Source organism: Rhodococcus wratislaviensis, assembly GCF_041228765.1.
Lineage (GTDB): Bacteria > Actinomycetota > Actinomycetes > Mycobacteriales > Mycobacteriaceae > Rhodococcus_F > Rhodococcus_F wratislaviensis.
In genome coordinates this window covers 3,415,001-3,472,671 of the sequence record NZ_CP150488.1, presented here as the reverse complement: position 1 = coordinate 3,472,671, position 57,671 = coordinate 3,415,001, and the positions used below count along the sequence as shown (strand labels likewise).

Here is a 57,671-nt window from a genome sequence, read left to right as displayed (position 1 = left end):
GCCTCGTTGGGGTCGTTGGCCGCGGTGGACGTGTCGTGCTTGGAGATCACCGAGATGTCGTCGGCACTGACACCGAGCTTGCCGAGGGACTGGGCGAGCTGCGAATCCGCTCCCCCACGACCCGCGCCGAGCGCACCGATTCCGGGAGCCGGGATCGACGTGTGGACACCGTCCGCGAACGAGCCGGCGTAGGCGACCACACCGAGGACGGGCAGGCCCATCTCGAGTGCCAGGTCACCGCGGGCCAGCAGGATCGTGCCACCACCCTGCGACTCGACGAACCCGCCGCGACGACGGTCGTTGGCCCGGGAGAATCGACGGTCGTCGATGCCCTTGGCCCGCATGTCGTCGGTCTTGGCCGTGGCGGACATGTCACCGAATCCGATGATGCCCTCCGCGCTGAGGTCGTCGAACCCGCCGGCGACCACGAGCTGGGCCTTGCCGAGCTTGATCTTGTCGACGCCCTCCTCGACGGACACCGCGGCCGTGGCGCACGCCGCAACCGGGTGGACCATGGCGCCGTAACCGCCGACGTAGGACTGGACCACGTGCGCCGCAATCACATTCGGCAGGGCTTCCTGCAGGATGTCGTTCGGCCGGTTCTCGCCGAGCAGCGTGTCGATGTACAGCGACCTCATGGAGGTCATGCCGCCCATGCCGGTGCCCTGGGTGTTGGCGACCAGCGAGGGGTGCACCCACCGCAGCAGTTCGCTGGGCGTGAACCCACCGGTGAGGAACGCGTCCACCGTGGCGACGATGTTCCACAGGCCCACGCGGTCGACGGAATCGGCCATGTCGGCGGGGATGCCCCACTTGGTGACGTCGAATCCGGTCGGGATCTGACCACCCACGCTGCGCGTGAGCTTCATCTTGCGGGGGACGCGGATCTCGGTGCCCGCACGGCGGGTGACCTGCCAGTCACCGCTGTCCGGAACCGGGCTCGCGACCGTGTTCTCCGGGTCGGCCTCGACGAAGGCCAGTGCCTCCGCCTCGGTGCTGACGACGAAGCTCAGGTCCTTGTCGAGGAAGACCGACGTGAGCAGCGGTGCGGTGTTCTCGACCATGGAGCCGTCGTCCGCGTAGCGGCGGATGCCGCAGCGCTCGACCACCGTGTCGTGGTACTTGTCCGCGATCTCGGCCTCCGGAACCAGTTCCCCGGTCTCGGCGTCGTACCAGCCTGCGGACGGCGTGGTCTCCCACACGACGAGTCCAGTGTTCCAGGCGAGTTCGAGAACGCCTGCCGCCGAAAGCTCTTCGTCGACCTCCATCTCGAAGCGGGTACGCGAGGAACCGAACGGTCCGAGCTCACCGGCACCGACGATGACGACGAGGTCCTCCGGAGCCGCTGTGACGCCGGACCAGGCCGGTGCCACCGATGCGGAGACCCGCGGCGGGGCGGGCAGAGCCGCGATGGTGTCGAGCTCGTCGACCTCTTCGGCCTCGGCCGCAGCGGTCGCGGCTTCCTGAGCCTGCTTCGCAAGAGCGGGCAGGTCCAGGTTCGCCTGGGCGAGCCCACCGGTCAGATCGGCAGCGAGCGGCTCGGTGGAGGCGAGGCGACGTGCCTCGGGCTCGCACCACTGCAGCAGCTCGGTGGCCATTTCCTGGGTGGACCAGGTACGGACTCCGGCGCCTTCGACAGCCTCGACCAGCGGGTCGTTGCCGCCCATGAGGCCGGTTCCGCGGACCCAGCCGATGAGAGCGTGCACCAGGGTGACGCGCTCGGCCCAGTTGCGCTCGGCCTTCCAGCGGCCGACCACCGCGTCGAGCGCGGCCTTGGCCTCGCCGTACGCACCGTCGCCACCGAACAGGCCACGGTTCGGGGAACCGGGCAGGACCACGTGCAGGTGGGTGTCGACGTCACGGTCGTAACCGATCTTCGACAGTCCGCCGATCAGGCGCTCCACCGACCACAGGAGAACGCGCATCTCCATTTCGGCGCGGGCGCCGGCGTCGGCGAGGTCGCCTGCCACGCGGGGCGCGGCGAACGGGAACAGCAGCGTCGGGGTGACCGCTTCCTTGACGAGCTTCTTCGATCCACCGGCCGTCTCGTACTGGGCCTCACCGATCCACTCGATGAGCGAGTCGATGTCCGTGTAGGACGCCATGTTCGCGGGGACCACCCACAGGGCGGCACCGGCGCGAGCATTGCGGCGGTAGAGGTCGCGGTAGAAGCCGAGACGCTTGTCGTCGAGACGCGAGGTGGTCACGAAGACCGTCGCGCCGCCGGCGAGGAGCTTGCCTGCGACCGAAGCCGCGATGGAGCCCTTGCTGGCACCGGTGACGACGGCGACCTGGTCTGCCCATTCCGGGGTCTCGTCGGTGACGACGACTGCCGCCTCCGCGATACGCCCGTACTTCTCGGCCAGAGCCGTGCGTCCCTCGTCGGTTGCGCGGGCCTGCCACCATGCGGCCTGCGCCGCAACGGACTTGCCTGCACCGGCGAAGCCTTCGATCTCGAGAGACTCCACGCCTGCCGCGTCGATCCACAGACGAGCCAGATCCTCACGTGCACTGGCCCAGCGGTCGTCGAGCAGCACCGCCCGCTTGGCGTCGAACGCGGGAGCGACCAGTCGCGGCCAGTCGGAACCGAGTTCCGCCGACACGAGGTCGACGAGTTCGGTGTCGGTCGGCTGCGCTGCCGTCGCCGTGTCACCTGCGAAGCCGAGCTGCTCGAGCACGAGGCGGGCGGCCGAGGCCAGCACGCCGTCGCGGCCCGTGATGTGCTCGGTGAACTCGCCCAGCGCCGCGGCGTCGACGGTGCCACCGGCTCCGCCACCCGAGGACGGGAGGGAGACGCTGATCCCGCGGCGCGAGGCCACTGCGGCCACTGCGCTGTCGATGACGGCGTCCACTGCGGCGCCGTCGGCGAGACCGCCGCCGGCCAGGCCGCCGAGGTCACCGCCACGAATGCTGGAACCGTCGCGGGTTCCGAGCGCCACCTCGGCGGTGACGTGGTACGCCCAGCCGTCGCCGAGTTCCCAGACCTTCTTCACGCGGTCCGCGATGGCCGCCGGACGACGACCCGAGGGGCCGAAGACCTTGCGGAGGTGATCGTTGATCGAGTCGGACAGCACCGGGCCGAACGGCTTGTACGTGCGGGCCAGGGAGTCGACCGTGCCGGCGAGCGAGCCCATGTCGGCGTCGGCGGCACCGTCGATCGCGCCGAGCGAGAGCTCGGAGCCGAGGTCGACGAGCAGCTGGTTACGCCGCGAGGACACGCCGTCACACAGCGCCTCGATCGTGTCGACGGGGCCGACCTGATCGGGACGGAGCTTGGTCCACAGGCTGATCAGGACCTTGGTGGCGTCGGCGGCCTTGAACGCGATGTCGTCGGGACGCGGTCCACCGGACGGTGCGGCTGCCGGGGCCGGGGCCGCGGCGGGTGCGGCCGATGCGGCGGGCGCCTCGGCTGCGGGTGCTGCGGGCTCGTCGTCCTCGACCGGCGCCGGATCGACGTCGGTGGAGTACACGATGGACGCTTCACGCTCGATGTTGAGGACCTCGACCGGGTAGCCGAAGCGGCCCGGCAGCTTCAGGGTCTGCGACGCGAGGTTCGCGACGGTCGGGACGGAGCCCAGACCGATCTCCACGAACCGCTCGACACCCAGTCCACCTTCGGACTCGTCGGCGAACAGCAGATCCTGCGTCTCGATCCAGCGCACCGGGCTGGCGAACTGCCAGGCCAGGAGCTCGGTGAGGACCACGCGGGTGAGCTCGACCGGCTTCTTCGCCCAGGAGTCGAAGTCCTTCAGCACCTTGTCGAGGGGCTTCGACGGGACCAGGTCGGCGATCTCCTGCACGAACTCCTTCTTCAGGGAGAACGGCTTGGGAACCAGGTTCGGGATGTACCGCCCGATCAGGATGGCCGGGTCGATGTCCTTGGGGAGCAGTTCCTCGAGACGGCCGCGGAAGTCGTCGACACCGCCACGCAGCACCGTGGAGTGGAACGGAACGTCGATGCCCGGAACCATGATGTAGGCGCGCTTGCCACCGAAAGCCTCACGGCGGATGTCGATTTCGACCTCCAGCGCGTTGAGTCCGGCGACCGTACCGGCGATGGCGTACTGCGAGCCACGCAGGTTCAGGTTCACGATCTGCAGGAACTCACCGGTCGCCTCGGCGACACCGGCGACGAAGGCCTCGACGTCGTCGTCGGCCAGACCGATCTGCGACGGGCGGATGGCAGCCATCCGGTAGTCGGAACGGCCGGCCTCGTCGCGGGGAACGAGTGCGTGCATCGCGGAACCACGCTGGAAGACCACCTCGAGAACAGCTTCGAGAGGCAGCACACCGGCGACGGCGGCGAGAGCGTTGTACTCACCGACCGAGTGGCCTGCGAGCAGGGCACCCTCGACGAAGGCACCGGATTCGCGGAGCTCGGCGACCTGAGCCACACCGAGCGTCGCCATCGCGACCTGGGTGAACTGGGTCAGGTGCAGGACACCGTCCGGGTGCTTGTGCTCGACACCACGGGCCTTGACAACCGTCGGGTTGTCGCGGACCACGGCGAGGATCGAGAAGCCGAGGGCCTTGCGGGTGTGCTTGTCGGCGCGATCCCAGATCTCACGGGCGGCCTTCGAGCGGGCGCGGGCGTCGAGGCCCATGCCGGGACGCTGGATGCCCTGTCCGGGGAACGCGTAGACGGTCTTCGGGGCGGCGGTGCGACCCGTTGCGACCATCACCAGTTCACCGTCGATGCGGCAACCGACCTCGACGATCTCGGCGCCACGGTCCACCGCGATGCGGTCGACGCGGACGTCGATCTCGGCGCCCGGGCGAACCATGCCCAGGAAGCGTGCGGTCCAGGCGGTGAGACGACGCGGCGGCGTCTTGGTCTCGGCCGGATCCACGGCGGTGACGACCTGCTGGGCGGCGGCGGAGAGCCACATGCCGTGCACGATCGGGCTGCCGAGGCCGGCGAGCAGTGCCGCGTTGTCGGAGGTGTGGATCGGGTTGTGGTCGCCCGACACCTGGGCGAAGGAGCCCATGTTGCGGGGAGCGACGATCGTGGTGTCGCGGCGACGACGACGCGGGGTGTCGACGGCCTCGTCACTCAGCGAGCCACCGGCGCGGGCCGGGTCGGACAGTTCGCCCTTGCCGGTGCGGCCGCGGATCGCGAAGCGCTCCGACAGGGTGACGACGGCAGGCGCGTCCAGGCCCTCGCCGAGCATGGCGCCGACCTCGACCTTGACCTCGACGACGCGGCCCAGGTCGGTGTCGAGAACCGAGGCGACCTCGGCCTTGACGACGAGAATGCTGGTCTCCGACGGCAGTTCGCCGACGAAATCGACGCTGTGGTCCAGGTGGACCAGGTCGAGCATGCCCTCGATGACGGAGAGCGAGTCTTCGGTCTTGGCACTACCGAGCACGGCGAACACGGCCGGCCAGCAAGCGCCGACGACCACGTCCGGGACGGCCTTGCCGCTGACGCTCAGCGTCGTGGGCAGACCCGAGCCGGTGACACCGGCGTGGTCGGCGACCAGGTCGGGCGTCCAGGCGAGGTTGAGGCGTGCGACACCATTCTTGACGGCGGGCAGTTCCTGACCGGCCGCGACCGCGAGGAGTGCGGTCATCGACTTCTCGGCGTCGGCCTCGGTGACCACCGGAGCTCCACCGTCCGCGACGGACGCGGGAACGGTGATGGTGATCTGGACGGACTTGGCTGCCACCAGCGGGACGGTGAGGAGCACCTGCTGGTCGTCGATGACGGACAGCTCGGCACCGGTGGTCTCGTGCACCGCGAGGGTGTCGGACTCGATCGACCACTTGTCGAGGTCACCGAGCCGGCGAACCGGGTTCAGGGTCAGACGCGAGGCCCACTGGATGTCGGGAGCCGACAGGACGGTGTCGAGGAGGCCGCGGGCGATGTCCGCGTGACGGCGTGCGGGCAGCGACAGCGGCGCGACACCGGCGGTGACCAGCTCGTCGTACGTGGCCTTCTCGAAGCGGTCCAGCAGCTCACCGACAGGCTCGTCGACGCGCGTGATGCCGGCGACGGCGACGGTGCCGGGGATGACGCAGACCTGGTCGGCCGTGTAGCGAGGATCGTGTGCCTGCCACAGCGAGTCGGAACGCCACCAGCGGCGGACGTCACCGTCGACGACGGGCACGAAGTTGACCGGCTTGCCGGGGGTCTTGCACAGCGAGACGAAGAACGAGACGTCCGCGGGGTGCAGAACCGTGGTGGCGTAGTCGGGGTACTGCGCCTGCAAGGCGCAGACGGCCGCCTCGGGACGCTCGAGAATCGCGTCGTCGGCGAACAGGGTGGGGATGGGGCCACGGTCGACCGGGTGCAGACGCGACTCGGTGCGCTGCAGCATCTCACCGAAGCGCGCACGCCAGGTGATGTCGAGCCACGGGCTCGCGGTGGCCTCGGTGATGGCGTCCTGGAGGTCGGTGCCGCAGTCGAATGCCTTCGCCGCGTCGATGCCGACGGCCAGCTCGAGGTAGCGGCGCAGCCACTGCTCGTACGTCATGGTCGCGACGTCGCCGAAGTACGGCTTCGCCGTGATGTTCAGAGCCTCGATGATCTCGTCGCGACGCTCGGCGACGGCGTCGGCGTCACCGGCGACCTCGTCGAGCAGACGGCCCGTGCGGGACGCGGCGTTGTCGATCTCGTGGATGTCGGCGCCGAGCTGGCTACGACCGGAGGCCATGCCGCCCTCGGCGGTGCCTGCTCCGACCCAGTCCGGAGTACCGGGGGTGTCGACGAGGAGCTGCTTCACCTCGGCGGAGGTGGTCGCCTCGAGGGTGGCCATGGCGGCGGTGCCGACCAGGATGCCGTCCAGCGGCATGGCCGGGAAGCCGTGTGCCACGGACCAGCGGCCGGTCAGGTAGTCGGCAGCCTGCTCGGGCGTGCCGATGCCGCCGCCGACGCACAGGACCAGGTTCGGCCGGGTACGCAGCTCGGCGTAGGTATCGAGGAGCAGGTCGTCCAGGTCTTCCCACGAGTGGTGACCACCGGCGCGGCCGCCCTCGATGTGGGCGATGACGGGGAACGAGGGAACCTCGTTGGCGATGCGGATGACCGAACGGATCTGCGCGACCGTGCCCGGCTTGAACGCGACGTAGCTGAAGCCGGCATCGGTGAGGTCGCCGATGATCGAGACGGCGTCCTCGAGCTCGGGGATACCGGCGGTGACGACGACACCGTCGAACGGGGCACCCGCGGCGCGGGCCTTCGGCACGAGGCGCTTGCCACCGACGTGGAGCTTCCACAGGTAGGGGTCGAGGAACATCGAGTTGAACTGCACGGCGCGGCCCGGCTCGAGCAGCCCGGTGAGCTTCTCGACGTTGTCGGCGAAGATCTGCTCGGTGACCTGGCCACCGCCGGCGAGCTCGGCCCAGTGGCCTGCGTTGGCTGCTGCGGCGACGATCTTCGGGTCGACCGTGGTCGGGGTCATGCCGGCGAGCAGGATCGGCGAACGACCGGTCAGCTTCGTGAATGCGGTCTCGACGCCGATGCGGCCGCCCGGCAGCGACACCGGCTTCGGGAGGAACTCGGTCCACGCGGCGGGAACCTCGGGGGTTGCGCCCGGGGTGAGCAGGTTGCGGTGACCGCCACGGGTCGCGGCGGCGACGATGCCGACGCCCTGGCCGCGGACACTGGCCGACGTCATGCGGGTAAGGAGGTCACCGGGTCCGAGGTCGAGGATCCACGCGGCACCGGCTTCGAGGGTGCTGTCGACGGCGGCGACCCAGTCGACGGGATCGACGAGGCAGGCGCTCGTGAGAGCGCGGGCCTTCTCTTCGTCGAGACCGCAGCGCACGGCCCACTGGCCGACGATGTCGATCGTTTCCGCGAGTGCGGGGTGGTGGAAGCCGATCTCGACCGCGAGGGGCTCGAAGACGGGCGCGAAGATGGAGCCGCCACGCTTCTTGGCGTCGCGCTCACGGGCCTCGTCGGCCTCGATCTGCTCGCACCGCTGCTGGACGCGTGCCAGCTGGGCGGGCGGGCCGGACAGCACGACGCGGCGACGGGCGTTACGGATGCCGAGGACGGCAGCGCGCTCGGGCTCGAGGCCCTCCGCGAGCTCCTCGACGATCTGACGGAGTCGTTCCGGGTCGACGTTGGAGACAGCCAGCATCGGGGTGGAGTCGGCGGCGGCGATCACTCCGCGACGACGGCCGACGAGGCCGGCAGCCGCACCGATGAGCTGAGCGAGGGCGAGGAGTTCGCCGTCCTTCTGACCCGAGGTGGCAACGGCCTCCGCGGCGAGGAGTCCCTGGGAGTGGCCGATCACCGACACGGGAGCCGTAACCGCGGGATCGAGGCCCTGAGCTGCCAGCGCACGCAGCGCTGCGATCTGAGTGAGGAAGACGCCGGGGAGAGACACCGCCGCCGAGGTGAGCGCTGCCGCGGAGGGACCGGCCGCCTGGGCGCCGTCCTCTTCGTCGGCGAGTTCCTGCTCGAGGATCCAGGCGATGGGGTCGAATCCGACCGGGCGCACGACGAGGAGTTCCTGTGCCACGGGGGCCAGGTAGTCGGCCGCGTCGTTGACGATCGTGGTGAGTGCCGGCTCGAGTCCGTTGTCGCGGCTCAGTTCCTCCAGCGAGCTCAGCCAGGGCGCGCCCTGACCACCGAAGGCGAGCGCGTACGGCTCACCTCCGAGCAGACGATCCACCAGGGTGCCCTTGCTCGACGACCGAGTGTCGTCCCGGTCTACGCCGATGCGCCGCGAACCCTTCGAGTTTTTTCCGTTTCCTGCGGGTGTCGTGTCGTCAATCGTCACGCGTATGTCCTCTCCTGGTCCCCTCTGGGGGGAGGTGGGGATAGTGTCTGCCGCCCTCGGCATCGTGTGCCAGCTGTATCGGCTCTGATCAGCTCTTCCGGGCTGCTCAAGGTTGACACAGAATCATGAGGATTTCCTCACGTTCACGAGCCGCCGGGGTGTCACAGCCGTGCATCGGAGAAATATCGCGTGATGTCCCTCACAGATCTCCCGCGAAGTAACCGGTGAGTAGATCGCGTCCGTGCTGGACGAGGGCGGTGCGAGGACGTCCAAGAACCTGAGGAAAGCCTCATATTAATCGTTATCAATCTGTTACCACCTTGACGAAGTCCCAGGTTCATGCAGGTCTACGCCCCCGAATCCGGGTCCGCGACCAGCGAAAGCGAACCTGTCGGACCCTCGCACTAATGTTCGAGTCCAGGAACAGCCGACAGCCATTCTCCGGGGGGAAGAAATGAGCACAGCCCACGTCCGCGCCCTACTCGATCACGTCGCCACCGAACTGCCACGAGAGTCGTGGCCGCACTGGACGGAGGGCTGGCCGCACGAGATCGAAGCCGGTCTGCTCGATGCCGCGTTCTCCGCCCGCGCCACGTACGGCACGCCCACCACGGGGGTCCGCGCCGTCATCACCCGCTGGCGCGATCACCGGGCCGCACCCCTCGACGACCTCACAGCGCTCGCCGCGCACGCCGACGAACCCGAAGACCTCCTGGCCGTCCTGAACAACCGGCAGCGAGTACCGGGGAACTACACCACCAAGGCCGAGGCCGTCGCCTCGGCAGCACGCTCGCTCACCGAACTGGGCTGCACCACCTCGGCGGATCTCCGCGACGACGAAGCCCAGCGGAACGCCCTCGTCGCAGTGCCCGGGTTCGGTGGCGCCACCTGGGAGTGCTTCACCATGCAGCTCGGAGTCCGCACCGCTGGATCTCACCAACTGGTGTGCGATTTCCTCGGCGAGGCACTCGATCTCGAAACACCCCCGTCGGCAGCGGAGGCCGAAGACCTCCTCGCCGCAGCAGCAGCGCGGCTCGGGATCACGCCTGCGACCTTCACCCACGCCGTCTGGCGGTACCAGCGCGCGCAGCGGCGGGTGGCGGGTGCGAGATGAAGTACGGGCGAGAGGTGCTCGAGCGGGCGGTCGCAGAATCGACGAGCGTGGCGCGCGTCATCCGCTATCTCGGCCTACGGCCTTCCGGCGGAATGCAAGCTCACCCGAGTCGTCGGATCACGAAGTTCGGGATCGATCCGACCCCTTAACGGAGCGCACACACCAAGGGCAAGCCTGCCCGCAATCGCATGTCGTGGGAGGAGATTCTCGTGAAATTCTCTGCGGCCTCGGTGACGACTGGTGCGGACTCCCACTGATCCTGGATGTCGACCACATACGGGGAGAACCATCGGACTCCCGCTTGCAGGAAGTTCGATTCCTGTGCCCCAACTGCCACAGCCAGACTCCATCGTGGGCCGGGCGAAAGAGCCTCGACCGGGGCCGGCGATCCGATTGACATGTGCTGCGGGGGGGTGCCTTGTTCATGGCGTAGTCTGTGCTTCGCGCGCGAGTGGCGTAATTAGGCAGCCGCGTCAGGTTTAGGTCCTGGTGTCCGAAAGGACGTGGGGGTTCGAGTCCCCCCTCGCGCACTTCTCGGGTTCTTTGCCGATTTTTCGGCGACCCTGTTTCGCTTGGATCGACGGCTCGTCGGGCGCCTGCGGCGGCTGTGACGGCCGCCATAGGCGCAACCTCTCCTAGCAGCGCATTCAGCGATTCAGGTACCGTCGTTACGTGTCCGGTAACCGTAAGCAACGCCGCCCCGCGCTGATCCTGTTGGTGGTCGTCGGGGCCGTCGGGTGCCTCGCACTCGGCTGGTGGCAGTGGACACGTTTCGAAGCGGTGGGCGGGACCGGCCAGAACCTCGGATACGCGTTCCAGTGGCCGCTGTTCGCGGCGTTCCTCGTCTACGCCTATCGGCGATTCGTTCAACTCGAGGACGCCGAACCGGCTGACACCACCGACGTCCCGGATGCTCCCACCGAACTGCGGGAGATCCCGGCCGACGTCTTGCCCCCTCGCCCCTCGGTGGCCGAGGACGACGATCCGGACGACCTCGAGAGCCGGCAGATTTCGCAGTACAACCAGTACCTCGCCGAGCTGTCCGCTCGCGAGACCGATAGGAGCACCACGTGAGCACGGGCCAAGACGAAACGACTGCCGGTTCGGTCGCAGACACCGCGAAGCAGAAGAAGATCGCCCCCGCGCTCCTGCGCTACCGCGTCCTCGCCTACGCCACCGGCGTGTGGCTGCTGGTCCTCACCGCAGAGATGGTGGCCAAGTACATCTTCAAGGTCGACAACCTGCCCAGCTGGATCGCCGTGGTCCACGGCTGGGTGTACTTCGTCTACCTACTGGTGACGCTCGACCTGGCGGTCAAGGTGCGCTGGCCCGCCGGCCGGACGGTCGGAACGCTCCTCGCGGGCACCATTCCGTTCCTGTCGTTCTACGTGGAGCACCAGCGGACCAAGCAGGTCCGCCGCGACTTCGGTCTCTGACCGACGGTCGGCTCCTTCACATGATGACCGGCTGCCCGGTGATCATCGCGATCACGTAGGTCAGCCAGCCCAGCGGTGTCTGCGGCACCATCATCGGCGACATGCGCACCTCCTCCCGTGAAGCGTAGCGAGGATCAGCGCCCGGTGAGCGCCGCCAGGGCGGGGACGAGCTGAACGAGTGCCCGCCCCCGGTGCGAGGACGCGTCCTTCTCCTCGGGTGACAGCTGGGCGGCCGATCGGGTGTCTCCGTCGGGCACGAAGACCGGGTCGTACCCGAATCCGCCGTCACCGACCGGCTCGCGGGCGATGCTCCCCCGCCATTCGCCACGGACCACCGATTCTTCGCCGCCGGGCACCACGAGCGCGCACGCCGAGACGAACGCCGCTCCCCGGCGATCGGCGGGCACGTCGCCGAGCTGTGCCAGGACCAGGGCGGTGTTCGCGGGATCGTTTCCGTGCGTGCCCGACCACCGTGCGGACAGGATTCCGGGCATGCCGTTCAGCGCATCCACCTCGATTCCGGAATCGTCTGCGACACAGGGCAATCCGGTTGCGGCGGCGCCGTCGCGCGCTTTCGCCAGGGCGTTCTCCTCGAACGTCGCACCCGTTTCGGGGGCCTCGGGGTATTCGGGTACGGCATCGAGCCCGACCAGTTCGATCCCGTCGACACCGGCCGCCTCGAGCACCCGATGCAGTTCCCGAAGTTTCTTCGCGTTGCGGCTGGCCACCAGCACCCGTGTGGTTTCCGGCAAGATCTAGCCCCCGAACTTCTTCTTCGACGTCTCCGGGACCTTCGGCTCCGGAAGCGCCCCGGGGTAGGGCAGTTCGAGTGCGGACTTCTGGATCTCGAACAGCTGCTCGCACCCTGCGAGTGCGGAATCCAGCAGTTTGTCGAGTGTGCTCCGCGGGAACGTCGCGCCTTCGCCGGTGCCCTGGATCTCGACGAGGGTGCCGGTGTCGGTGGCCACCACGTTCATGTCGACCTCGGCGCGCGAGTCCTCCTCGTACGGCAGGTCGAGACGTACACGGCCGTCGACGACGCCCACACTCACCGCGGCGATGCCGCAGGAGATCGGCTGGGGGTCGGCGAGACGGCCGGCGGCGCGGAGATAGGTCACCGCGTCGACGAGGGCCACGTAGGCGCCGGTGATGGCGGCGGTGCGGGTTCCGCCGTCGGCCTGCAGCACGTCGCAGTCGAGGGCGATGGTGTTCTCACCGATGGCGGCGAGGTCGATGCAGGCGCGGAGGGAGCGCCCGACCAGCCGGCTGATCTCCTGGGTCCGCCCACCGACCTTGCCCTTGACGGACTCTCGTCCGCTGCGGGTGTGGGTGGCGGCGGGCAGCATGGCGTACTCGGCCGTCAGCCAGCCGAGTCCCGAGCCCTGACGCCAGCGGGGAACACCGTCCTCGACACTGGCCGTGCACATCACCCGGGTGTTTCCGAATTCCACCAGCACCGATCCCGCGGGATGAGTGGTGAAGCCCCGGGTGATCTTGACCTCGCGGAGTTCGTCGTCCGCCCTACCGTCTTCTCGTGTGGTCACGGCAGAGAGCCTAGTCGCCCTCGTGTGGGGCGCGGGCACACGGCTTCAGACGGTGTAGACGCCGCCCGCGGACACTGCGTGCACGGGGCCGGAGAATTCGGCCTTGGCCTCGGCGATGACGTCTTCGCGGGACGTCCACGGCGGTATGTGGGTGAGCAGCAGTTCGGCGACACCGGCGCGGTGTGCCACCTGACCGGCCTCGGTGCCCGAGAGGTGGATCCCTTCCGGCCGATCCGGGCTGTGCGTCCACGACGCCTCGGCGAGCAGTACGTCGGCCCCGCGGGCGAGGTCGATCACTTCTTCGCACATGCCGGTGTCGCCGGTGTAGACGAGGGTGCGCCCGGCGCCGTTGGTCACGCGGAACCCATACGCCTCGGGCGGGTGGTTGACCCGGCGCGCGGTGATGGTGAGGTCGCCGAACGTGACCGGTTCACCGTCGGTCCAGTGGTGCAGGTCGATCGTGTCGGAGATGTCGTCGATGTCGCCGCCGCACTCCGCGGACGCGACGCCGATCCGGCGGGCGGTGTCGGACGGGCCGTAGACGAGTGCGCGACCCTTCGGCGGGTGCGGATGGTAGCGACGCCAGACGAGCAGCCCGGGGAGGTCGAGGCAGTGGTCCGCGTGCAGGTGACTGAGGAGGACGGATACCTCGCCGGGATCGGCGAACCGCTGAAGCGCACCGAGCACACCGGGTCCGAAGTCGAGCACCAGCGGCGGTGTGTCCGGCGCGGTCAACAGATAACCCGATGCAGGTGAGTCTGGTCCGGAGACGCTCCCTGAACACCCCAGGACGGTAATGCGCATACCCGCCATGCTGCCACGACGACCCGTTTCGGAAAAAGCTTCCGACGGAATTGGCGAGTCGACCTCACAACCGATGGGGAACTGTGACCTGACCATGCCGATCTACCGTGAATCCGCCCCCGCTACCGTTCCCATGCCTCTTCGAGGACCTGGACCTGTGGGTCGTAGGTGCCGGTCGAGAGGTACTTCCATCCGGCGTCGGCGACCACGAACGCGATGTCGGCCCGCTGCCCCGTCTCGACGGCGGACCGCGCCACATCGAGTGCAGCATGGAGATTGGCGCCGGTGGAGGTGCCGGCGAAGATTCCCTCGACGTCGATCAGCTCGCGGGTGCGCTCGATCGCCTCGGCGTGACGTACCCGGAATCGCCGGGTGAGTACCGATTCGTCGTACAGCTCGGGCACGAATCCCTCGTCGATGTTGCGGAGGCCGCACACCATTTCCCCGAAGCGTGGTTCCGCGGCCACGATCTCGACGCCGTCGACGTGCTCGCGGAGAAACCGGCCCGTACCCATCAGTGTCCCGGTGGTGCCGAGCCCCGCTACGAAGTGGGTGATCTCGGGAAGATCCCGCAGGATTTCCGGCCCTGTGGTCTCGTAGTGCGCCATCGCGTTGGCCGGGTTGCCGTACTGGTAGAGCAGTACCCAGTCCGGATTCTCGTCCGACAGCCGCATCGCGACGGCGACTGCCTCGTTGGAACCACCCGCGGCCGGAGAGTCGATGATCCGAGCGCCGAACATCGTCAGCAGCTGGCGGCGCTCCATCGACGTGTTCTCGGGCATCACGCAGATCAGCTGGTAGCCCTTGAGTTTGGCGGCCATCGCAAGAGAGATACCGGTGTTGCCACTGGTCGATTCGAGAATCGTCGCCCCTGGAGTGAGACGGCCGTCCCGTTCGGCTTGCTCGATCATTCGTAGCGCCGGGCGATCCTTGATCGAACCGGTGGGATTGTGATCCTCGAGTTTGGCCCACAACCGCACCGGGCTGCTGCCGTTCCAGCGTGGCGACAGCCGGGGCAGGCCGACCAGAGGTGTGTTCCCGAGAGTGTCGATGTACGAATCGAACCTTGCCACGGCAGCGATCAGCCTTCCGTGACTACACAGTGAACGGACGGACACTCGCCGTCGACGTCGGGGGTCGAAACTGTGACAGCCATGATCAACTCCTGAGGGTGCGGTGGGGTGCGGCGACGGAGATCCGCCGCTGGGGACGCCCGGACGTCGGCGACACGGTGTGTGCGCGAACCCGCGAGTTCGAACCACCTCCACCGGCCCTCCGTGACGACACTGTCGACAGCTCTGAACTACGCAGTTCCTGGGTGCCCGGATCTCGCGAGGAGCCTACCAGCAGGCCGCACGCTCAGCGGTCGGATGCGGCGTACACGCCGGGTGAACGCACACTCGCCGCGCGGGGGCCGCTCACCCGAACGACTGCGGTCCCAGCGCTTTCTGTGCCCGCTGTTTCCTGGCGTCCACGGAGAGCACCCAGGCCGCGAGGACACCGCCGACGGCGCCGAACAGATGCCCCTGCCAGGACACACCGGGTGCGCTCGGTAGCACACCCCACAGCAGACTGCCGTAGACGACGAACACCACCACACCGACGAGGACCTGACCGAGGCTGCGGGCGAAGATTCCGCGGACCAGCAGGTAGGCGAGCCAACCGAAGATCAGGACGGAGGCGCCGATGTGGTTGGAATAGGAGCCACCGGTCAACCAGGTGCCCAGACCTCCGACCACCCAGACGATCCCGGTGGCGGCGAGGCCGCGGGCGATGCCCGACAGCAGCACGAGGAACCCGAGGATCAGCAGTGGGACGGTGTTCGCGACGAGGTGTGCCCAGTCGTCGTGCAGGACCGGGGCGAACAGAATCCCCCACAACCCGTCGATCGAGCGCGGTTCGACGCCATTCTGTTCGAGTCGCTCGTCGGACAGCACGTCGACGATCTCGATGACGTACAGCAGCATCGTGAAGGTGCCGACGAGGATCGCGGACTGCAGCCACAACGGCCTCGACTTCGACGAGGGGGTCGGCGATGCGCCACCCCTCGGCACCGGCGAGTCGAATCGCGAGGAATCGAACGACGAAGTCATGATCCACACACCCCTGTCGTCATGCCCACAACTGCCCTTCCAGTGCTTCTTCTGCTTCCTCGACCGTACCGCCGTATGCGCCGGTCGACAGATATTTCCATCCGCCGTCCGCGACGATGAACGCGATGTTCGCCGCGCGTTCGGCCTTGACGGCCTTGCGCGCGACCCCCAGCGCGGCGTGGAGGATCGCGCCGGTGGAGATGCCCGCGAAGATGCCCTCGTTGTCGATCAGTTGCCGGGTGCGGCGGACGGCGTCGGCGGGGCCGACGGAGAACCGCGAGGTGAGGACGGATTCGTCGTACAACTCGGGAACGAAGCCCTCGTCGATGTTGCGGAGGCCGTACACGAGTTCCCCGTAGCGGGGCTCGGCCGCCACGATCTCGATGCCGTCGACGTGTTCGCGCAGGTAGCGTCCCACCCCCATCAGGGTTCCGGTGGTGCCGAGACCCGCGACGAAGTGGGTGATCTCGGGAAGGTCGCGCAGGATCTCGGGGCCCGTGGTCTCGTAGTGGGCCAGCGCATTCGCGGGATTGCCGTACTGGTACAACATCACCCACTCGGGGTGCTCCGCGGACAGCTCCTTCGCTACGGCCACAGCCTGATTCGAGCCACCGCGTGCGGGTGAGTCGATGATCTGCGCACCGAACATCGTCAGCAGTTGCCTGCGTTCCACCGACGTGTTCTCGGGCATCACGCAGATCAGGTGGTAGCCCTTGAGTTTCGCGGCCATCGCAAGCGAGATTCCGGTGTTCCCGCTGGTCGGTTCGAGGATCGTCGCCCCAGGTGTCAGGGTGCCGTCGTTCTCGGCCTGCTCGATCATGCGGAGGGCGGGCCGATCCTTCACCGAACCGGTGGGGTTGCGGTCTTCGAGCTTCGCCCACAGGCGGACCGGCGTAGCGCCGGTCCAACTCGGCGACAGGCGGGGCAGCCCGACGAGGGGTGTGTCGCCGAGGGTGTCGATCAGCGAATCGAACCGCGCCACGACCGCGATCAGCCTCCGGCGACGGCGGGCAGGATCGTCACGGAGTCCCCGTCGGCCACCTCGGTGTCGAGTCCGCCCGAGAATCGGACGTCCTCGTCGTTGACGTAGACGTTGACGAAGCGGTGCAGACGGCCGTCGTTGATCAGGCGGTCCTTGATGCCGCCGTAGTTGCCGTCGAGGTCGTCGATGACGGCGGAAAGTGTGGGACCTGTTGCCTCCACCCGCTTTTCACCGCCGGTGTGGGTACGCAGGATGGTCGGGATCGAAACTGTGACAGCCATGCTCGGCTCCTCGGGATGTGGGTGTCTTACCTGCCGTGGGCCCGTCGCGAGGGACGGCGCCGTCACTTGTCGGGGACGTCTGCAATGGAGGTGTGGGCGAACTTGTAGCTCTGGACCACGTCGACGGGTTCCTCGGTGACGACACCGTCGACGATGCGGTAGCTGCGCAGTTCGTGGGCGTCGGGGTCGCGGGTGGAGATCAGTACGTAGTGGGCGTCCGGTTCGGACGCGAAGGAGATGTCGGTCCGGCTGGGGTACGCCTCGGTGGCGGTGTGCGAGTGGTAGATCACGACGGGCACCTCGTCGGCGTCGTCCATCGCCCGCCACACCGTCAATTGCTCACCCGAGTCGAATCGGTAGAACGTCGGCGAACGCTCGGCGTTGATCATCGGAATGTGCCGTTCGGGGCGGTCGGAGCCGTCCGGCCCGGCGATGACCCCGCACGCCTCGTCCGGGTGGTCGGCGCGCGCGTGCGCCACCATCGCCTCGACGAAGTCCGATCGAATCACCAGCACGTCATCCACCTCCGTGAGCGCCATCCTAGGTGCGCACCGGCGAGTCGGCCACCGACCGGCCGGTACCTCAGGAACGCAGTGCAGAGGGGAACAGTTCGCGGTAGGTGGGAATTCCCGCGACGGGGGTGGCGCTGAGGACGGCGTCGACGATGGCCTTCTCCACCACCTCGGCGGCCGCGGTGCAGACGGCGTCGACGACGGGCAGATCGGGCGGGAACGCGTCGGGCACTCCCGCCGGGTGGTGAACCGGGTGGATACCGGTGGAGAGAGCGAAGATCGTGTCGCCGTCGAGCGGCGAATGCGCCGGCCGGATCGCGCGGGCGAGCCCGTCGTGGCCGGCCACGGCGACGCGGCGTAACGCCGCCTTCCCCAGGACGGCATCGGTCGCGACGACCCCGATGGTCGTGTTGAGGACGGTGCTCTTGGCGATCAGGTCGCGCGCCGCCGACACCTCGGCGGCAACCGGGGGTCTGAGTCCGAACGCGGCTGCGCCCACGGTGGCGACACCCCAGGGCAGTCCGGTCGCCGGGTCGAACACTGTTCCGACGGGATTGGCCACCATCAGGGCGGACACCGTGATGCCCTTCGCCGGACCGTCCGTGACGACGACACTCGCCGTTCCGACACCGCCTTTGAGCGCGCCTGCACGCGCCCCGACCCCGGCGCCCACCGAACCGGAGAGCACGGTGTGCGATGCAGAATCTGCTGCCCGGTAACCGAATTCGGCGGTGGGACGCGTTCGCCAGTCGCCGACCGGCAGATCGAAGATCACGGCGGCGGGGACGATGGGAACCACCTGATCGGGCTCCCCCATGGCGATTCCGTGACCGTGCTCCTCGAGCCATCGCATGACGCCGTCGGCGGCGGCGAGTCCGTAGGCGCTGCCGCCGGTCAGGACGATCGCGTGAACCTTCCGGACGCTGTGACTGGGGTCGAGGAGGTCGGTCTCCCGGGTGCCCGGTCCCCCGCCCCGGACGTCGACCGCACCGGTCGCGCCGTGTGGCGCGAGGACCACCGTGCATCCGGTGGCGGCACCACTTCCGAGCGTGGCGTCCGCGTCGAGTTCGTGGTGGTGCCCGACGCTCAGGCCCACCACATCGACGAGCGAATCGGTGCGGCCCGGCGTCGTGGTCGTCACGGCGCGAGTGCCTGAACGAGCGAGTCCTGCATCCAGGTCAGCCAGTGGTAGATGTCGAGGTGCGGTGCGCGCGGATCGGCGGGATCGAGTTCGTCGGGCGTGTCGGCGTCGATGCCCAGGTTGGTGCCCAGCGCCAGCCGGACGTCGTTGAGAGCGCTGAGCCAGGCGTCGGCCTGCTCCGGCGTGAGCAGCACCTTGCCGCCGTTCTCGGGCACCGTGTGGAGAATGACCGAGCCCGCCGCCAGTTTGGCGTCGATGATCTCCGGTTCGTGGAGTCCACGCAGCGCACCGTTGATGTCGGCCTTCGATTCGGCGCGGATCTCGTCGTCGTCCGGGGCGTCCATGTCGGGACGGTGGAAGTCGGGCAGCAACCGCGCGAGGACCTCCTCGTCGGGTGCCGCCGTGTTGCCCGTCCGCATGCCGGTGAGCGCCGCGAGTTCGTCCTCCGGGGCGGACGCGGCCCGCTCCTCGAGGAGGCCGAGGACGGAGGCGACCAGCGATCGCAGCACCGTGGCCTCGTGCGCGTCCATCTCCGAACGCAGCTTCACACCGCCGAGCGAGTTCTTCCTGCTCCACATCCGCACGTCGTGTACCGAGTTCCTTACTGTCCGAACGGAAAGTTAGCTGCCGTCGCGCTGCATCGTGGCCCACAGGCCCGCCGCGTGCAGCTTGCGTACATCGTTTTCGACCTTGTCCCGGGAGCCGCTCGACACCACGGCCTTCCCCTCGGAATGGACCTGCATCATCAATTCCGTGGCCTTGGCTTTGCTGTACCCGAAGAGCTTCTGGAAAATGTAGGTGACGTAGTGCATCAAATTCACCGGATCGTCCCACACGACGGTGACCCAGGGACGATCATTGGCTTCATCGATCTCGACGACCTCCGACTCTGCAGGAGTGACCTGCGGCGATGCCGGCATGGCATCCACGAATGGAGCTGTCGTCGAGCAATGAGCCATGACACCAGGGTACGACGCTCCTCCACTGGGCGACACCGCGGCTTACAGTGGCCGGGTGTCCAGAGACAGCACCGCCTTGTTCACCGACCAGTACGAGTTGACGATGCTGTCGGCGGCCCTCGCCGACGGTTCCGCCCACCGGCGCTGCAGTTTCGAGGTGTTCGCCCGCCGGCTTCCCGACGGCCGCCGGTACGGAGTCGTCGGTGGCACCGCCCGACTCGTTTCCGCGCTGTCGAACTTCCGCTTCGGTGAGCCGGAACTCGAGATCGTGTCCCGCTTCCTCGACGAGGCGACCGTCGCATGGCTGCGTGACTACCGCTTCAGCGGGGACATCGACGGCTACCGCGAAGGCGACTTCTACTTTCCCGGCTCCCCGATCCTCTCCGTCCGTGGAACGTTCGCCGAATGTGTCCTGCTCGAGACGCTGAGTCTGTCGGTTCTCAACCACGACAGCGCGATCGCGTCCGCCGCCGCACGCATGGTCAGCGCCGCCGACGGACGCCCCATGATCGAGATGGGGTCGCGGCGCACCCACGAAGAATCCGCGGTGGCGGCGTCCCGCGCCGCCTACCTGGCGGGTTTCACGGCCACGTCGAATCTGGAGGCGGTCCGCAGGCACGGAGTGCCCGGCGCGGGTACCAGCGCGCACGCGTTCACCCTGTTGCACACCACCCCGGACGGGCCGGACGAGGCAGCGGCGTTCCGCGCGCAGGTCGCGGCGCTCGGAGTCGGAACCACACTCCTCGTCGACACCTACGACATCACCGAGGGTGTCAAGACTGCCGTCGAGGTCGCGGGACCCGAACTCGGGGGCGTCCGGATCGACTCCGGTGATCTGGGTGTCCTGGCCCGGCAGGTCCGCAGGCAACTCGACGACCTGGGTGCGACCGGGACGAAGATCGTCGTCTCCGGCGACCTCGACGAATACGCGATCGCCGCGTTGCGGGCCGAGCCCGTCGACGTCTACGGCGTCGGCACGTCCGTCGTCGTCGGCTCCGGTGCGCCGACCGCCGGAATGGTCTACAAACTCGTCGAGGTGGACGGCATCCCGGTCGAGAAGAGGAGCAATAACAAGGCGTCTCGGGGCGGCACCAAGCGGGCGTTGCGATTCGCCCGTGACACCGGAACCCTGGTGGAGGAAGTCGTGTACTCGGCGCACTCGGATGCACCCGGCTCGGCGGGCCTCGAGGCGCGGGAACTGCTGGTCCCGCTGGTGCGGGGCGGTGAGACCGTCTGCGACACGACTACCCTGGAGGACAGCAGATCCCTCCTGGCGGCGGGCCTCGTCAGCCTTCCGTGGGAGGGCTTGAAGCTCTCCCACGGCGAGCCCGCGATCCCCGTGCGCTTCGCCGAACCCGAATCCCGGAGGGCACCATGACCGACATCTCTGACACCAACCTCCGGCGGGCGCTGCTCGTGGTCGACGTCCAGAACGACTTCTGCGAGGGCGGCTCCCTCGCCGTCGAGGGCGGTTCCGCGGTCGCGGCCGCGATCAGCCGCTTCCTGGCCGCAACCGAGTACGACGCCATCGCCGCCACGATCGACCACCACATCGACCCGGGCCACCATTTCTCCGAGGAACCGGATTACGTCGACACGTGGCCGGTGCACTGCAAATCGGGAACGTCCGGCGCGGACTTCCACCCCGATCTCGACCTGAGCTGCATCGAATCGGTGTTCTCCAAGGGCGAGTTCTCGGCGGCCTACTCCGGCTTCGAGGGCAGGAACTCCGACGGCCAGAGCCTGGAGAAATGGCTGCGTGCGGCCGGAGTCACCGAGGTCGACGTCGTGGGGATCGCCACCGATCACTGCGTGGTCGCGACGGCACTCGACGCCGTGGCCGCCGGGTTCCCGACGCGCGTCCACCTCCCCCTCACCGCCGGCGTCGCCCCCGCGACCGTCGAGGCCGCGATCATCGCGATGCGGGCCGCCGGTGTGCGCCTCGTGGGCCGCGCCGCGGACACCCCCTCGGACCGCGTGACGATTTCTGACGTAGGTCCCGAGTAACCTGCTCGGGTGCCTGAAAACCTCCCCAACGTCCCCGAGCTGTTGCGCACGGCGGTGCGGTCGCTGGGCGGTGCCGAGCGATCCAACCAGCTGACCATGGCTTCCGCCGTCGCGCATTCGATCGACACCGGGGAGCATCTGGCTGTCCAGGCGGGGACGGGCACCGGCAAGTCCCTCGCCTATCTGGTGCCGAGCGTCCGGCACGCGGTGCAGAGCGGGAAGACGGTCATCGTCTCGACGGCCACCATCGCACTGCAGCGTCAGCTGATCGACCGCGACATGCCGCGGCTCGCGGACGCACTCGAGGGTTCGCTCGGCCGTCGACCGCACTTCGCGATCCTCAAGGGCCGCAACAACTATCTGTGCATGAACAAGATCCACACCGGGTCCGCCGAAGAGCCTCCCACGGACGAGCTGTTCGATCCGTTCGCGGTGTCGCGGCTCGGACGGGAGGTCCAGCGCCTCACCGAGTGGTCCTCGGACACCGAGACCGGTGACCGCGACGACCTGGCCCCCGGAGTCAGCGACAAGGCGTGGCGCCAGGTCAGCGTCACCGCCCGCGAATGTCTCGGCAAGTCCCGGTGCCCGGTCGGCGAGGACTGCTTCGCGGAGCGCGCCCGCGCGGAAGCCTCGCAGGTCGACGTGGTCGTCACCAATCACGCCCTGCTCGCCATCGACGCCATCACCGGAATCGCGATCCTCCCCGAACACGACGTCGTGGTCATCGACGAGGCGCACGAACTGGTCGACCGAGTGACGAACGTCGCCACCGCGGAGCTGGCGGCGTCGACGATCAGTGCCGCGGCGCGGCGCTGCGCGAAGCTCGTCGAGGAGCAGGACGCGGACCGTCTCGAGGCCGCGGGCGAGGGCTGGGCCGCCCTGCTCGAGGAGTTGCGGCCGGAACGGTGGGAGGCGTTGCCGCCCGGCGCGGCCCCCGCACTCGCCGCGGTCCGCGACGCCGCGTGGTCGCTGCGCACGGCCATCGGCCCGTCCCGTCCCGGTATGGCGTTGAGCGACCCGGAGGCCGCCGCGGCGCGCAACACCGCACTCGCTTCGGTCGAGGAGGTTCACGACAGCGCCGTCCGCGTTCTCAGTGCCTTCGACGAGCCGGATCCGGCCAAGCGTCACGACGTGGTGTGGCTGGCCGCCGACGACAACCGCGGGTCGATCCGGCGGGTGGTGCGGATGGCGCCGCTGTCGGTCGGCGGGCTGCTGCGGTCCCGGTTGTTCGCCGAATCGACGGTGGTCCTGACATCCGCCACGCTGACCGTGGGCGGGTCGTTCGACGGACTGGCCGTCAACTGGGGACTTCCCGCCGAATCGTCCGTCGTGATCGATCCGGCGATGGCCACCGGCTCCGAGGCGCCGTCCGATTCGGGCACGCTCAAATGGAACGCCCTCGACGTCGGGTCCCCGTTCGACCACGCCCGCGCCGGCATCATCTACATCGCGAAGCAACTCCCGCCGCCGGGGCGGGACGGCCTCTCCCCCACGTATCTCGACGAGATCGCCGAACTCGTCGAGGCGGCGGGCGGGCGCACGCTGGGATTGTTCTCGTCGATGCGGGCCGCCAAGGCCGCGTCCGAGGCGATGCGCGACCGGCTCGACACCCCGATCCTGTGTCAGGGCGACGACTCGACGGGCGCCCTCGTCCGGGCGTTCGCCGGCGACGAGCCGACGTCACTGTTCGGCACGCTGTCGCTGTGGCAGGGTGTCGACGTGCCGGGCCCGTCACTGAGCCTCGTGATCCTCGATCGCATCCCCTTCCCCCGCCCCGACGATCCGTTGCTGGTCGCCCGGCAGAAGGCCGTCGAGTCGCGCGGGGGAAACGGGTTCCTTTCCGTCGCAGCCAATCACGCGGCGCTGCTGCTCGCCCAGGGTGTGGGGCGTCTGCTGCGCAGCGTCGACGACAAGGGTGTGGTGGCCGTCCTCGATCCACGGCTCGCCACCGCCCGCTACGCCGGGTATCTGCGAGCCTCGCTGCCTCCGTTCTGGGAGACGTCCGATCCGGAAGTCGTGCGTAAGGCGCTGGGGCGGATCCGCGATTCGCGTCCCTGAACCGCTGTCGCGCACTGAGTCGGACAGCGGATCGGTGCGCACCTATGCTCGACCGATGGACCTTGCGATCTCAGTCCGCGGACTCACCAAGAAGTTCGGCGAAGTCCTCGCCCTCGACGGCCTCGATCTGGAGGTGAAGTCGGGTGAGGTGCACGGATTCCTCGGACCCAACGGCTCGGGCAAGTCCACGACCATCCGGGTGCTGCTCGGTCTCCTACGCGCCGACGGCGGTTCGGCGTCCGTTCTCGGTTCCGATCCGTGGCATGATTCCGTACCCTTGCATCGGCGACTCGCCTACGTCCCGGGGGATGTGAACCTGTGGCCGAATCTGTCCGGTGGCGAGGCGATCGACCTTCTCGGGCGGCTGCGCGGCGGACTCGATCCGGTCCGCCGGGCGTCGCTGATCGAGCGGTTCGAACTCGACCCCACCCGCAAGGGCCGCACGTATTCGAAAGGCAACCGGCAGAAGGTCGCTCTCGTGGCTGCGCTCGCCGCCGACACCGAACTCCTCATCCTCGACGAGCCGACGTCGGGCCTGGACCCGTTGATGGAGGCGGTGTTTCAGGACTGCATCACCGAGTTCGCCCGCGGCGGGCGCACAGTGCTGTTGTCCAGCCACATCCTCGCCGAGGTCGACGCGCTATGCCATGCCGTCACCATCATTCGCGCGGGCAAGACCGTGCAGGCGGGAACGCTGTCCGAACTGCGCCATTTCACCCGCACCACGGTGACGGCGACCACCCGGATCAAGCCCACCCCCATCGCGAATGTCCCCGGCGTGCACAACCTGCAGAAGGGTGAGGACGCGAACACGGTGACGTTCGACGTCGATTCCGATCAGATCGACCCGGTCATGACCACGCTGACGGGGCTGGGCATCGTCTCGATCACCGCCAACCCTCCGACGCTCGAAGACCTGTTCCTCCGCGAGTACCGCGACGAGGTCGAGGCGCTCGGGATCGGACGGCCGCAGTGAGTCGGCTGAGTGGAACGGGTGTGCTCACCGAACTGGCGGTGCGCACCGACCGGGTCCGGATTCCGGTGTGGACGGTCGCGGTGGCGGGCCTCACCGTCCTGATCGCGTCGAGTTACTCCACCATCTACCCGACCGCCGAATCCCGGCAGGCCCGTGCCGAACTCATCTCGTCCCCGGCCGCCACCGCACTCGCCGGACCGGGGTACGGCCTGGACGACTACACGCTCGGTGCGATGGTGGCCAACGAGATCGCCGGCATGACGATGGTGGCCGTGGCGATCATGTCGGTGCTCCTGGTGACGCGGCATCTGCGGGCCGAGGAGGAGTCCGGACGCACGGAACTGGTACGCGCCGGTGTCGTCGGCCGGTATGCGGGAATCACGGCAGGGTTGCTCTCGGCGGCGCTCGCCAATGTCTTCGTCGCTCTTCTGCTCGTCATCGGGCTGCTCGGGGTGGGCCTGCCTCCGGCGGGTTCGCTGAACATGTCCGCGGGTGTGCTGGTGGTGGGCCTCGTGTTCACCTCGCTGTCGGCGCTGGCCTCCCAGTTCACCGAACACGCCCGCACTGCGAGCGGTGTCGGGATCTCCGCGATCATCATTGCGTATCTGCTGCGTGCGGTGGGCGACGTGCAACAGGGACACAGCGGGAGCCTGCTGACGTGGGTGTCGCCGATCGGCTGGTCGCAGGCCACCCGCGCCTACGTCGACGAACGCTGGTGGCCGTTGCTGATCGGCATCGTCGCAGCGGCGCTGACCGTCGCGTGCGCGTATGCCGCCATCGGTCGCCGGGACGTCGGGGCGGGGCTGCTTCCGCCGCGGGCCGGGCGCGCCGAGGCGTCGCCCCGCCTGACCGGTGTCACCGCGCTGGCGGCGCGTCAGCAGCGCGGCCAGATCCTCGCCTGGGGTGTCGGTGTGTTCGCGCTGTCGCTGCCCATCGGTTCACTCGGCAGGCAGATCAGCGATTTCATCGACCAGGATCCCGATCTCGCACAGCTGCTGCCGGGTGGCGCCGCGGCGGCGGCCGACGGTGCCTTCGCCCTGTATCTGGTGTTCCTGGTGGTGATGGCGGCGATGTACGCCGTCGGTGCCGTCATATCCATCCGCTCCGAGGAATCGTCCGGTCGCGCCGAGGAGGCATTGGCCACCCCCGTGTCGCGGGCGTCGTGGCTCGGCGGCCAGCTGGCCGTGATCGCGGGTGCGGCCGTCGCGATCGCGGTGGCGGCGGGGGTCGGCATGGGGATCACCGCGGCGTTCACGCTGTCCGATGCGGGCGCGCTCGGCCGGTTGATCGGCGCAGCCCTGAACACCGTGCCGGCGGTGCTCGTGCTCGTCGGTTCCTGCGCGGCCGTCTACGGACTCATCCCCCGCGCGCTGCCGGCGTTGTGGGCCTTCCTGGGCTATGTTCTGGTCGCCGGAATGTTCGGGGAAGTCCTCCCGGACTGGTTCGGGGTGTTCTCCCCCTTCCACTACACGCCGACCCTGCCTGCCGAGAGTTTCTCGGCCACTCCCCTCGTGGTCCTGCTGCTTCTCGCGGCGGCCCTGTTCCTCGCCGCCGTCACCGGATTCCAACGCCGGGACGTCGGCCGGTGACGGCTCGGTAGCGCCGGTCAGGGGTTCGGCACCGTCACCAGACCCAGCTCCGACGGGTCGACGAGCAGTCTGTGGTGCGGCAGGACCCGCACCGTGTATCCGACCGACCCGGACAGCGGCAGGGCCAGGTCGGCGACGAACAGTTCCCCCGACCCGTCCGAGGCGGAGTGGGTCATCGGGACCGTCACGATGTCGGTGAGCTCCTCGTCCGGTCCGGCCTTCCCGATCACCGCCTGCACGGTGACGTCCGAGACGGCCAGTTCGCCGAGACGGATGCGGGCACGGAGCACCAGATTGGCCCCGATCTCAGGGGTGTCGGGCAGCCCGGCGCCGTCGACCTGCAGGACCGTCACCGACGGCCAGGCGGCCTCGACGCGGCGACGGTACGCGGCGAGTTCACGGGCGCCGGCGAAGTTCTCTTCAGCCACCGTCCGGGCCGATTCGGCGGCGGGCGCGTAGTACTGGACGGCGTAGTCGCGCACCATTCGCGACGCGAGCACCTTGGGTCCGAGGTTTTGCAGCGTGTGACGGACCATCTCCACCCAGCGCACCGGCAGGCCGTCCGCGCGGTCGTAGAACCTCGGCAGGACGGCGCGCTCGAGCAGTTCGTACAGTGCGCTGGCCTCGAGATCGTCACGCCGCGTCTCGTCGAGAACGCCGTCCGCGGTCGGGATGGCCCAGCCGTTCTCGCCGTCGAACATCTCGTCCCACCAGCCGTCACGGATCGACAGGTTCAGTCCGCCGTTGAGGGCGGACTTCATGCCCGACGTGCCACACGCCTCGAGCGGGCGCAGCGGATTGTTGAGCCACACATCGCAACCCCAGTAGAGGTACCGCGCCATCGACATGTCGTAGTCGGGGAGGAAGGTGATGCGGTGACGGACGTCGGCGGCGTCGGCGAAACGCACGACCTGCTGGATGAGGGCCTTCCCGCCGTCGTCCGCGGGGTGGCTCTTCCCGGCCACCACCAGCTGCACGGGGCGCTTCTCGTCGAGGAGCAGGGCCCGGAGCCGCTCGGGGTCGCGCAGCATGAGCGTCAATCGCTTGTAGGTGGGCACCCGCCGGGCGAAGCCGACGGTGAGCACGTTCGGGTCGAACACCTCGTCCGTCCAGCCGAGTTCGGCGGACGTGGCACCGCGTTCGATCCAGGATGCGCGTACCCGGCGGCGCACTTCCTCGACCAGTTTCCCGCGCAGCGTGTTGCGGGTGGACCACAGCTCCTCGGCGGACAGGTCCTGCAGCCGCTCCCAGCCGCGAGCCTCCTCCACCAGTTCGGGGCCCAGGATGCGGGTGGCGAGATCGATCCATTCCGGTGCGGCCCAGGTGGGCGCGTGGACACCGTTGGTCACCGAGCCGATCGGCACCTCCTCGGCGTCGAATCCCTGCCACAGCGGCTGGAACATCTCGCGGCTGACGATGCCGTGCAGCTTGGACACACCGTTAGCCCGTTGCCCGAGCCGCAGGCCCATGTGGGCCATGTTGAACACCGACGGATCCGGTTCGCGGCCGAGGCCGAGGATCCGGTCGATCGTCAGCCCCGGCAGCAGCGAGGATTCGTTCGCACCGTTGTCGCCGCCGAAGTAGTGCCGCACGAGGTCGGCCGGGAACCTGTCGATTCCCGCGGGAACCGGGGTGTGGGTCGTGAAGACCGTGCCTGCCCGGACCGTGGCCAGCGCCTCGTCGAAGTCGAGTCCGCCGGTGGTGACCAGTTCACGGATCCGCTCGATGCCGAGGAAACCCGCATGTCCCTCGTTCATGTGGAAGACGGCGGGGTCGGGCAGACCGTAGGCGTGGGTGTAGGCGCGCACGGCACGGACACCGCCGATACCGGCGAGGATCTCCTGTTTGATGCGGTGATCCTGGTCGCCGCCGTACAGACGGTCGGTGACGCCTCGCATCTCGGCGTCGTTCTCCGCGATGTCGGAGTCGAGCAGCAGCAGCGGGACCCGTCCCACTTGGGCGATCCACACGCGGGCGCGCAGAACCCGGCCACCGGGGATGGCGACGTGGACGAGGACGGGCGCCCCATCGGACGACTGCGGCCCGGACTCGGTGAGCAGCCGCAGCGGCAGGCCCTGCGGGTCGTGCGGCGGGTAGTGCTCGGCCTGCCAGCCGTCCGCGGTCAGCGACTGCCGGAAGTAACCCGAGCGGTACAACAGGCCGACACCGATCAGCGGCAGGCCCAGATCGGACGCCGCCTTCAGGTGGTCGCCCGCGAGAATTCCGAGCCCGCCGGAGTAGTTGGGCAGCACCTCGCTGACCCCGAACTCCATTGAGAAATACGCGATCCCACCGTCCAGCGACACACCCTTGGCCTGCTGGTTCTGATACCAGCGGGGCCGGGACAGGTAGTCGTCGAGGTCGGCGGCGGCGGCGTCGAGCCGGGCCAGGAACGCGACGTCCTCGGCCAGTTCGTCCAGGCGCGCCGGATCGACCTCACCGAGCATCCGGACCGGGTCGAACTGCACCTGCCGCCACAGCTCCGCGTCCAGCAATCCGAACAGTTCCTGCGTGGCCGGATGCCACGACCAGCGAAGATTGGTGGACAGCGGACCGAGGGCAGCGAGCCGCTCCGGAAGGTGGGCTCGGACAGTGAACCGACGCAAGGCTTTCACCTCGCGAACGATAACGCACTACGGGCGTCGTTGCGCCGTGTCGGGGCGGGTCGACGTCAGATCTGCAATACGGACAGGAACCGGTCGACTCCATTACGGTTGAACGGGCGGCCCAGCCCACGAGCCGCCGGCAACTTCCGGCTATGGAACGGAGCCCAGCGTGACAGGTCGACTCGGTATCGACGACGTGGAACCGAACATCGGGTGCGGTCGGTATCCCGCCAAGGCCGTTGTGGGTGAGGTGTTTCCCGTCCGGGCAACCGTGTGGCGTGAAGGTCACGACGCCGTGGCCGCCACGCTCGCGGTGCGGGGACCGCGCAGTGCCGCGTCGGGCGGCTCCGCGACCTTCCGCATTCCGATGACCGGCGGTCCGGTGCCCGACACCGTCGACGGTTCCTTCACCCCGACCGGCGAGGGCGTCTGGACGTTCCGGATCGAGGCCTGGAGTGATCCGGTCACGACGTGGAAGCACGCGGTCGAGGCCAAGCTGGCGGTGGGACAGGGGCCGGCCGAACTGGCCAACGACCTCGAGATCGGTGCGCGGTTGTTCGAGCGTGCCGCGAAGGGCGTCCCCCGCGCGGACCGCTCGCGGCTCGCCGGGGTCGCGGCGTCGCTGCGTTCCGACCGTCACCTCTCCGAACGCGTGGCCCCGGCGTTCGGGTCGGACGTCACCGAACTGCTGCGCGCACATCCGCTGCGCGATCTCGTCACGAAGAGCGAACCGCACACCGTGCTCGTCGATCGCACGCGTGCCCTGTTCGGGTCGTGGTACGAGTTCTTCCCGCGATCCACCGGCGGCTGGGACGAGGACGGCAAGCCGCGGCACGGCACGTTCGCCACGTCGGTGGCCGCGCTTCCCCGCATTGCGTCGATGGGATTCGACGTGGTGTACCTGCCGCCCATCCACCCGGTCGGCAAGATCAACCGGAAGGGCCCCAACAACACGCTGACACCGGGCCCCGACGACGTCGGTTCGCCGTGGGCCATCGGCTCGGACGAGGGCGGCCACGACGCGATTCATCCCGAGCTCGGGACGATGCGCGATTTCAAGGCGTTCATCGCTGCCGCCCGGAAGCTGCACATGGAGGTGGCGATCGACCTGGCCCTGCAGGCCGCACCGGACCATCCGTGGGCGAAGAAACACCCCGAATGGTTCACCGTGCTCCCCGACGGCACCATCGCCTACGCCGAGAATCCGCCGAAGAAGTACCAGGACATCTACCCGGTCAACTTCGACGACGACCGCGACGGCATCTACGCGGAGGTCCTGCGGGTCGTCCGGCACTGGGTTGCGGCGGGCGTCAAGATCTTCCGGGTCGACAACCCGCATACCAAGCCGCCGGACTTCTGGGAGTGGCTGATCGCCGAGGTCAAGAAGTCGGATCCGGACGTCCTGTTCCTGTCCGAGGCGTTCACCCGTCCCGCGCGGCTGTACGGTCTCGCCCGCCGCGGTTTCACCCAGTCCTACACGTATTTCACGTGGCGGACGGCCAAGTGGGAGCTGACGGAGTTCGGCAAGGAGATCGCCGCCAAGGCCGACGAGGCACGCCCCAACCTCTTCGTCAACACCCCGGACATCCTGCACGAGAGCCTGCAGACCGGTGGCCCGGGAATGTTCGCCCTGCGCGCCGCGCTGGCGGCGACCCTGTCGCCCACCTGGGGTGTGTACTCGGGATACGAACTGTACGAACATGTTCCGGTGCGACCGGGAAGTGAGGAGTACCTCGACTCGGAGAAGTATCAGTTGCGGCCCCGCGATTTCGAGGGTGCCGCCGCGCGCGGCGAGTCCCTCGAACCGTGGATCACCGCGCTCAACCGGATCCGCAGGCTGCATCCGGCCCTGCAGCAGTTGCGCAACATCCATTTCCACCACGCCGACAACGACGCCCTGATCGCCTACTCCAAGTTCGACGCCACCACCGGGGATGCCGTGCTGACGGTGATCAACCTCAACCCGTACGGCGCCGAGCAGGGCAACGTGTGGCTGGACATGCCGGCGCTGGGCCGCGACTGGCACGACCACCTGACCGTGCTCGACGAGGTCACCGGGGAGCAGTATCACTGGGGGCAGACCAACTTCGTGCGCCTGGAGCCCTGGCGCGCGGTGGCCCATATCCTGGCATTACCGTCGATTCCCTATCCGGCCAGAACGAAACTGGCCTACCGCGGAGGTACATAGTGACCGTCGAACCGCCTGTCGCCATCGCACCGGACGCCGCCGACCTCGACCTTCTGTCAAGGGGCGAGCACCACAACCCGCACTCGATCCTGGGCGCGCATCCGCACCCCGACGGCACGGTGATCCGCGCACTGCGCCCCCACGCCGAGGCCGTCGACGCCGTCATCGGCGGGACGAGCTTCTCTCTGGAACACCTGGCGCACGGTGTGTGGGGTGCACTCGTCCCGTACCGGGATCTGATGGACTACCGGCTGTCGACGACGTGGCCGGGTGGTCACAACGACGTCTCCGCCGACGGGTACCGGTTCCTGCCCACGCTCGGGGAACTCGACCTGCACCTGTTCGGTGAGGGCAGGCACGAGCGGCTGTGGGAGATCCTCGGCGCGCACCGCCGCCGCTACGACACTCCCGACGGCACCGTCACGGGCACCTCGTTCGCCGTGTGGGCTCCCAATGCCCGCGGGGTGAGTGTGATCGGCGATTTCGACGGGTGGGGTGGGCGGCACTACCCGATGAGGGTGCTCGGGTCCACCGGGGTGTGGGAGTTGTTCATTCCCGGCATCGAGGTCGGCGACCTGTACAAGTTCCGGGTCCACGGACCCGACGGCAGTGTGCGCGACAAGGCCGATCCCATGGCGTTCGCGACCGAGGTCCCGCCCGCCACGGCGTCCCGGGTGTCGGTGAGCACGTACGAATGGAACGACGCCGAATGGCTGGCGCAGCGCGCGGCCACCGAGCCGGCGCAGTCCCCGATGAGCGTGTACGAGGTTCATCTCGGTTCGTGGCGGCCCGGGCTGAACTACCGCGAGATGGCCGAACAACTCGCTGCCCACGTCACCGAGACGGGATTCACGCACGTCGAACTGTTGCCGGTCGCCGAGCACCCGTTCGGCGGTTCGTGGGGATACCAGGTCACGTCGTACTACGCACCCACGTCACGGTTCGGCTCCCCCGACGACTTCCGGTGGTTCGTCGACCACCTGCACGCCGCCGGCATCGGGGTCATCGTCGACTGGGTTCCCGCCCACTTCCCGAAGGACGAGTGGGCGCTGGCACGTTTCGACGGCACACCACTCTACGAGCACAGCGATCCCCAGCGCGGCGAGCAGCTCGACTGGGGAACGTATGTGTTCGATTTCGGGCGGCGCGAGGTGCGCAACTTCCTCGTCGCGAACGCGCTGTACTGGCTCGACGAGTTCCACGTGGACGGTCTGCGCGTCGACGCGGTGGCATCGATGCTGTACCTCGACTATTCGCGGCCGGAGGGCGGTTGGACGCCGAACATCCACGGCGGCAGGGAGAACCTCGAGGCCGTCGCCTTCCTGCAGGAGACCAACGCCACGGTCCACAAGCAGCACCGCGGGGTCGTCACCATCGCCGAGGAGTCGACGGCGTGGCCGGGTGTCACCCGTGCGACCAACGTCGGCGGTCTCGGTTTCAACATGAAATGGAACATGGGGTGGATGCACGACACCCTCGGTTTCATGGCACACGATCCTGTCCACCGCAGCTATCACCATCACGAGATCACGTTCTCCCTGATGTACGCGTGGAGCGAGAACTATCTGCTGCCCATCAGCCACGACGAGGTGGTGCACGGCAAGGGCACACTGTGGACGCGGATGCCCGGCGACGACTACGCGAAGGCCGCCGGTGTACGCGCGCTGCTGGCGTACATGTGGTCGCATCCCGGCAAGCAACTGCTGTTCATGGGTCAGGAATTCGGGCAGACCGGGGAGTGGTCCGAGGAGCGCGGACTCGACTGGTACCAGCTCGACGACCCGTACACCGGCGGCTTCCACCGCGGCCTGCTCCGGCTCGTCCACGACCTCAACGCCACGTACCGCGAGCGCCCGGCGCTGTGGACTCTCGACACCTCACCGGGCGGCTTCTCCTGGATCGACGCCAACGACACCGCGAACAACGTCCTGAGCTTCCTGCGCTACGGCACCGACGGGTCGATCCTGGCCTGCCTGTTCAATTTCTCGGGTTCCCCGCATGCGAATTATCGTGTGGGCTTGCCAGAACGGGGCGAATGGCGTGAAATTCTCAACACCGACGCCGAGGTCTACGCGGGATCGGGTTGGGGAAATCTCGGTGCGGTGACGGCAACGTCGCAGCCGTGGCACGGCCGTCCCGCCTCCGCGGAGGTGGCACTGCCCGCGAACGGCGCGATCTGGATGAGTCTGGAGCGTTGATGAAGGCACGGCCTTGCTGACCCGGCGTCGGCAGTGGGCTGCGAGCATGGGCGTTCTGGCCGTGACTGCGGTCGTCCTGTCCGGGTGTACGCGGTCGGTGGACGGCGAGGCCGCGTCCATCTACGACGATCCGTTCAAGGTGGCGGGTCTGGATGCCACGTCGGGTCCGAGCGGTGCCCGCAAGGGCGTGCCCGACGCCGACCTCCCCGTCACCGGCAGCGACGGCGGTGACATCGACACGATGGCCGCCAACGCGGTGAGCGACATCGAGGACTACTGGCGCACCGAGTTCCCGGCGCTGTTCCAGCGCAACTTCGAGCCGGTCGAGGAACTGATCTCCTGGGATCCGCGCGAGTCCGACGGCCCGCGCTTCTGCGGCGACAGCACCGAGGAACTCCTCAACGCCGGCTACTGCAGCACCGACCACACGATCGGCTGGGACCGGGCGCTGCTGCTGCCCGAGGTCGTGGAGAAGTTCGGTGTCGTCGCCGCCGTCTTCGTGCTGGCACACGAGTACGGGCACGCCGTCCAGACGAAGGCGGGTATCGCCGACGAGAACGTGGGCGGCGGCATCGTGCGGGAACAGCAGGCCGACTGCTTCGCGGGGGCGTTCATGCGGTACATCGCGGAAGACAAGGCGACCCACTTCACGCTGAACACGTCGGACGGGCTGAACAAGGTACTCGCGTCCGCGGTGGCCATCGGTGACACCGACCCGAACGATCCCGACAACGTGCACGGCTCGGCGTTCGAACGCGTCACCGCCACCCAGATCGGATTCACGGACGGTCCGGCATCGTGCACGCGCATCGACGAGAAGGAGATCGACTCACGTCGCGCGGATCTGCCTCAGCGGTTCGCCGACGAGACCGACGACGGCGAACTCCCCGTCACCGAGGAGTCCCTCGAGGCGTTCTTCACGTCCTTCCAGCAGATCTTCGATCTCCGCGATCCCCCCACGCTGCAACTCGACGGCGCCGACCTCGACTGCGCGGACGCCGATGCGACCGAACCGGTGTCCTACTGCCCGGCCACCAACACGATCGGGGTCAGTGTCGATGCCCTCGCCGAACGCGGCACACCGGGACGCCAGGGTAGGCGCGAACTCTTCCAGACCAAGCTCACCGGCGACTACAACGCGTACGTCCTGCTCGCCTCGCGGTACACCCTGGCGTTGCAGCGGGACCGGGGCAACGATCTGCACTCACCCCAGACCGCGCTGCGAGCCGCCTGCCTTTCGGGTGTCATCACCAGCGCGTTGAGCCCGGACAGTCCCGCCACCCTGGAGGCGGGCAGCGTGTGGCTGTCGCCCGGCGACCTCGACGAGGCCGTCTCGGGGCTGCTCACCGACGGACTCGCCGCGAGTGACGTCAACGGGGAGACCGTGCCGAGCGGATTCTCCCGGGTGGACGCGTTCCGCACCGGAGTGCTCGGCGGCGAGCAGGCCTGCGAGGGCCGGTACCGCTGACCGTCCCCCCGCGTGACGCCACCCGGCCGCCGTCTCAGATCTCCCGGTAGCCGAGCGCCGCGGAGATCCGCCCGGCGGCCCGGCACACGACCGGCACGAGGCCGCGCATCCGCTCGTCGGGCATGTACGGGCTCGTGGCCGACACGCTGATCGCACCGACGATCGCGCACGACGCGTCCCGCACCGGCGCCGCCACGCAGCGGATTCCGGGTTCGTTGTCCTCGAGGTCCATCGCCGCGCCCCTCCGCGCGTAGTCCTCCATGCGCGCGCGGAAGTCCGCCAAGCCGCGGGGGCTCGGTGGCCGCGCTCCCTGCGCGGCATCGCTCTCGTACAGCGCATCCCAGCGGTCGGCCGAGTCCAGCAGCAGCGCCTTTCCGACACCGGCGCGGGTCAGCGGCATGCGGTGACCGATGCGGGAGCGCATCTCGGCGCCCCGCGACCCCGGCAGTTTGTCGAGATACAGCACCGAGCCGCCGTCCTCGACCGCCAGGTGCACGGTGTCGTGGACGTGCGCCGACAATTCCTCGAGGATCGGGCGCGCGACGACGGGCAGCGGGTTGCCGTGCAGCGCCTTGAAACCCAGTTCGATCAACGTCGGCCCGAGTGTGTAGCCACGGCTTCCGCTCCGGAGATAGCCCTCGTGGACCAGCAACTGCACGAGCCGGTGCGCTGTGCTGCGCCCCAGCCCGGTGCTCTCGACGACCGCGCGGAGATCCTGGGCCCCGTCGGAGACGGCGCGGACGACTGCCAGCCCCCGGGCGAGTGTTTGCGTGCCGGGTGGAATGTCGTACGTCGGATTCGCCACACCCCACTGTCCCACATATAGGGACCGTATTCGTCATTATGGGATTCGCGTCCGATAGTGGTTCGCGTGATCCAGAACACCCCCGCTCCCCCGACACCGCGCCTGATCGCCCTCGACTGGGGCACGTCGTCGCAGCGTGCCTGGCTCCTCGGCGACGGCGGCCGCATTCTGGACGTGCGCCGGCCGGACTTCGGATTGCTCGGCACCGCCGGCGACGACCCCGCATCACGCACCCGTGCCTACGAGGCCGCGTTCGACGAGGCCTGTGGCGACTGGATCGCGGCCGCCCCCGATCTCCCGGCGATCGCCTGCGGCATGGTCGGCAGCGCCCAGGGTTGGCGTGAAGCCGGCTACCTGACCACCCCGACCGATCTCGCGATCGACGCGGACGACCTGACGACGGTCAACCACCCCCGCGGAGTACTGCACCTCGTACCCGGCCTGCGCGTCGCCCCCGCGGCCGACGGCACAGTGGCCGGCGATGTCATGCGGGGCGAGGAGACGCAGATCATCGGGGCTCTGGGCCTGCTCCCGCCGGCCGACCGACCGCTCACGATCGTGCTCCCCGGAACACACAGCAAGTGGGCACGAGTCGAGAACCGCAAGATCGTCTCGTTCGCCACATCGATGTCGGGCGAGTTGTACGGGCTGGTGATCCAGCACGGCATCCTCGGCCGCACCGCGACCACCGCCGTGCGCGACGACGCCGCGTTCGAGCGGGGCCTCACCACCGGAACGTCGACACCGTCACGTGGATTGCCCGCGGAGCTGTTCGGAGCGCGAGCGCTCGTGCTCGACGGACTCCTCGATCCGGCGTCGCTTCCCGACTACGTCTCCGGCGTGATCATCGCCGACGAGATCCGGCATCTCGTGCCCCACTACACCGCCGAAAGCCGAATCCTGTTGTGCGGAAACGCCGACCTCTGCCGGCGCTACGCAGCCGCACTGCGCGTCCACGGCATCGTCTCCGACATCGTCGCCGAGGAGGCCGCAGCACACGGTTTGTGGCGTGTGGCGACCGATGCGGGGCTGCTCGGCCCGGCGCAGTTCACCGATCTCGAGAAGGAGTCTTCATGAGCACCACAGCCACCGCCACCACGACCGGATTGATCGCCATTCTGCGCGGCATCACCCCGGACGAGATCGTCGCCGTCGGTTCGGCCCTCGTCGACGCCGGGTTCACGGCGATCGAGGTTCCACTGAACTCGCCGCGACCCTTCGACTCGATCGAGCGGTTGGCGGCGGCCGTCGGCGACGTCTGCGTCGTCGGGGCCGGAACCGTCCTCAGCGTCGCCGACGTGATCCGATCCGAAGCAGCCGGCTCCCGGATCATCGTCTCCCCCAACACCGACGTCGAGGTCATCGAGGCCGCCGTCGCCCGCAACCTGCACCCTTACCCGGGAGCGGCTACTCCGACCGAGGCATTTCACGCCGTCGGTGCGGGAGCGCGCAGCATCAAACTGTTTCCCTCCGACTCCGTCGGAACAGCCGGGATGCAGGCCTGGCGGGCCGTCCTGCCGACGGAGGTCGAATTGCTCCCAGTCGGCGGAGTCGACCGCACCAACCTCGCCGAGTGGGCCGCCGCGGGCGCGGGCGGCGCGGGACTCGGCACCTGCCTGTACCGGCCCGGGGACGCCGCCGACACCGTCCGCGACCGCGCACTCACCCTGATGGACATCTGGTCCGCCGACGCCGCCTGAACCGACACCTACGACCACCGGGCCACCACCACATCCCCGCACAGGAGGACTCCATGAAGATCACGTCACTCACCACGTACGCCGTTCCCCCCAGGTGGCTGTTCCTGCGGATCGAGACGGACGACGGCGTGGTCGGCTGGGGCGAACCGGTGCTCGAAGGCCGGGCCGCGTCCGTCGCCGCCGCTGTGGAGGAACTGTCCGACTACCTGATCGGCCAGGATCCGACGCAGATCGAAGACCTGTGGACGGTCATGTACCGCTCGGGTTTCTACCGCGGCGGCGGCATCCACATGAGTGCACTGGCCGGCATCGACCAGGCCCTGTGGGACATCAAGGGCAAGGCCCTCGGCGTGCCTGCGTACGAGCTTCTCGGCGGCCGCGTCCGGGACCGGATCAAGGTCAATTCCTGGATCGGCGGCGACCGACCCTCGGACACCGCGAAGGCGGCGCGTGAAGTGGTCGACCGGGGGTTCACCGCCGTGAAGATGAACGGCACGGAGGAACTGCAGTACCTGGACTCCTGGGACAAGGTGGACCAGTGCCTCGCGAATGTCGCCGCGGTGCGGGACGCGGTGGGCCCGAACATCGGTATCGGCGTCGATTTCCACGGCCGGGTGCACAAGCCGATGGCCAAGGTGCTGCTGAAGGAACTCGAACCGTTCCGGCTGATGTTCGTGGAGGAACCGGTCCTGTCCGAGCACGTCGACGGTTTCGTCGACGTGCTGCGACAGTCGCCGATCCCGATCGCGCTGGGTGAGAGATTGTTCTCCCGTTGGGATTTCAAAACCGTCCTCGCGTCCGGGGCGGTGGACATCATCCAGCCCGATCCGTCGCACTGCGGCGGCATCACCGAGGCCCGGAAGATCGCGCACATGGCCGAGGCGTACGACGTGGCACTCGCTCTGCACTGCCCCCTCGGACCGATCGCCCTGGCCACGTGCCTGCAGATCGACGCGGGCTGTTACAACGCGACGATCCAGGAACAGAGCCTCGGCATCCACTACAACACGTCGAACGATCTCCTCGACTATCTCGTCGACCCGTCCGTGTTCACCTATGCGGACGGCCAGGTCCGGATCCCCACCGGTCCAGGACTGGGCATCGAGGTGAACGAGGAGTACGTCATCGAGCGGGCCGCCGAAGGACATCGCTGGCGAAACCCGGTCTGGCGCCACAGCGACGGATCCTTTGCGGAGTGGTGAGGGCAATGGTGCAGACCCAGAAGATCGGCAAGTCCACTTCGGGCGCGGCGCAGGCGTCGAAGGCGCGCGTTCTCATCGCGGTGATGCTGTTCGTGACCGTCGTCATCAACTACATGGACCGGGCAAACCTGTCGATCGCGATGCCCGCGATCGCGGACGAAATGGATCTCTCCAAGGCGCAGCAGGGACTTCTGCTGTCGGCGTTCGGCTGGACGTATGCGGCGCTGCAGATTCCCGGTGGTTGGCTGGTCGACCGGATTCCCCCGAGACTGCTCTACCCCGCGTGCCTCATCCTGTGGTCGGTCGCGACCGCGTTCATGGGAGTCATCGGCGGCTTCGTGGCGCTCATCGCGTTGCGCCTGCTGGTCGGCGTGTTCGAGGCGCCCGCGTATCCGATCAACAACCGGGTCGCGACGGCCTGGTACCCCGAGCGTGAACGTGCGACGGTGATCGGCTTCTACACGTCCGGACAGTTCATCGGACTTGCCCTGCTCACGCCCTTCCTGTCCTGGCTGCAGTCGGTGCTGTCCTGGCACTGGGTCTTCATCGTGACCGGAACGATCGGAGCGATCTGGGGTGCCGTGTGGTACGCGTTCTACCGGGAGCCACGCGACTCGCGAGCGAACGACGCCGAGATCGACCTGATCCGCGACGGCGGCGGACTCGTCGACCTCGTGGACGAGCAGCAACCCGAACGTCCCGCCGTGACCCGGAACGATGTCGCCACCGTCCTCGGTCGGCGCAAGCTGTGGGGAATCTACCTGGGGCAGTTCTGCCTCACGTCGACGCTGTGGTTCTTCCTCACCTGGTTCCCCACGTACCTCGTCGAGTACCGGGACATGGATTACATCAAATCCGGATTTCTCGCCTCGCTGCCGTTCGTCGCGGCACTCGTCGGCGTGCTGTTCTCCGGGGTGTTCTCCGATTTCCTGCTGCGCAAGGGAGTGTCTCTCGGAGTCGCCCGCAAGGGTCCGATCATCGTGGGCCTGTTGCTGACCGTCGCGATGATCGGCGCCAACTTCACCGACTCGACCGCGATGGTGATCGTGTTCCTGTCCATCGCGTTCTTCGGCAACGGACTCGCGTCGATCACGTGGTCGCTGGTGTCGGCACTCGCACCGGAACGCCTGCTGGGGCTCACCGGTGGCATGTTCAACTTCATCGGCAACCTGTCGTCGATCGCGACACCCATCGTGATCGGGTTGCTCGTCACCGACGACAGCTTCGCGCCGGGATTCGTCTACATGACCGTGGTGACCGCGGTCGGGATCGCGTCCTACGTCCTCCTGGTCGGACGGGTGGAGCGCGTTCGGAGCTGACCGCCGGCGAGCGGGGTGACCGGGGTGAGTGCCGACAGCACTCACCCCGGTTCCTCGTCAGTACAGTGCGGCGGCGAGTTTCCGGCGCGCGGTCATGACAACCGGCTCGGCCGGGTCGAACAGTTCGAACAGTTCGAGCAGACGAGTCCGTACCCGCGTCTTGTCGTCGCCGGCGCTGCGGGCGACGACACCGATGAGACGGGCGAACGCCGCGTCGGGGGCCTGGGAGTAGAGCTCGACGTCCGCGGCCTGCAGCTGGGCGTCGATGTCGTTCGGGGCGGCGTCCGCCGCGGCGACGGCACCGGGATCGACGGACTGCACGCGGGCGAGGAAACGCACCTGACGGATCGCGCCCTGCGCCTCGGCGTTGGCCGGTTCCTCGTCGAGGATCTTCTGGAACTCGGCTTCGGCTGCCGACAGGTCGCCTTCGTCGAGCGCCGCCTCGGCCGCGACGAAGCGCGGGTCCTCCGGCTCGGGCTCGTCCTCGGCGCCGTCGCCGGCCGGCGGTCCGGACAGCTTTCCGGCGGTTGCCTGCTGGACGGCGGCGAGCCATTGACGCAGTTGCGGTTCGGGCTGTGCGCCCTGGAAGTCGGCGAGCGGCTGTCCGCCGGCGATGGCGACCACGGTCGGAACGGATTGGACGCCGAAGGCCTGCGCGATGCGCGGGTTGGCGTCGACGTCGACCTTGGCGAGCACCCAGGTGCCGCCGGCCTCGTGTGCCAGCTTCTCGAGCAGGGGTGAGAGTTGTTTGCACGGCTCGCACCAGGTGGCCCACAGGTCGACGACGACCGGGACCTGCTGGGACCGGACGAGTACCTCGGCCTCGAACGTCGCCTCGGTGACGTCGATGACGGGTGTGAGTCCGGTGCCGCCGGGGGCGGCCGGAGCGGCGGCACCGTCCCCGGAGGGTGTGGGTGCCTGCGGGGGCGGAGCGGCCGCACGCTCCTTGAGGGCGGAGAGATCGACTGCTCCGCTCATGGCTGCGGCCACTGCTGAGGAACGCGCTGACAGACGAGAACCTGGTCGAGTCACGTCCACCAGTTTGTCACGATTTGAGCGCGCACCGGAATGCGGGCCGTGCCTACCGCCGAGTGGATCAGACGAGCGACGGTTCGCTCTTCACGGCGCTCGACCGGGACAGCTCGGCCATCCGGCCGGCGCGGGCGGCCCAGACCTCGAACACGACGGTGCCGAACGGCGGGACGCTGGCGACGAGCGCCCAGAAGGTGGTCACCAGATTCCAGCTCAGCTTGCGGGCGGTCCACAGCGAGATGAGCAGGTACAGGACGAAGACGCCGCCGTGGATGGGCCCGAAGATCTTCACGCCGATCTCGTTGCCGTCGGCGGGCAGGTACTTGAAGGCCATGCCGATGAGGAGGCCGAGCCAGGTGAATGCCTCCAGAATTGCGACAAATCGGAAGCGCTTGGCCGTGGTGCTGAGATCGAAGACGTTCGCCATGCCGACCATTGTGCCCGACCATCTACGACAGCCCGTAGTGGTGTGAGATACACCACCACGGACTGTCGTCGTCTCAGGCCTTGGGTACGCGCACGATCAGGGCGTCGCCCTGACCGCCACCACCGCACAGTGCCGCAGCGCCCACACCCCCACCACGACGACGCAACTCCAGCGCCAGATGCAACGCGATCCGCGCGCCGGACATCCCCAGCGGATGCCCCATCGCGATCGCCCCGCCGTTGACGTTCACGATCTCGGGATCCAGCCCCAGCTCCCGCGTCGACGCGATCCCCACCGCCGCGAACGCCTCGTTGATCTCCACCAGATCCAGATCCTTCGGCTCGATTCCTTCCTTCGCGCACGCCTCCGCGATGGCCCGCGCCGGCTGCGACTGCAACGTCGAATCCGGACCCGCCACGACCCCGTGCGCGCCGATCTCCGCAATCCACGACAACCCGAGTTCCTGCGCCTTCGCCTTGCTCATCACCACGACAGCGGCCGCACCGTCGGAGATCTGCGACGCCGACCCGGCCGTCACCGTGCCGTCCTTGCTGAACGCCGGCCGCAGCCTGGCCAGGGATTCCACCGTCGTATCGCCGCGCACGCCCTCGTCGGAGCCGACCAGCACGGGATCACCCTTGCGCTGCGGCACCGGCACCGACACCACCTCGTCGTCGAACACCCCGTCCTTCCAGGCCCGCGCCGCCTTCTGATGCGACGCCGCCGCGAACGTGTCCTGCTCCTCGCGGCTGATCCGCTGCCCGTCCTCCGCGTTCTTCGCCTCGGTCAGACTCCCCATCGCCTGATCGGTGAAGATGTCGTACAACCCGTCGAAGGCCATGTGGTCGCGCATCGTGACGTCGCCGTACTTGAAACCCTCCCGCGACTTCTCCAGCAGGTGCGGGGCGCGCGACATCGACTCCTGACCGCCTGCCACCACCACCTCGAACTCGCCGGCCCGGATCAGCTGATCCGCCAGCGCGATCGCGTCGATCCCGGACAGACACACCTTGTTGATGGTCAACGCCGGCACATCCATCCCGATCCCAGCAGCCACCGCGGCCTGCCGCGCCGGGATCTGACCTGCGCCCGCCGTGAGCACCTGACCCATGATCACGTACTCGACCTGCTCGGGAGCGACGCCCGCCTTCTCCAACGCACCCCGGATCGCCACCCCACCCAGATCCGAACCCGACACATCCTTCAACGAACCCAGCAACCGACCCATCGGGGTCCGGGCTCCGGCGACGATCACAGAACTGGTCACGATTTCCTCCGCGTGAGACGAGTAGACAGGTGCGGGGCGACGGAAGTCACATCCCGACGAGAACTACCGAAACGGTAGCGCTAACGTCGGGACCATGACACAGTCCTCCCCCACCCAGACCACGTCACCGCTGTCCTCGGACCTGGTGACCGCCATCGACCACGTCGGCATCGCCGTTCCCGACCTCGACGCCGCCATCGCGTGGTACTCCGAACACCTCGGCATGGTGTCGACGCACGAAGAGGTGAACGAGGAGCAGGGCGTGCGCGAAGCGATGCTGAGCGTCGTCGGCTCCCCCGAGGGCAGCACCGCGCTGCAGCTTCTCGCACCGTTGAACGAGAACTCGACCATCGCCAAGTTCATCGATCGCAGCGGTCCCGGCCTCCAGCAGCTCGCGTACCGCGTCACGGACATCGACGCCATCTCCGCCCAGTTGCGCGAGCGCGGCGTGCGGCTGCTGTACGACGCACCCCGCCGCGGAACCGCCGACTCGCGCATCAACTTCGTTCACCCGAAGGATGCAGGCGGAGTTCTCGTCGAGCTCGTCGAGCCGTCGGCGACCCACTAGAGCTGTGGCCGGCCGCCGGGTACCAGGCGCAGAGACAAGTTCTACTTTGCCCAGGTAGATTGGCGGCCATGGTAAACGAGCAGGACCGTGGTTCGATCCCCCTTCCCTTCTCCACCGTGCGCAAGGGGTTCGACCGGGACGAGGTACGCAACTACTTCGAGCGATTCGACGCCGAGCTCCGCGTCACTGCCGCCGACCGCGACGCCGCGGCGGCGCAGGCGCGGGATCTCGCCAAGCAGCTCGACGATGCGCGGGACGAGATCGACGATCTCCGCAAGGATGTCGACCGCCTGTCCGTTCCGCCGACCACCGCGGAGGGAATGAGCGACCGCATCTCGCGCATGCTCCGGCTCGCGTCGGACGAGGCGTCCGAGGTGCGGGCGAAGGCCGAGGCCGACGCCGCCGAGATGATCTCCGTCGCCGAGCAGGAGGGCGCGCAGCTCCGCGGCCAGTACGAGTCGCTGGTCGCGGAACTCGAAGACCGCCGCAGTGCTCTCGAGATTCAGCACGAGCAGACGATGGCCAAGGCCCGCACGGAGGCGGCGAAGATCGTCGAGGCCGCTCAGGCCGAGCGCGACCGCCTGGCCGCCGAGGCCGAACTGCGTCGGTCGCAGGTGCAGGAAGACTTCGACCTCGCGATGTCCGAGCGCCGTCAGAAGACGATCACGGCCGTCAACGAACTCGAGTCCACCAGCAAGGCCGAGGCGCATCGTCGTCTCGCGGACGCCACGCACGAGGCGGAGCGCAGGTTGCAGGCGGCCACCGACCAGTCGGAGCGCAAGATCGCCCACGCCAAGGAACTCGCGGAAGAACTTCGCGTACTACGCGGACGGATCCTGGCGCAGCTCTTGGGAATTCGGGGACAGCTCGATTCCGTTCCGGCGATGTTGGCGTCAGTTAACCGGGAGAGTGAACTCCTGGACGCGCAGCCCGAGACCGCTGCATCGAACCCCGAGAAGCGCTCGAACGAGAACACGAACAGCAAGTCGGCGTCCGGCGCTGCCGCAGACCGTAAGGCTGCGCAGAACGAGTCCGGAAAGAACTCCGCGGACGAGACGGACAACTCGGACGAGGACACTGCAGTGCTGTCCACCGTCGAGAAGAACCCCGCGAACCGGCAGGCGGATCAGCGGACCGTGAAGACGGGAAGCTAGGACCACCTGCGCGTGAGGCCCCGGGTGCTGCGTCCCGACCAGCACCCGGTGTGCCAGTGCCGCCGGTCCTCGGCGCCGCCGTAGTCGGACGGCCAGGTGACGAGGTGGGCGACGCCCGGCCGGATGTCGTGATCGCAGCCGGGGCACCGGTAGGACTTGGTCGCCCGCGCCCCGGGGATCGTGCGGACGACGAAGCTCTCGTCCGCGTAGCCGGCGGGCCCGGATTCCTGACGCATCAGCGCACTACCGAACAGCGACCCCTCGGAGTTGTCCGGGGGCGCACTGCGGCGTGTGTTCTTCCGCTGCGGTTTACGACGGGGCACGGTTTCAGCCTAGGCCTCAGAAGAGCCGGAACTCGGTGCTCTCGGTGCCGCGCAGCGCTTCGTAGTCGAGCACGAGGCACCGGATTCCGCGGTCGGTGGCAAGGGTTTTGGCCTGCGGCTTGATCTGCTGGGCGGCGAAGACACCACTCACCGGCGCCAGCAGCGGATCCCGGTTGAGCAGTTCGAGGTACCGGGTCAGTTGCTCGACACCGTCGATGTCTCCGCGGCGCTTGATCTCCACGGCGACGGAAGCCCCGTCGGCGTTCCGGCACAGCAGGTCGACGGGACCGATGGCCGTCATGTACTCGCGCCGGACGAGCGTGTAACCGCTGCCGAGCGTTTCGACGTGTTCGGCGAGCAACTCCTGAAGGTGTGCCTCGACACCGTCCTTGACGAGCCCCGGATCGACACCGAGTTCGTGACTGGAGTCGTGCTCGATCTCCTCGATGGTGATCCGCAGTTCCTCACCGGCCTTGTTGGTCACCACCCACAGCGCTTCGGCGTCCTCCACGGTGTCTTCGACGAGCCAGCAGGGCGGGCTCATCCAGTTCAGCGGCTTGTAGGCGCGGTCGTCGGCGTGGATGCTCACGGAACCGTCGGCCTTGATCAACAACAGGCGACGAGCGGTGGGCAGATGTGCCGTCAAGCGGCCTACGTAGTCGACTCGGCATCGGGCAATCACTAGGCGCACCCGCCCACCCTAAGGGATCGTGCCGACTAGTCTCGAATGACTATGCGCAGCCCTCGCCGATCCGTCGCCCCGCTGGGGTCGTGGTTGCTCGGATCACCGGACGAGAGTCCCCGCAGGCGCCGCATTCGTGTCCAGCTGCTGCTGACCGCCCCTCTGGTGTTCACCAATCTGGTCGGCGCGGTGATCACCTGCCTTCTCGTCAGTGTCGTCGTCCCCGGCCCGAGTGTGTGGTCGAGCGAGTTCACGATCGCCAACTTCGTCGCAGTGCCCGTGTTCGTGCTGTGCGCGGTCCTGATCGGCGTGACCTGGGGCACCAAGCGACTGGTGTCGGATCTCCGGTGGGCGACGGAGGACGACGCGCCCACGGACCACGACCGGTCGGCGGCGTTTCGCGCACCGTGGCGTCTGACACGTGTCCAGGCGGCGTTGTGGGGCATCGGGCTGGTGTTCTTCACGACGCTGTACGGCATCATCGATCCCCAGACCATTCCGAAGGTCGCGTTCACGATCGCGCTGGCCGGGATCACCGTCTCCGCGTTCTGCTATCTGCTGACCGAGTTCGCGCTGCGCCCCATCGGCGCCCGGGCACTGGGATCGGACGGACCGCGACCCCGCAGAACCCTCGGCATCACCGGCCGCACCGCACTGGCCTGGATCCTCGGGACGGGTGTTCCCGTGCTCGGTCTGATGCTCATCGCGATCTTCAGTTTCATCCGGCCGGCGAGCCCGACCAGCCTCGCGGTCTCGATCCTCGCGCTGGGCGGTGTGATCCTGCTGTTCGGCCTGCTGCTGGTCGTGATCAGTGTGCGCGCCACCGAAGCACCCATCCGCTCGGTGTCGCTGGGCATGGCGAAGGTGGCGGAGGGCGATCTCGACGCCGAGGTCGTCGTATACGACGGCACCGAACTCGGCGCGCTGCAGACCGGGTTCAACCGGATGGCCGAGGGACTCCGCGAACGTGAGCGGATCCGCGACCTGTTCGGACGTCACGTCGGACAGGACGTGGCGTCCCAGGCTCTCCGGCACAATCCCGAACTCGGCGGGGAGGAACGTGACGTGGCGGTCCTGTTCGTCGACATCATCGGATCCACCACGATCGCGGCCACCCGGTCGCCTGCGGAGGTCGTGGACCTGCTCAACCGGTTTTTCAACGTGGTCGTCGACGAGGTCGACAGGCGAGGCGGGTTCGTCAACAAGTTCGAGGGCGACGCCGCGCTGGCCATCTTCGGGGCACCCGTAGCACTCGACGACCATGCGGGAGCGGCCCTCTCCGCCGCTCGTGCCCTTCGCCAACGGCTCACCGACGAGGTATCGGAGTGCGATGCGGGGATCGGTGTGGCGGCGGGTCGCGCCGTGGCCGGAAACATCGGCGCCCACGAGCGTTTCGAGTACACGGTGATCGGCGATCCGGTGAACGAGGCTGCGCGGTTGTCCGAGCTCGCCAAGAATGTGTCCGGACACGTCGTCGCGTCCGAGCGTGCGATCGACGCGGCATCCGAGGACGAACGCAAGCAATGGCAACTCACCGACACCGTCACCCTGCGCGGACGCCTCGAACCGACCACTCTGGCCGTTCCCGCCGAACTAATCCCCGCCGGTTCCGCCGTCGACGATGAGGGCGCCGACTCCGTCGAGTAGCCGGGCGAGCCCGAACTCGAAAGCGTGGGCGGGGGCGAACGCGGCGTTGTGGTGTTCTCCTGCCGAGGCTCCTACCCGGGCGGCCAGCGGGAACCGGTCGGGGTCGAAGACCTTCTCGAAGTGCGGAGCGATGCTCTGCCACCATTCACTGTCCGCCTCACCCTGGGCGGCGAGCGCGGCCGCGTCCACCGCGGCCCGCGCTGCGCCCGCGACGAAACTGTCGAGGAGCGTGACGACGGAGTCCATGTCGAGGTCCGACAATCCGAGCCCTTCGACCGCGCGCAGTTCCCGTTCGTATTTGGCCATCCCGCCTGGCCCGAGAACCGGCCGGCTCAGCGCGACCACGCCGAGCATCCACGGGTGCGCGCACAGCAGTTGGAAGTAGTCGTGTGCGGCGGCCGCGAGACGCTCCCGCCACCCCGCGCCGGTGTCGTCGGCCGGTTCGAGGGTGGACAACGCGCGATCGAGCATCACCTCGACCAGTTCGGTCTTTCCGGGAACGTGCGTGTACAGCGACATCGCGCCTGCGCCGAGCTCGGCTGCCAGCCGGCGCATCGAGACGGCGTCGAGCCCTTCCGCATCCGCGACCGAGGTGGCCGCCTCGACGATCCGGTCGAGCGTCAGGCCCGGCTTGCCGTTGCGGGGACGCGATATCGGCGTGCTGCCGCCACCCCACAGCAACTCCATGGTGCGAGCGGGGTCGCCGTCCGGTGTCGCGCTTCTACCCATGCCGAGATCTTCCCACGGCGCCCGGGAACAATTCCGCCCGCCGCCTCGTTGACGTACGGCGTACCATAAACCAGGCGAAAGGCGCAGTAGTGACAGCAGAGCCCATCCTCGCCACCTGTGCGGCCACCTTCGCGCCCGCCGATCCTCCCCGCGACTCCCACCTGGTGTTCTGGAGCGATTCCCCGGACGAGCCGCCGCCACCGGGCGCCCGTACCCGCACCTGGATGGCAACCGGGAACACCGTGGAAAGCGTTCCGACGCACAGCGTTTCCCTCGCCGACCTGGTGCCGATGCTGCTGGCTCTGTCACCCGGCGACACGACGCACCGATCGGTCGCGTTCTGGGCTGCCTGCACCCGCACCGCTCTCGGATACGTCGCGGCGGGCAAGGTCCTTCCCGCGGTTGCGCCGAGTGGCCGCGACATCTGGCGGCTCGGAGCCCTCGACACCGAGGACGAGTCGCATCTGCGCTTGCTGGCCGCCGCGCTCCCGCCGGAAGCTCGCGCGATTCCGCTCGGGGATCCGTCCGCCGCCGACGTTCGCCTCCCCGCCGCGGTGGACGTGCTGCGCGACTTCCTCACCTCCGTCGTCGATACGATCCCGCGACTCGAGTCGCCGGCCGCCGACGCCGGCCCCTACCTGGGATGGAACGCCGAGACCTCCCCCGAACTCCGGGCGTGGGCGGACGCCCTGGCACCCGGCGCGATCGCGTTGTCGTTGCGGATCGACCCCGTCGATCCCGGCGCGGTGGACCTCTCGGACAGCGAGTTCGACGCCACGGTCCAGGTGCACGGTGTCGCCCGGCCCGGGGTGGTCTGCGACGCCGTCGACCTGTGGCGGCACCCGACGCTCGCCGAGTCCGCGTTCGCCTCCGACCCGCGGATCGAGGTTCTCGACGCCCTCCGCCGCGCCGCCCAGGACTGGGCTCCACTCGAAGACCTGCTGCGGGCTGAGGCGCCGCACCGCATCCGGCTCGAGGACGACGATCTGGCCTCCCTCGCCGGGGACGCCGGCCGTCGACTGCGCGAACGAGGAGTCGAGATCCATTGGCCGCGCGAACTGGTCGCGCGCACCTCGACCCGAATGATCCTCGGTGAACCCGGGTCCCGCGAGGGCGCAGCCGATTTCGGCGGCGACCGCGCGTTCGACTTCGACTGGCGTGTCGCGATGGGTGACGACGTACTGACGCGGGAGGAGATGGAAGAGCTCGTGTCGGCGGAGCGCGCCGTCGTGAAACTCCGCAACCGATACGTCGTCGCGGACTCGGTGTTGATACGAAAGACCCTCCAGCGACGCACCGGAACGATGACGTCCGTCGAGGCCCTGCGGGCGTCGCTGACCGGCCGGGCCCGGCGCGGCGAGGAGGACGTCCGCGTCGACTCCTACGGGGCGGCCGCGGCAATGGCGCGGGAGCTGTCCGCCCAGGATCCGGAGGCGGTGCCGGTCCCCGCAGCCCTGGGCGCACAGTTGCGGGACTACCAGCTGACCGGATTCCGCTGGCTCGCCGGGCTCACGTCACGGGGCCTGGGCGCCTGCCTCGCCGACGACATGGGCCTGGGAAAAACGTTGACACTCATCGCACTTCACCTGCACCGCCAGCAGGCGCCGGAGACGGCAGGACCCACACTGGTGGTCTGTCCCGCGTCCCTGCTCGGGAACTGGCGACGGGAGATCGAACGCTTCGCACCGGGCACCGCGGTTCTCGTCCACCACGGGCCGAAGCGGTGTCCACCCGCTGAGACCGTAGCGGACGGCAGCGACACCGTCGTCCTCACCACGTACGCGACGATGCGGCTCGACTGCGACGTGCTCGCCCGGACGGCATGGGGTCTGGTCGTCGCGGACGAGGCGCAACACCTGAAAAACCGCTCCGCGTCCGTCACCCGGGCGCTGCGGACGATTCCGGGTCAGGCCCGCGTCGCACTCACGGGAACACCGGTGGAGAACAGGCTCAGCGATCTCTGGTCGATCCTCGACGGTGTCACACCGGGTCTCCTCGGCACATACGCGCAGTTCCGGCGCCGCTACGACGGCTCGGCCGCCGAGGACGGAACCGACCGCGCGGCGGAGTTGGCGGCGTTGATCGCGCCGTTCGTCCTCCGGCGCACGAAGTCGGATCCGGGGATCGCCCCCGAACTTCCGCCGAAGACCGAGATCGACCTGGACGTCACGCTCACTCCGGAACAGGCGGGAATGTACGAGGCCCTGGTGCGCGAGGCCATGGAGCAGATCGAGAAGAGCGACGGCATCGGGCGCCGCGGCAGCATCGTGTCGCTGCTGACCGGGCTCAAGCAGATCTGCAATCACCCCGCCCAGTACCTCGGCCAGGAGCACGCCGCGCTCACCGGCCGCTCCCACAAGATCGGTCTGCTCGACGAGTTGATCGACACCAACCTGTCCGAGGGCGGGCGTTCACTCGTGTTCACCCACTTCACCACGATGGGCCGGCTGCTGCGACGGCACCTGACGGCGCGCGGGGTGGACTGCGAATTCCTGCACGGAGGCACCGCCGTCCCCGCCCGGGAGGGGCTGGTCGAACGCTTCCAGAACGGCGACATCCCCGTCCTGATCCTGTCGCTCAAGGCCGCCGGCACCGGGTTGAACCTCACCCGGGCCGATCACGTCGTCCACTTCGACCGGTGGTGGAACCCGGCGGTCGAGGACCAGGCGACCGACCGCGCCTACCGCATCGGGCAGACCCACCCGGTCGTCGTGCACCGGCTCGTCACCGCGGGAACCATCGAGGAACGCATCGCCGGCATGCTCGCCTCCAAGCGGCAGCTCGCCGACTCGGTTCTGTCGCAGGGCGCCGACGCCTTCACCGAACTGACGGACCGTGAACTCACCCGGCTGGTGGCTCTGAGCCCCGACTACGACTTCGGAGGTGACGTATGACCGACGCCGTCACGCTTCCCCGCTTTGCGGCGCAGAAGGGTCGCCGCACCCGCGGCAGAACCTGGTGGGCGCAGCGGTGGGTCGACGATGTCGAGCAGGCCGCGCTCGACTCGAACACGCTGAAAGGCGGACGCGTCTACGCCCGTGGCGGACTGGTCGGGCCGCTCACGTTCGCGCCGGGGCTCGTCTCCGCGGACGTGCACACAGGCGAGGAGACCCTGCACGTGCGGATCCGGGTGGACCAACTGGACGAGCGCGAATGGGGCCAGGTGCTCGCGACCCTGGCGTCGCGGAGCGGTCACGTCGCCCAGTTGTCGAGTGGGACGCTTCCCCGCGAACTCGACGACGACCTCGCTGCCGTCGACGTGTCCCTCGTGCCGTCGATGTTCGACGCCGACGCGACATGCACCTGCGAGGAGTGGGACGTGCCGTGCCGCCACGCTGCCGCTGTGCTGTATCAGGCCGCGTGGCTGCTCGACGACGACCCGCTGCTCTTCTTCCTGCTGCGCGGACGGGAGGGACAGGAAATTCTGCAAATCAGGCACGATTCGCACGAGGAGACATCCCATGCCTCGTTCGACCGTTCGTGCTCCCCGGTGTCGGCGTCGGACGCCTACGCCGCGATTCCCGGACCGCTTCCGGCGCCGCCGCATACCCGCGGAACCCCGGTACGCCCAGGTTGGCTCGACGACGCTCCCCCCGAGGTTCGGGCGGACGCCGTCTGGTCTGCGATCGTCACTGCGATTTCGCGATACGGAGACCGTGCCTGAGGTCGTCCGACGGTCCGGGCACCAGGCTCGGTGCGACCACCCGGGCCCCGGTCGCCGGATATGGCGTGCAGATCTGGGCGTCGTGCACGAAGCACCAGCGCCAGTTGTCCCCCGCATGGAGCGACTGGACGATCGGATGACCGCTGCGTTCGGCGTGGTGTCGCGCGTGCCGCATCGGTGATCCGTCACTGCATCCGACATATCCACACGTCAGGCACAACATCAGGTGCTCCCAGCGGGTACCGAGTGCGAGACAGCCCTCGCACCCGTCCGACGTGTGCGCGACGACATGGCGAATCATGTTCAGATCGGGATCGTGCCAATTATTGGATTGGGTCATAGTGCCACCCCTCAGTAACCAAGATTGGCGGCTGATCCGTCTCGCCACATGGTCACGGCGGAACGAAAGAATCGCCCGAAATCCGGCCTCAACGGACAGCGTCCCGGTTTCGACGGCGGAAAACGGGGTAGTTCCAAGCCATGGATCTGGAAGCAGCCCCAGACCCGAGGGTGGATCACACGCCGCGGGCGACGAACCTGTCCGCGATCGTGGCCGTCACCGCGCACATGCACGACTGCGGAAATCGGGACGAGATCCTCGCCCTGCTGGTCGAAGCTCTCCCGGAACTGGGTCCCTTCACCGTGGAGCCCGTGTCGGCTCTGACGGGCGAACGCCACGACGACGACGTCTGGCGTCACCGTGTGCTGCTCGACGATTCGTGGTCGAGGCCGGTCTCGCTCACCCTGCGGGCCGACTATCCGCCGACCCCGGTGCAGGCCACGCTGCTCGAGTTGCTGATTCAGCACACCGGGTCGGCCCTGCGCGCCGCGTCGCTTCGCTCGCGGGCGGCCACACAGGAACGCCAACTACGCGAGGCCGCGGGCGAGATCACGGCGCTCGGCGCGCGGGCCGCGCGGCTCGAGGAGGAAGCGAAGATCCACACCACGTTCGGGCGCCTCGCCGCGACCGGTGCCGACGAGACCGCCGTCGCCGAGACACTCCACCAGGTGACCGGACTCGCCGTCGGGATCGAGGACGCCTTCGGCAACCTCCGTGTCTGGGCCGGCCCGGACAAGGCCCCGCGGTACCGCAAGACCGGCGGCGGGAACCGAGTCGACGTCCTGCGCCGTGCCGCAATGGAAGGCCGCCCACTGCGGCACGACAACCGGATCGTGCAGATAGTCCGGCCCGGCCAGACCCTTCTCGGCGTCCTGTATCTGTCGGACCCGGAACATCGGGCCACCGACCTCGACACGGTCGCCCTCGAGTTCGCCACGACGATGCTCGCCGTCGACATGTCGCACCGCAGATCACTCGCCGAGACGGAGGCGCGGCTCAGCCGCGACCTGGGCGCCGACCTGCTCGCCGGCACCGACGACGCCAGCGCCTACTCGCGGGCCGACGCACTCGGCTACGACCTGCACACCCCGCAACGCGTCCTGGTGGTCCAGTGGGGGCCGGACACACCCGTCGAGTCCGTCGCGGAAGCCTTCCGGCGCCACCTGACGTCCACCGATTCGTCGGCCCTCCTCGTCCACGGCAACGAACACCGAACCGGGATCCTCGCCGCCGTCATGGACGCAAAGACAGATGTGAACATCATCTTCACGGCGCTGGAGAAGTCGCTCGGCCCCGCGGTCGGAGTGATCGGTGTCGGATCCGAATGCCCCTCCCCCAGTGGCCTACCCGACTCGTACACCCACGCAATTCGAGCGCTGGAGATCAGGAAGCAGTCGTTGTCGCCCCGCGGCGTGGCGCTGTTCGACGAACTCGGCGTGTACCGGATCCTCGACTCGCACAGCAGCACCGGGGACGTCGAGGCATTCGTGCAGGAATGGCTCGGCCCACTGCTCGACTACGACCGGGAACACCGCAGCACGATGACGGCCACACTGGCCCAATACCTCGAATGCGGTGGCAAGTACGACGAGACCGCGCAGGCACTCAGAATCCATCGCAGCACCCTGCGATACCGGATGTCCCGCATTCACGAACTGACCGGGCGTGATCTCCGCAGCGTCGACACACGCCTGAATCTTCATCTCGCGTCCCGCGCACTGCAGGTCCTGGCCGGCGGTGCGTCGGGGTGAAAGGGTGTGTGCGGCACCTGAGTTGGCTCATTTCGTTAGTGCGTGAGTCCGGGTCCGGTGATCTTGTCGATGAGGTCGCGGGTGTCGGGGTCGAGTTCGGGTGGGAATGTGTGTCGGGTGCCGTTGATCGCGATGGTGGCCGAGCGGAGAGGTCGGAGTCGTTTGAGGACGTTGCCGATCGCTAGTCCGCTGCGGTGTTGGGCCAGGTAGGACACCGCCAGGGCGGCGAACACGATGGTCAGGTGCGCTTCGATCGCGTCGCGGGTGCGGTGGAAGATCGGCCTGGCTCTCAGGTCAGTTTTCGACATGCGGAACGACTGCTCGACGTGCCAGAGGTCGTGATACTTGCCGATCACCTCGCCGGGTTCCATCAGGGTGGCGGGGATGTTGGTGACATAGCCTTTCAACCCGATCAGCGACCGGGCCCGCTCGATCGATGCGGTGTCGAGGCTGCGTCCCTTGCCGGTGGTCTTGACGAACCGGGTCGATTTCGGGGCTTTCGCCCCGTCGACGACCTCGCGGGCTCGGGTTTCCTGGGCGTTCAAGGTCTGGTTGTCGCGGACCGCGCGGCGTTTCGAGTACTGCCAGACCGCCCGCCACGACTTCGGGTGCCTGGCCGGATCCCAGACCGGTTCGGTGCGGTGACGGATGTTGTTGACGGTGCTCTTCGCATGCCGCGGCGTGACGGTGTCGATGACTTGTCCGTCGACGAAAACGTCTCCTTTCCAATGGAAATGGTTCGACAGATCGATGGGTGCTTTGGTGACGCGGGAGCCGACGATGAACTTCAGGCCGGCGTCGTCGAGGTCCTTCAAGTTACCGGCGGAGAGCATCCCGGCGTCGGCGGCGACGACCATCTCGACCCCGGTGATGTCGTGGCGGGTCTGGAACTGCCGGATGATCGGGACGATGGTGTGGGTTTCGGCCTTGTTCCCCTCGAAACATCCGACTTCCAAGGGGAATCCGGTCCGGTCGACGAGCAGACCGACCACGATCTGCGGATCGACGCGGCGTTCTTTCGAGTAGCCGACCTTGCGGAGCTCGTCTTCCTTCTCCGCCTCGAAATACAAGGTCGTGACGTCGTAGAGGATCAGGGACAGGCCACCTGTTTCGGCGGCATGCTCGAAACATTTCGTCGCGATCTGGTCCCGGTAGTCGCGGTCGACGATCCACCGCAGGTGCCGCTTGATCGTGGCGTAGCTCGCCGGGGCCTTCCCGAGGTCACGAACCACCCTGGCGGCGTCGAGTTTCGAGCCGGGCTCGACGATTCGGGCGATCACTAGATCCCGGAACACCTCGTCGCCGAGCACTCCGAAACCGAGCTGGTCGTAGAGACTTTCGAGGATCTGCCGCAGTACCACCGACCCCGTCGACGCGGTCCGCCCCGGCGCATCGACGACCGGCCGGTCATCCGCGGCTGGCAACAACACGCCCTGGCCCGCCGCCAGGACGCTCGCCGCCGGTGTTTGCGGGGTGACGCCCAGGTCGAGGGCCTGTTGATCGGGCTCGATCCACGCTCGGGCCCGCTCGAGAAGCATCCCGAGCTCGACATCGGTGTGCGCTGACCCGATGTGCTTGACGATCTCCTGCCGGCCGTTGACATAGCGGGCGACCTGCACCGCTGTGGCCCCGGACTTCGTCCGGACCCGCCTGATGAACGTCACCCGACGAGGGTAGACCGGCGCCGTTAGTGCGTGAAACCGCCGCCGTAGACACGAGAAGTGCCAGGTCAAGAGATTGGAACGTCATTCCTCACCGAGAAGTGAGCCAAGACAGGTGCGATACCGGATGTCCCGCATTCACGAACTGACCGGGCGTGATCTCCGCAGCGTCGACACACGCCTGAATCTTCATCTCGCGTCCCGCGCACTGCAGGTCCTGGCCGGCGGTGCGTCGGGGTGAAAGGGTGTGTGCGGCACCGGTTGTCGCCGCGGATAGTGTCCGGGAATGCCGAAAGCCCCCCAACAAGGTTGGGGGGCTTTCGGTAACGGATGTTCGGCGGTGTCCTACTCTCCCACACCCTGTCGGGTGCAGTACCATCGGCGCTGGAGGGCTTAGCTTCCGGGTTCGGAATGGGACCGGGCGTTTCCCCTCCGCTATGGCCGCCGTAACTCTATGAAACTGTCACACGGAACATCAGCGAAGAAACATCCCATCACCATCGGTGGTGGGTGTTCTTCTTTCTTCTGTTCTGAAACGTGTGTGTTGTTTCAGATACTGCACAGTGGACGCGTAGCTTCTTTGTGGTAAGTCCTCGGCCTATTAGTACCAGTCACCTGCATCCGTTACCGGACTTCCAGTTCTGGCCTATCAACCCGGTGGTCTGCCGGGGGCCTTACCCCCTCGAGGGGGTGAGAAACCTCATCTTGGAACAGGCTTCCCGCTTAGATGCTTTCAGCGGTTATCCCTTCCGAACGTAGCTAACCAGCGGTGCTCCTGGTGGAACAACTGGCACACCAGAGGTTCGTCCGTCCCGGTCCTCTCGTACTAGGGACAGCCTTCCTCAAGTTTCTAACGCGCGCGGCGGATAGAGACCGAACTGTCTCACGACGTTCTAAACCCAGCTCGCGTGCCGCTTTAATGGGCGAACAGCCCAACCCTTGGGACCTACTCCAGCCCCAGGATGCGACGAGCCGACATCGAGGTGCCAAACCATCCCGTCGATATGGACTCTTGGGGAAGATCAGCCTGTTATCCCCGGGGTACCTTTTATCCGTTGAGCGACACCGCTTCCACTTGCCGGTGCCGGATCACTAGTCCCGACTTTCGTCCCTGCTCGACCTGTCAGTCTCACAGTCAAGCTCCCTTGTGCACTTGCACTCGACACCTGATTGCCAACCAGGCTGAGGGAACCTTTGGGCGCCTCCGTTACATTTTGGGAGGCAACCGCCCCAGTTAAACTACCCACCAGGCACTGTCCCTGAACCAGATCATGGTCCGAGGTTAGAGGTCCAATACGATCAGAGTGGTATTTCAACAACGACTCCACACTCACTGGCGTGAGCGCTTCACAGTCTCCCACCTATCCTACACAAACCGAACCGAACACCAATACCAAGCTGTAGTGAAGGTCCCGGGGTCTTTTCGTCCTGCCGCGCGTAACGAGCATCTTTACTCGTAATGCAATTTCGCCGAGTCTATGGTTGAGACAGCTGAGAAGTCGTTACGCCATTCGTGCAGGTCGGAACTTACCCGACAAGGAATTTCGCTACCTTAGGATGGTTATAGTTACCACCGCCGTTTACTGGGGCTTAAATTCTCAGCTTCGCCACCGAAGTGGCTAACCGGTCCTCTTAACCTTCCAGCACCGGGCAGGCGTCAGTCCGTATACATCGTCTTACGACTTCGCACGGACCTGTGTTTTTAGTAAACAGTCGCTTCTCACTGGTCTCTGCGGCCCCACCCAGCTCACACTGCAAGAGTGATCACCGGACGAGGCCCCCCTTCTCCCGAAGTTACGGGGGCATTTTGCCGAGTTCCTTAACCATAGTTATCTCGATCGCCTTAGTATTCTCTACCTGACCACCTGTGTCGGTTTGGGGTACGGGCCGTGTGAAAGCTCGCTAGAGGCTTTTCTCGGCAGCATAGGATCACTGAATTCGCCTCATTCGGCTATGCGTCACCTCTCAGGCTTAATGAATGGCGGATTTGCCTACCATTCGCCCTACAGGCTTACACCAGTATTACCACTGACTGGCTCAGCTACCTTCCTGCGTCACCCCATCGCTTGGCTACTACCAGATCAGGTCCCATGCATCCACATCCAGGGCCCCCGAAGGGGCGTAAGGACGCTTCAGGATGGTTAGTATCACTGATTCACCAGGGGCGCGTTCACACGGGTACGGGAATATCAACCCGTTGTCCATCGGCTACGCCTGTCGGCCTCGTCTTAGGTCCCGACTCACCCTGGGCGGATTAACCTGGCCCAGGAACCCTTGGTCATTCGGCGGACGAGTTTCTCACTCGTCTTTCGCTACTCATGCCTGCATTCTCACTCGTGTGGCCTCCACGGCTGGGTCACCCCGCCGCTTCCATGGCCACACGACGCTCCCCTACCCATCCACACCACTGCCCAAGACTCCGCAGAATCAAGGGGGTGCATTGTGTGAATGCCGCAGCTTCGGTGGTGTACTTGAGCCCCGCTACATTGTCGGCGCAGGATCACTTGACCAGTGAGCTATTACGCACTCTTTCAAGGGTGGCTGCTTCTAAGCCAACCTCCTGGTTGTCTTCGCGACCCCACATCCTTTTCCACTTAGTACACGCTTAGGGACCTTAGCTGGCGATCTGGGCTGTTTCCCTCTCGACTACGAACCTTATCGCCCGCAGTCTCACTGCCGCGCTCTCACTCACCGGCATTCGGAGTTTGGCTG

43 protein-coding genes, 1 tRNA gene, 2 rRNA genes and 1 pseudogene (2 of these 47 running past the window's edge) are annotated in these 57,671 nt (G+C 67.8%); 23 read left to right on the top strand and 24 right to left on the bottom strand.

Going from position 1 to position 57,671, the window contains the following annotated elements; genetic code table 11:
- Positions 1–8,732, bottom strand: partial view of a type I polyketide synthase gene (locus WKC72_RS15855; RefSeq protein WP_112300632.1) — the 5' portion only. Its footprint begins 589 nt before the window's first position; 8,732 of the gene's 9,321 nt are visible here — the first part of the coding sequence; it begins with the start codon at positions 8,730–8,732; its stop codon lies off the left edge, out of view.
- Between the two features lie 454 nt (positions 8,733–9,186).
- On the opposite strand from WKC72_RS15855, the gene WKC72_RS15850 reads away from it, so the two are divergent.
- The 4 genes from WKC72_RS15850 to WKC72_RS15835 all read left to right on the top strand — a co-directional run bounded on the left by WKC72_RS15850 (position 9,187) and on the right by WKC72_RS15835 (position 11,282).
- Entirely contained in the window at positions 9,187–9,846 is a 660-nt protein-coding gene (locus WKC72_RS15850) for a hypothetical protein (protein ID WP_112300633.1), read from the top strand.
- A gap of 445 nt (positions 9,847–10,291) precedes the next feature.
- Positions 10,292–10,376: transfer RNA gene (locus WKC72_RS15845), tRNA-Leu, on the top strand.
- Between the two features lie 142 nt (positions 10,377–10,518).
- The gene (locus WKC72_RS15840; RefSeq protein WP_112300634.1) at positions 10,519–10,920 is read left to right on the top strand and encodes a transcriptional regulator; all 402 of its coding nucleotides are present in this window, start codon (positions 10,519–10,521) and stop codon (positions 10,918–10,920) included.
- Positions 10,917–11,282 (top strand): DUF3817 domain-containing protein, encoded by a 366-nt coding sequence (locus WKC72_RS15835; protein WP_037236425.1) that lies wholly within the window; start codon positions 10,917–10,919, stop codon positions 11,280–11,282. Before WKC72_RS15840 ends, WKC72_RS15835 begins: the two co-directional genes overlap by 4 nt.
- Before the next feature lie 134 nt (positions 11,283–11,416).
- Here WKC72_RS15835 and rdgB read toward each other — a convergent pair whose 3' ends face one another.
- The 11 genes from rdgB to clpS form a co-directional block, all read right to left on the bottom strand.
- Positions 11,417–12,034 (bottom strand): RdgB/HAM1 family non-canonical purine NTP pyrophosphatase, encoded by a 618-nt coding sequence (rdgB, locus tag WKC72_RS15830; RefSeq protein WP_112300635.1) that lies wholly within the window; start codon positions 12,032–12,034, stop codon positions 11,417–11,419.
- A gap of 3 nt (positions 12,035–12,037) precedes the next feature.
- Complete coding sequence (gene rph, locus WKC72_RS15825) at positions 12,038–12,826, bottom strand: ribonuclease PH (RefSeq protein WP_112300636.1); 789 nt, start codon at positions 12,824–12,826, stop codon at positions 12,038–12,040.
- A 45-nt stretch (positions 12,827–12,871) separates the two neighbouring features.
- Positions 12,872–13,630, bottom strand: a complete 759-nt coding sequence (locus tag WKC72_RS15820) for a cyclic nucleotide-degrading phosphodiesterase (protein WP_176582586.1) — start codon at positions 13,628–13,630, stop codon at positions 12,872–12,874.
- A 122-nt stretch (positions 13,631–13,752) separates the two neighbouring features.
- Positions 13,753–14,703, bottom strand: coding sequence for a PLP-dependent cysteine synthase family protein (locus WKC72_RS15815; protein ID WP_112300638.1), 951 nt, complete (start codon positions 14,701–14,703; stop codon positions 13,753–13,755).
- Between the two features lie 345 nt (positions 14,704–15,048).
- Positions 15,049–15,723 carry a rhomboid family intramembrane serine protease gene (locus WKC72_RS15810; protein ID WP_370183294.1) on the bottom strand — a complete coding sequence of 225 codons (675 nt, stop codon included), beginning with the start codon at positions 15,721–15,723 and terminating at the stop codon, positions 15,049–15,051.
- 19 nt (positions 15,724–15,742) lie between these two features.
- A complete protein-coding gene (locus tag WKC72_RS15805) occupies positions 15,743–16,705 on the bottom strand; it encodes a PLP-dependent cysteine synthase family protein (protein WP_370183291.1) in 963 nt (320 codons plus the stop codon).
- 8 nt (positions 16,706–16,713) lie between these two features.
- Positions 16,714–16,986, bottom strand: a complete 273-nt coding sequence (locus WKC72_RS15800; RefSeq protein WP_009474135.1) for a MoaD family protein — start codon at positions 16,984–16,986, stop codon at positions 16,714–16,716.
- Positions 16,987–17,048: 62 nt separating this feature from the next.
- Positions 17,049–17,525 (bottom strand): Mov34/MPN/PAD-1 family protein, encoded by a 477-nt coding sequence (locus WKC72_RS15795; RefSeq protein WP_112300640.1) that lies wholly within the window; start codon positions 17,523–17,525, stop codon positions 17,049–17,051.
- A 43-nt stretch (positions 17,526–17,568) separates the two neighbouring features.
- Positions 17,569–18,639, bottom strand: coding sequence for a P1 family peptidase (locus WKC72_RS15790; protein ID WP_037236433.1), 1,071 nt, complete (start codon positions 18,637–18,639; stop codon positions 17,569–17,571).
- Positions 18,636–19,223, bottom strand: coding sequence for a DUF2017 domain-containing protein (locus WKC72_RS15785; RefSeq protein WP_037236435.1), 588 nt, complete (start codon positions 19,221–19,223; stop codon positions 18,636–18,638). The genes WKC72_RS15790 and WKC72_RS15785 overlap by 4 nt, the downstream gene beginning before the upstream one ends.
- 36 nt (positions 19,224–19,259) lie before the next feature.
- Positions 19,260–19,598: an ATP-dependent Clp protease adapter ClpS gene (gene clpS, locus WKC72_RS15780; protein WP_037236437.1), complete on the bottom strand. Its 339-nt coding sequence runs from the start codon at positions 19,596–19,598 to the stop codon at positions 19,260–19,262.
- Here clpS and WKC72_RS15775 point away from each other — a divergent pair.
- From WKC72_RS15775 to WKC72_RS15755, 5 genes are read left to right on the top strand one after another with little or no spacing between them, the layout of a single operon-like run.
- The gene (locus WKC72_RS15775; RefSeq protein ID WP_370183288.1) at positions 19,597–20,976 is read left to right on the top strand and encodes a nicotinate phosphoribosyltransferase; all 1,380 of its coding nucleotides are present in this window, start codon (positions 19,597–19,599) and stop codon (positions 20,974–20,976) included. The two genes, clpS and WKC72_RS15775, sit on opposite strands and share 2 nt — an antisense overlap.
- Positions 20,973–21,605: an isochorismatase family protein gene (locus WKC72_RS15770; RefSeq protein ID WP_370183286.1), complete on the top strand. Its 633-nt coding sequence runs from the start codon at positions 20,973–20,975 to the stop codon at positions 21,603–21,605. The genes WKC72_RS15775 and WKC72_RS15770 overlap by 4 nt, the downstream gene beginning before the upstream one ends.
- 9 nt (positions 21,606–21,614) lie before the next feature.
- A complete protein-coding gene (locus WKC72_RS15765; protein WP_005262018.1) occupies positions 21,615–23,663 on the top strand; it encodes an ATP-dependent DNA helicase in 2,049 nt (682 codons plus the stop codon).
- Positions 23,664–23,718: 55 nt separating this feature from the next.
- Positions 23,719–24,639, top strand: a complete 921-nt coding sequence (locus WKC72_RS15760) for an ATP-binding cassette domain-containing protein (RefSeq protein ID WP_370183283.1) — start codon at positions 23,719–23,721, stop codon at positions 24,637–24,639.
- Positions 24,636–26,228 carry an ABC transporter permease gene (locus WKC72_RS15755; protein ID WP_370183281.1) on the top strand — a complete coding sequence of 531 codons (1,593 nt, stop codon included), beginning with the start codon at positions 24,636–24,638 and terminating at the stop codon, positions 26,226–26,228. The genes WKC72_RS15760 and WKC72_RS15755 overlap by 4 nt, the downstream gene beginning before the upstream one ends.
- A 17-nt stretch (positions 26,229–26,245) precedes the next feature.
- On the opposite strand, the gene glgP is transcribed toward WKC72_RS15755, so the two are convergent.
- A complete protein-coding gene (gene glgP / locus WKC72_RS15750) occupies positions 26,246–28,843 on the bottom strand; it encodes an alpha-glucan family phosphorylase (protein WP_370183278.1) in 2,598 nt (865 codons plus the stop codon).
- Between the two features lie 160 nt (positions 28,844–29,003).
- On the opposite strand from glgP, the gene WKC72_RS15745 reads away from it, so the two are divergent.
- From WKC72_RS15745 to WKC72_RS15735, 3 genes are read left to right on the top strand one after another with little or no spacing between them, the layout of a single operon-like run.
- On the top strand, positions 29,004–31,022 hold the full coding sequence (locus WKC72_RS15745; protein ID WP_370183276.1) for a maltotransferase domain-containing protein: 2,019 nt from the start codon (positions 29,004–29,006) through the stop codon (positions 31,020–31,022).
- Positions 31,022–33,220: a 1,4-alpha-glucan branching protein GlgB gene (gene glgB, locus WKC72_RS15740; protein WP_037236459.1), complete on the top strand. Its 2,199-nt coding sequence runs from the start codon at positions 31,022–31,024 to the stop codon at positions 33,218–33,220. Before WKC72_RS15745 ends, glgB begins: the two co-directional genes overlap by 1 nt.
- A 46-nt stretch (positions 33,221–33,266) precedes the next feature.
- A complete protein-coding gene (locus WKC72_RS15735; RefSeq protein ID WP_370183274.1) occupies positions 33,267–34,688 on the top strand; it encodes a neutral zinc metallopeptidase in 1,422 nt (473 codons plus the stop codon).
- A gap of 34 nt (positions 34,689–34,722) precedes the next feature.
- On the opposite strand, the gene WKC72_RS15730 is transcribed toward WKC72_RS15735, so the two are convergent.
- A complete protein-coding gene (locus WKC72_RS15730; protein ID WP_052033398.1) occupies positions 34,723–35,508 on the bottom strand; it encodes an IclR family transcriptional regulator in 786 nt (261 codons plus the stop codon).
- Between the two features lie 51 nt (positions 35,509–35,559).
- On the opposite strand from WKC72_RS15730, the gene WKC72_RS15725 reads away from it, so the two are divergent.
- From WKC72_RS15725 to WKC72_RS15710, 4 genes are read left to right on the top strand one after another with little or no spacing between them, the layout of a single operon-like run.
- A complete protein-coding gene (locus WKC72_RS15725; protein ID WP_370183271.1) occupies positions 35,560–36,570 on the top strand; it encodes a 2-dehydro-3-deoxygalactonokinase in 1,011 nt (336 codons plus the stop codon).
- Positions 36,567–37,193, top strand: coding sequence for a 2-dehydro-3-deoxy-6-phosphogalactonate aldolase (locus WKC72_RS15720; protein WP_370183268.1), 627 nt, complete (start codon positions 36,567–36,569; stop codon positions 37,191–37,193). The genes WKC72_RS15725 and WKC72_RS15720 overlap by 4 nt, the downstream gene beginning before the upstream one ends.
- Before the next feature lie 53 nt (positions 37,194–37,246).
- Positions 37,247–38,395: a galactonate dehydratase gene (gene dgoD, locus WKC72_RS15715; RefSeq protein WP_370183266.1), complete on the top strand. Its 1,149-nt coding sequence runs from the start codon at positions 37,247–37,249 to the stop codon at positions 38,393–38,395.
- A gap of 5 nt (positions 38,396–38,400) precedes the next feature.
- Positions 38,401–39,714, top strand: coding sequence for an MFS transporter (locus WKC72_RS15710; RefSeq protein ID WP_112300747.1), 1,314 nt, complete (start codon positions 38,401–38,403; stop codon positions 39,712–39,714).
- A 57-nt stretch (positions 39,715–39,771) separates the two neighbouring features.
- Here the strand turns inward: WKC72_RS15710 and WKC72_RS15705 are convergent, their stop codons facing one another.
- From WKC72_RS15705 to WKC72_RS15695, 3 genes are all read right to left on the bottom strand, one after another.
- Positions 39,772–40,692 carry a tetratricopeptide repeat protein gene (locus tag WKC72_RS15705; protein ID WP_112300756.1) on the bottom strand — a complete coding sequence of 307 codons (921 nt, stop codon included), beginning with the start codon at positions 40,690–40,692 and terminating at the stop codon, positions 39,772–39,774.
- A 118-nt stretch (positions 40,693–40,810) separates the two neighbouring features.
- Complete coding sequence (locus WKC72_RS15700; protein WP_037236477.1) at positions 40,811–41,182, bottom strand: DUF3817 domain-containing protein; 372 nt, start codon at positions 41,180–41,182, stop codon at positions 40,811–40,813.
- 64 nt (positions 41,183–41,246) lie between these two features.
- A complete protein-coding gene (locus tag WKC72_RS15695; protein ID WP_128641836.1) occupies positions 41,247–42,440 on the bottom strand; it encodes an acetyl-CoA C-acetyltransferase in 1,194 nt (397 codons plus the stop codon).
- Positions 42,441–42,534: 94 nt separating this feature from the next.
- Between WKC72_RS15695 and mce the strand changes: the two genes are divergently transcribed.
- Positions 42,535–43,008 (top strand): methylmalonyl-CoA epimerase, encoded by a 474-nt coding sequence (gene mce / locus WKC72_RS15690; RefSeq protein WP_005248354.1) that lies wholly within the window; start codon positions 42,535–42,537, stop codon positions 43,006–43,008.
- Positions 43,009–43,076: 68 nt separating this feature from the next.
- Positions 43,077–44,162, top strand: a complete 1,086-nt coding sequence (locus WKC72_RS15685; RefSeq protein WP_128641835.1) for a hypothetical protein — start codon at positions 43,077–43,079, stop codon at positions 44,160–44,162.
- Here WKC72_RS15685 and WKC72_RS15680 read toward each other — a convergent pair.
- Both WKC72_RS15680 and nucS read right to left on the bottom strand, forming a co-directional pair.
- Positions 44,159–44,485 (bottom strand): ATP/GTP-binding protein, encoded by a 327-nt coding sequence (locus WKC72_RS15680; protein WP_370183261.1) that lies wholly within the window; start codon positions 44,483–44,485, stop codon positions 44,159–44,161. The genes WKC72_RS15685 and WKC72_RS15680 overlap by 4 nt on opposite strands.
- 16 nt (positions 44,486–44,501) lie before the next feature.
- Positions 44,502–45,176 (bottom strand): endonuclease NucS, encoded by a 675-nt coding sequence (nucS, locus tag WKC72_RS15675; protein ID WP_005248359.1) that lies wholly within the window; start codon positions 45,174–45,176, stop codon positions 44,502–44,504.
- A gap of 36 nt (positions 45,177–45,212) precedes the next feature.
- Here nucS and WKC72_RS15670 point away from each other — a divergent pair, with 36 nt between their 5' ends.
- Positions 45,213–46,814, top strand: a complete 1,602-nt coding sequence (locus tag WKC72_RS15670) for an adenylate/guanylate cyclase domain-containing protein (RefSeq protein WP_370183259.1) — start codon at positions 45,213–45,215, stop codon at positions 46,812–46,814.
- On the opposite strand, the gene WKC72_RS15665 is transcribed toward WKC72_RS15670, so the two are convergent.
- On the bottom strand, positions 46,761–47,543 hold the full coding sequence (locus WKC72_RS15665) for a TetR/AcrR family transcriptional regulator (RefSeq protein WP_037236487.1): 783 nt from the start codon (positions 47,541–47,543) through the stop codon (positions 46,761–46,763). The two genes, WKC72_RS15670 and WKC72_RS15665, sit on opposite strands and share 54 nt — an antisense overlap.
- 89 nt (positions 47,544–47,632) lie before the next feature.
- Between WKC72_RS15665 and WKC72_RS15660 the strand changes: the two genes are divergently transcribed.
- Together WKC72_RS15660 and WKC72_RS15655 are read left to right on the top strand one after the other, a co-directional pair.
- Complete coding sequence (locus WKC72_RS15660; RefSeq protein ID WP_370183256.1) at positions 47,633–50,437, top strand: DEAD/DEAH box helicase; 2,805 nt, start codon at positions 47,633–47,635, stop codon at positions 50,435–50,437.
- Positions 50,434–51,207: an SWIM zinc finger family protein gene (locus WKC72_RS15655; RefSeq protein ID WP_112300739.1), complete on the top strand. Its 774-nt coding sequence runs from the start codon at positions 50,434–50,436 to the stop codon at positions 51,205–51,207. Before WKC72_RS15660 ends, WKC72_RS15655 begins: the two co-directional genes overlap by 4 nt.
- Here WKC72_RS15655 and WKC72_RS15650 read toward each other — a convergent pair.
- Entirely contained in the window at positions 51,173–51,547 is a 375-nt protein-coding gene (locus tag WKC72_RS15650) for a UBP-type zinc finger domain-containing protein (RefSeq protein ID WP_370183253.1), read from the bottom strand. The genes WKC72_RS15655 and WKC72_RS15650 overlap by 35 nt on opposite strands.
- Before the next feature lie 140 nt (positions 51,548–51,687).
- On the opposite strand from WKC72_RS15650, the gene WKC72_RS15645 reads away from it, so the two are divergent.
- On the top strand, positions 51,688–53,298 hold the full coding sequence (locus WKC72_RS15645; protein ID WP_112300738.1) for a CdaR family transcriptional regulator: 1,611 nt from the start codon (positions 51,688–51,690) through the stop codon (positions 53,296–53,298).
- A gap of 35 nt (positions 53,299–53,333) precedes the next feature.
- Here WKC72_RS15645 and WKC72_RS15640 read toward each other — a convergent pair whose 3' ends face one another.
- Positions 53,334–54,962 (bottom strand): IS1634 family transposase, encoded by a 1,629-nt coding sequence (locus WKC72_RS15640; protein ID WP_370180103.1) that lies wholly within the window; start codon positions 54,960–54,962, stop codon positions 53,334–53,336.
- A 112-nt stretch (positions 54,963–55,074) separates the two neighbouring features.
- On the opposite strand from WKC72_RS15640, the pseudogene WKC72_RS15635 reads away from it, so the two are divergent.
- Positions 55,075–55,200: pseudogene (locus WKC72_RS15635) on the top strand (helix-turn-helix domain-containing protein); the annotation flags it as partial.
- A 91-nt stretch (positions 55,201–55,291) separates the two neighbouring features.
- On the opposite strand, the gene rrf reads toward WKC72_RS15635, so the two are convergent.
- Together rrf and WKC72_RS15625 are read right to left on the bottom strand one after the other, a co-directional pair.
- Positions 55,292–55,408, bottom strand: a 5S ribosomal RNA gene (rrf, locus tag WKC72_RS15630).
- Between the two features lie 132 nt (positions 55,409–55,540).
- Positions 55,541–57,671, bottom strand: a 23S ribosomal RNA gene (locus WKC72_RS15625); it runs 1,004 nt beyond the window's last position.

Excerpts from the sequence above, each read along its gene's own strand:
- WKC72_RS15710 (WP_112300747.1), top strand. The coding sequence starts at position 38,401 with ATGGTGCAGACCCAGAAGATCGGCAAGTCCACTTCGGGCGCGGCGCAG.
- mce (WP_005248354.1), top strand. The coding sequence starts at position 42,535 with ATGACACAGTCCTCCCCCACCCAGACCACGTCACCGCTGTCCTCGGAC.
- WKC72_RS15770 (WP_370183286.1), top strand. The coding sequence starts at position 20,973 with ATGACCGACATCTCTGACACCAACCTCCGGCGGGCGCTGCTCGTGGTC.
- WKC72_RS15650 (WP_370183253.1), bottom strand. The coding sequence starts at position 51,547 with ATGACCCAATCCAATAATTGGCACGATCCCGATCTGAACATGATTCGC.
- clpS (WP_037236437.1), bottom strand. The coding sequence starts at position 19,598 with ATGGCTCATTGCTCGACGACAGCTCCATTCGTGGATGCCATGCCGGCA.
- WKC72_RS15700 (WP_037236477.1), bottom strand. The coding sequence starts at position 41,182 with ATGGTCGGCATGGCGAACGTCTTCGATCTCAGCACCACGGCCAAGCGC.
- WKC72_RS15670 (WP_370183259.1), top strand. The coding sequence starts at position 45,213 with ATGACTATGCGCAGCCCTCGCCGATCCGTCGCCCCGCTGGGGTCGTGG.
- WKC72_RS15720 (WP_370183268.1), top strand. The coding sequence starts at position 36,567 with ATGAGCACCACAGCCACCGCCACCACGACCGGATTGATCGCCATTCTG.
- WKC72_RS15850 (WP_112300633.1), top strand. The coding sequence starts at position 9,187 with ATGAGCACAGCCCACGTCCGCGCCCTACTCGATCACGTCGCCACCGAA.
- WKC72_RS15775 (WP_370183288.1), top strand. The coding sequence starts at position 19,597 with ATGACACCAGGGTACGACGCTCCTCCACTGGGCGACACCGCGGCTTAC.
- WKC72_RS15820 (WP_176582586.1), bottom strand. The coding sequence starts at position 13,630 with ATGCGCATTACCGTCCTGGGGTGTTCAGGGAGCGTCTCCGGACCAGAC.
- WKC72_RS15810 (WP_370183294.1), bottom strand. The coding sequence starts at position 15,723 with ATGACTTCGTCGTTCGATTCCTCGCGATTCGACTCGCCGGTGCCGAGG.
- WKC72_RS15655 (WP_112300739.1), top strand. The coding sequence starts at position 50,434 with ATGACCGACGCCGTCACGCTTCCCCGCTTTGCGGCGCAGAAGGGTCGC.
- WKC72_RS15685 (WP_128641835.1), top strand. The coding sequence starts at position 43,077 with ATGGTAAACGAGCAGGACCGTGGTTCGATCCCCCTTCCCTTCTCCACC.
- WKC72_RS15705 (WP_112300756.1), bottom strand. The coding sequence starts at position 40,692 with ATGAGCGGAGCAGTCGATCTCTCCGCCCTCAAGGAGCGTGCGGCCGCT.
- WKC72_RS15665 (WP_037236487.1), bottom strand. The coding sequence starts at position 47,543 with ATGGGTAGAAGCGCGACACCGGACGGCGACCCCGCTCGCACCATGGAG.
- WKC72_RS15735 (WP_370183274.1), top strand. The coding sequence starts at position 33,267 with ATGGGCGTTCTGGCCGTGACTGCGGTCGTCCTGTCCGGGTGTACGCGG.
- WKC72_RS15795 (WP_112300640.1), bottom strand. The coding sequence starts at position 17,525 with ATGGCGCTCACGGAGGTGGATGACGTGCTGGTGATTCGATCGGACTTC.
- dgoD (WP_370183266.1), top strand. The coding sequence starts at position 37,247 with ATGAAGATCACGTCACTCACCACGTACGCCGTTCCCCCCAGGTGGCTG.
- WKC72_RS15645 (WP_112300738.1), top strand. The coding sequence starts at position 51,688 with ATGGATCTGGAAGCAGCCCCAGACCCGAGGGTGGATCACACGCCGCGG.
- WKC72_RS15800 (WP_009474135.1), bottom strand. The coding sequence starts at position 16,986 with ATGGCTGTCACAGTTTCGATCCCGACCATCCTGCGTACCCACACCGGC.
- WKC72_RS15760 (WP_370183283.1), top strand. The coding sequence starts at position 23,719 with ATGGACCTTGCGATCTCAGTCCGCGGACTCACCAAGAAGTTCGGCGAA.